The sequence below is a fragment of the Arthrobacter sp. NA-172 genome (assembly GCF_043952055.1).
GTDB lineage: Bacteria > Actinomycetota > Actinomycetes > Actinomycetales > Micrococcaceae > Arthrobacter.
Window position 1 is genome coordinate 115344 of sequence record NZ_JBINOT010000001.1, and the last position, 56291, is coordinate 171634.

Consider the following 56291-nt stretch of genomic DNA (forward strand, 5'->3'; position numbering starts at 1 on the left):
CGGATAGCCGCAGACACCGAGAAAGCCTACCGATCCGTCCTCGCCGCCGAGCTGTCCCGGACAGTCGGCGAAGGCGCTGAATCTTTGGAAGGAACGGCGCTGTGACCACCGAATCGACTGTCTCCACTTCACTCGCCAAGGCCCTGAAGAAGACGCGGGCCGTCCCGGCAACGGTGCCGCCGGACTGGACTGCCCTGCCGGACCACCCGGGTGCGCCCTGGCGGCTCCGAGGTCGCCGCCCATCTGGACAATGTGCTGCCTGCCCTTGAGTCGCTGCGCTCGCAGGCAGGCCGCCTGGGCGCATGGGGAACCGAACTGGCCAACCGGCTCCTGTCCGGACAACGTTTGCTGGTGGCCGGCAACGGCGGATCGGCGGCAGAGGCCCAGCACCTCAGCGCTGAATTGGTGGGAAGGTTCGACGCCGAAAGGGCACCCTTTTCAGCAATCTCCCTCCATGCCGAGACCTCCACGGTTACCGCTCTTTCCAACGACTACGGCTACGAGGAAGTCTTCGCCCGGCAGGTCCGGGCACACGGGCGGTCCGGCGATGTCCTCATCCTGCTCTCGACAAGCGGACGCAGCCCCAATCTTCTCAACGCGGTCCGGGCAGCCCGCGAGCGCGGGATCACCACGTGGGCCCTGACCGGTCCCGGGCCCAATCCCCTCGCCGACGCGTGTGATCAGGCTGTCCTCGTGGACGCCATCGCCGCCAACGCCCAGGAAGGCCACCTCATCGCCGTCCACGCCGTATGCCGGGCGTTCGACGCCGAAGTAGCCAAGCCGCGCAACCCGCAGCCCTTCACCCTTCATGGCGGAACGCCATGAAGGTGACCGTGGTGGGTGATCTCCTCCTTGACGTGGACATCAACGGCTCCGCCACACGGCTCAGCCCGGACGCGCCGGTGCCCGTGGTGGACGTCGCCGACATCCGCCGTCGGGCAGGTGGCGCCGGACTCGTGGCTATCCTCCTTGCGCGCGAAGGCCATGACGTAACGCTGGTCACCGCGGTATCGGACGACGACGGCGCAAGCCACCTCACGCGCGTACTCGCAGGGGTCACCGTGCTCGCGGGAGACCCGCTCCCGGCGACACCCACGAAAACCCGGGTCCGCAGTGGATCGCACCCCGTGGTCCGGTTCGATGAGGGTTGCGCTCCGGCGCCTTCCCCGGAAAGCACGCGGGAGATGCTCGGTGCGATCGCTGCCGCGGAGGCGATCGTCGTGGCCGACTATGGGCGCGGGATCACCTCCGACCACCACATCAGGTCTGCGCTCGCCGATGCCGCTCGTCGCGTTCCTGTGGTGTGGGATCCGCATCCTGCCGGTTCCGAACCCGTGCGGGGCGTCGCGGTCGTGACACCGAACCTCGCCGAAGCCACGGCCGCAGCCAAGGCGGCCGGCATGGGACCGGCCGGCTCCGATTCTTTCGATGCCGGTTCCTTCGATGCCGGTTCTTTCGATGCCGTCCGCCGGTTGCGGGAACGTTGGGGCAGCAACGCTGTACTTGTCACACGCGGGGCGGACGGTGCTGTGCTGTTCGACGGGGGCAGTTCCGGCACGGACATCCCCGCTCCCCAAACCGCCGTCGACGATCCTTGTGGTGCCGGTGACAGGTTGGCCGGGAGCCTTGCCGTGTCCTTGGCGCTCGGGCTGGATCTCCCGACCGCTGCAGCCCGCGCCGTGGAGGATGCATCCGCGTTCCTTGCCGACGGGGGAGTAGCGTCCGTTGCCTTGGATCCTCGCGTAAACCAGCCATGGGCCGTCCGGAATGGCGCGCCGGTCGACCGAGGAGGGTGCCGTCGTCGGACTTCCGGGTCTCCACACACCGGGCCTCCACACACCGGGCCTCCAAGGACGAGGCCTGCCATCTGATGGTGTTCAACTCGCCAGGACCGTGCGCGCGAACGGCGGTACCGTCGTCGCGACCGGAGGCTGCTTCGACCTGCTCCATGCCGGTCATGCCCGCACGTTGGCTGCGGCCAGAGCCATGGGCGATTGCCTCATTGTGTGCTTGAACTCCGACCAATCCGTCCGCCGGCTCAAGGGCCCCCACCGCCCGATCATTGGCGTGGAGGACCGGGCGGAGCTATTGCTGGCGCTGACGTGTGTCGACGCCGTGGTGGTCTTCGACGAGGACACACCGGAGGCGTACTTGAACCGCATCAGGCCCGACCTCTGGGTCAAGGGAGGCGACTACCAGGCTGAGGAATTGCCGGAAGCCCGCCTTGTTGCCGGGTGGGGAGGACGATGCGTCACAGTGCCCTTCCAGCCGGCCCGTTCAACCACCGGGCTGGCCGACGCCTTGGCCAAGGTCGGCTGAAAACCACCTGTTCGACCAACGAAAGGAACCACATGAACACGAACACACCCGGCCGCGTCATCGTTACCGGAGGCGGCTCCGGCCTTGGCGCCGCTATTGTCGAGGCCATCCGCGAGGCAGGAGGGACACCCTTCGTCTTCGACCGCGATATCAGCAATGTCTCGGGCGCCAAAGCCCTCGAGGTGGACGTCTCCAAGCGGGAATCGGTGGAAGCAGCCGTGAAGGAGGCTGCCGAAAGCCTCGGCGGTCTGGACGGCGTGGTGACGGCGGCCGGTATCGACAGGTGCGGGAAGCTGGGCGACGTGCCAGCCGCGGAATGGGAGAAGGTGATCGGGGTGAACCTGCTGGGCACCGTCTCCGTCGTCCGCGCGGCACTGCCCTACTTGAAGGAATCCCGGGGACGCGCCATCACCATCGCATCGACCCTGGGACTGAGGGCGTTGCCCGATGCGACCGCCTACTGTGCTTCGAAGTTCGGCGTCATCGGCTTCAGCCGTGCACTGGCCGCGGAGACCGGGGGAGTCATCGGGGTCACAACCATCATCCCCGGCGGCATGAAGACCCACTTCTTTGATGACCGCGACGAACAGTACAAGCCGCAGGACGATTCCAAGCTCAACGATCCTGCCAACGTTGCCCAGGCCGTTGTCTTTGCGCTCTCCCAGCCATTCGGCAGCGAGGTCCGCGAACTCCTCATCTGCCCCGCAGAAGAAGGCTCGTGGCCGTGAGGTCCAGAACGTCCTGAACAACGTCGGCCACGGCGATGCCTTCGATGAGGGTGTCGTCGTGGCCGCAGTGCGGTGCCGTCCAGCCCACCTGGGTCACGTCCGCCCCGCACCGCGGGCACCTCGTCATCCACGACATATGGATCCGATGCAGGCTCCGGCCGCGTGGCCCGGCATTGAGGGCGTTGCCCACCCAGAAGATTCCCACGGTGGGTGTCCAGAGCGCCTGCGCCAAGTGCCGTGGACCGCTGTCACTTGCCAAGGTGACGGAGGCTGCGTCCAGAGCGGCCGCCAAGTCTCCCACCTCGAGTTTCCCGGCCACTGAACGGATGGACTCCTGCCGTCCTGCGGGGAGTCGGTCCGAGGCCAGTTCCGCTATGTACTGGGCCAGGGCCTTATCGGAACGGTCGCCGACCACCAGGACCTGGGCACCTTCGCGGGCGACCGCCGCCGCGGCTTCGGCAAAGTACGACGCCGGCCAGCGCCTTCGAGGATCGGTGGCCCCCGGATGGAGTGCCACCAGTGAACCACGGCGGGGGTCCAGGAGCCCGGCGATATTGTCCTTGTATTCGGCGCGAGGACGCAGACGGGGCGGGTCGACGGGCGGTGCTCCGGCAAGGCCTGCTACCTCGAGCCAGCGATCGGACTCGTTTTGGTAGTAGATGTAGTCGAGGTTCCGCTCGAGCGGATCGGCATCCTTGGTGCGTGTTCCGGCGCTGTGTTTCGCGCCCAAGCGCAACAGGAACGGATTCGAGTAGCGTCCGCCACCGTGCATTTGGAGTGCGAGGTCGAACTTCCGCGCCCGCATGGCCTCAAAGAAGGCCTGCTGTGCTGCCTCGTCTTCTTTTTCGTCAACACCATGATGGCCTCCGTCGCCGCCGACTATTCGGGTTTTCCTGTCGTGGACGCCCCTGGCGAAGGGAAGGATCTCGACATGGTCCACGGGCCCCTCCGTGGCGGCAGCCAAGGCCGCGTGAATTGGCGTTCCGAGAATCGTGATGCCCGCGGCGGGGTAGCTCGCTTTCAGCGTACTGAGCGCCGGGTACGTGGAGATGAGGTCGCCCAGGCCGCCACCCCGAAGGACCGCGATCCGTTCCAGATCGGGGAACCTCTGCAACACGGGGCCCACCGCGGAATGTGGAGGAAATTCCATGAGCTTTTCCCTTCGTCAATGGGGTGGAAAGTCCCTTACCTGGCGTGTGAAGCGCCGGTTGCGGGGTACCTGAGGGGGACAGGAACATTGCCACCCCGAGCGGAAGGTACCCCATGGCACGCCTCTCCAATCAAGAAGGCCTGGCCAATCAAGAAAGCCTCGCCAACCAAGAAGGCCTTGCCGAATGGCTGCCGCGCCGCTTGGCCGAGGAACAGCCCCTCGTGACAGTCATCGGCGACGCGATCCTGGATGGTTGGTGGGATGGGCTGATCGAGCGGCTTTGCCGTGAAGCCCCGGCCCCCGTGGTGCAAGTACAGCGCCGCGATTTCGCTCCCGGCGGTGCAGCGAATACAGCCATGAACCTGGTTGCGCTCGGCGCCCGCGTCCGGTTCGTCTCCCTCGTCGGAGAAGACACCGCCGGGCGGGAGCTCCTTGGCCGGCTCGCGTCCGCCCGGGTGGATGTGGAGAACGTGGTGTCCGATTCGGGGATGGCCACTCCCACCAAAATCCGGGTGAGTAGTGCGGGCCAGATCATGCTCCGGCTGGACGAAGCGGATCCCCCGATTCCCGCCGCCGGTCTGCAGGAGCTCGCGGACGCGATCCCGGGCGCACTTAAGGGATCACATGCCGTGGTTCTGTGCGACTACGGGATCGGGACGTTGTCCGGACCGGTGCGGTCCAGCATTTTCGAAGCCCTTGGCCGGCAGCCGAGTTCGCTCGCGACGCGGGATCTCCTGGTCGTGGTCGATGCCCATCACCCGGAAACCTGGGCCGAACTCGGTCCTGACCTCGCGACGCCGAACGCCAAAGAAGCAGCAGGCATGCTCGGGACCGAGCTGCCCGGCGGCGCGGCCCGAAGCCCGTTCGTAGAGGCACACGCGGAACAGCTTCTTCGCGCCTCCGGTGCGGCCGCCGTCGTCGTGACCCTCGACCGGGAGGGAACCCTGACGCTTGGTCCGGGCAGCCCCGCCCACCGCACGTGGGCCACGCCCGAAAAGGAGAAGCAGGCTTCAGGCGCTGGCGATACCTTTGTCGCGGCACTTACGCTGGCGCGTGCTGCAGGCTTGCCGCTGACGACCAGTGTGGACCTCGCACAGGCGGCGGCCGACGTCGTGGTCCACCGGCCCGGAACCTCCGTGTGCACCACCGTGGAACTGTCGCGGCACCTCGGCGCGTTCGCGGACACGGCCCTGACCGCCGACGAACTGGCCAAACAGGTGGAAGAGTACCGGAAGGAAGGCCGGAGGATCGTCCTGACGAACGGCTGCTTCGACGTCCTGCACCGAGGCCACACCCGTTACCTCAACCAGGGCAAAGCAACTGGGCGACGTGCTGATCGTGGCGCTGAACAGCGATTCCTCAGTACGCCAACTCAAGGGACGGGACCGGCCGGTGAACAACCAGACGGACCGGGCGGCCGTGATCGCGGCGCTTAGCTGCGTGGACCAAGTGACTGTTTTCGACACCCCCACCCCCATTCCGCTGATCGAGCTTCTGGAACCCGATGTATATGCCAAGGGCGGTGACTACGCTCCGGAAATGCTCGCTGAAACCGAGGCAGTAGAGCGCTACGGCGGTACCGTGGCAATTTTGGATTATGTCCCGGACCATTCAACCAGCGCGGTGCTGGATCGCATCCGCTCTACGGGGCCAGCCCCCGATCATGAGCCGGATTGATGGTTCTCTGGGTTTCCGGCCGCCGAGCCAGTCCATGCAGGCGTGGGCGGCGCAGTAAAGTAAGTAGGGTGACTAATACGATCAGCCCGTCCGAAGCATGGCATCGCCTGCTTGAAGGCAATGCGCGTTTCGTCTCCGGAGGCGCACTTCACCCGAACCAAGGTGCGTCGCGCCGCAGCGAATTGGTGAACACCCAAAACCCCTTCGCAGTCATCTTCGGATGTTCGGACTCCCGTTTGGCCGCCGAGATCATCTTCGACCTCGGCCTCGGAGACGCCTTCGTCGTCCGAACTGCCGGGCATGTGCTCGATGACGCCGTCCTGGGCTCTCTCGAGTACAGTGTCTCAGTCCTCCACGTACCGCTGATCGTCGTCTTGGGCCACGACAACTGCGGCGCCGTCACCGCCACCAAAAATGCGGTGGAAACCGGACAGATGCCTCCTCGCTTCATCCGCGACCCTGGTCGAACGCATCACCCCGTCGGTGCTGGCTTCCCTGCGCGAGGACAAGACCGAGCTTAACGACATGGTCGTCGAACACGCCAAGCAGACCGTCGCGCGGCTTCTGGAGAGCTCACAGGTCATCTCCGCCGCCGTGAATGATTCCTCCACCGCCGTGATCGGGGTCGCGTACCGGCTCGAAGAAGGCCGTGCGCAGCTCGTCTCCGAATCCGCCCTGATCTAAGGAAGGGGCCGGCACGGCACCGCTGATCACAGAGCTTAGGAATATGCCGGTGGAGTTAGTCGATGTAGTCCTCGTCGTCTGCGCGTCGTATGACCATGGTTCCGTTCGAGGTTTCCTGGCGAATGGAGCGCACGATCTGTGCCCGGGCCTCTTCGACTTGCGAGGCTCGCACGGGCCCGGAATTGGACATTTCGAATTCCAGGATTTCTCTATTCCGATCGGAGATATTGTTTCGGACGGCTTCAAGGACGACGGCCGCGGCACCTTTGAGGGCGGTCGCCAGCAACTCCGGGCTGACGCTGCGCAGGATCTGCTGGAGATCGCGCCGTTCAAGCCTGACGATGTCCTTGAATGTCAGCATTTGGGCGCGGACCTCGCTGGCGAGGTCGGAATCAAGGATGTCCAGCCCGTCTAGGACCGTGCGCTCGGTCCGGGTATCGGAGCGGGTGATGATGTCGACAAGTGGTTGAATGCCGCCGACATTTTCGGTGGACTTCCCTGGTGTCACCACCGAACCGGCGCGCTGTTTGAGGACTTCGGCTACGATGGACACGACTTCGGGTGCCACGGGCCCCATCGTGGCGATGCAGTGCGCCACTTCGCTGGCTTGCCTGTCGTCTAGGCCGGCCAGGACGGCAGAGGCCTTGCTGGGCCGCAGGTGCGCGAGGATCAATGCCATGGTTTGCGCTAGCTCCCCGTCAACCAACGCCAATATTTGTTCCGGGGACATGGGTTCGAGGAAGTCGAACGATTTCCCTGCCATGGTCGAGGCAAGACGGTCCATTAGGCCTGCGGCCTTGTCGGCGCCGAAGGATGCTTCCAGGAGCCCGGCAGCGAAGTCGCGTCCACCTCGTGCCGTGCGTCGGCCGCTGGCGACATGTTCATGGAACTCGTCGATCACTGTGCTCGCCACGGAGGAAGAGACTCTGCGGAGCCGCACGATTTCTGCGGCGATTTCCTCGGCCTCGGATTCGGAAAACTGTGCAAACAGGGAAGCGGCGCTGGTGGGACTCATCTGCATGAGAACCACAGCAACTTTTTGCGTTCCGCTCAAGGCCGGGACTGCTGGGGCGACATCAGTATTCACCTGAGCCGCCCGCTCAGCAGAGGGGCGCGGTCTGGCCTGCAATCCCCGGAAGAGCAAATCGCAACGAGTACCACTTCAGTTCCAATCTTTCATGTTTAGGTGCCGAAGAGCCGGTCGGGGTAGGTCTGGCGTTCGTCCCACTATTCAAGCTCAGGATTCGGTTTTGGCTGATCAGTCCCGCTCAATTCGCTCCTTTATGCACGAATTGGTCAACTTATCGCCTAAGTCTGCACGGAATGGATCTCTCGGCCGCTTCACCGAATGTAGCCGGCCGTAGGATTTGCTACGAAGCTGAACTTCAGAGCCTCCGAGAGATGGAATTCGGAATCGTTGCACTTCCTCGGGTTCACTCGGAATCCGATCTATAGGTGCTCTGAATGCAGGCTCGACCCACACCGATCGTTTGGTCTCATCGGCCGCAGGCGGGCAGCACTGTCCTGGCTGTGGAGAGACCCTCGAAGCCATGCAGATTTGTTGAAGCCCAACTTGGGTGCCGGATCCAGTCGAGAGAGCAGTACGTCGACCGGATCCCAAGAACCACAGAGAGTAGGAATGGCAGAGTGATCACGACGACCGAGACCGGGCGTACTTATCGCGTCACGGGAGACCAGGTACGTATCGTAAACGCGGACCTGAACGCGGCCGTCGAATTAGCCCAACAAGACGCCATTGGAGAGGGCACGCACGGTGTCCTCGTCACTCGGCATGGGCCCGCTTGCTTCACCGTGGCTGTCAGCTCAGATGTGCCATACGGAATCACCCACGAACGCGAGCACGCTTGACGTCTGTCTTCACCGAGAACTGGCGGTCGCAGAGGATAACAATGGAATCGGCCGGACGGTGGTGCCAGCAGGCGCCTGGAGCACGGAAGTGACGCGGGGCATGGTGCCCGGGAGGCCGGCAGCGCCCCAGTACGAGACTCTTTGTCCGAATCAGGAATCAACTTCGGAAGGAGCGCTGACATGTGGTCATCAGTCGGCCGCGGAGCGGGCCCGGACGGTGCGTTGATGCGGAAGTTAAACGGCTCAGGGGAAAAGTCTGCCCGCGGGCGTCCGAAGAGGGTACCCCGGGCTTCAGCGGATGGCGTCAAACGCGGTCTGTTCTCTCCGGCCGGTTTGTGGCTGCTCGTTGTCGTGTGCGCCGATGCTGCGTTCGCTCTGTCCATTCGGCTGCCTTTGGTGTTCGGCCATGAGCCGTGGGCGGCCTTCGACGGACCGGTAGTTGTCCCCGCTCTTGGGGCAGTACTGCTGGTTCCCGTGGTCCTGCACGCTGCTTGGCGTCTTCTGAGGCAACAACGTGATGAACGGGCGCGGGCCTCCGATGCCGCCCAGCTCATGGATACGGTCCTAAGCGCAACCCGTGAATGGCTGTGGGCCGTAGGAGCCAACGGCCGCTTCACGTTCTCCAGCCCGGCGAGCCGTGAGCTGTTCGGCTACGAACCGTCCGAGCTGCTTGGCCGTCCCTGGAGCCTGGTGGTCGACGTGAATGATCTGACAGATGCACGGAAGCGCGGCCCGGAGGCGGGGCAGGCAGGGTTCGTGGTCCCGGCCCGTCACCGGGATGGCAGCCGGGTCGCGGTTGAAGTATCCGGACGGCCCCGGCTCGACGATGCCGGTCAAGAGTCGGGCTTCGTGGGAACAGGCCGCGCCGCACGCATCGTTGCCGCTGATGAAGTCAGGGCCCGCGTCGAAGGTGTACTCACCGAGCGGACCTTGACGACGGCGTTCCAGCCGATCCGTTGCCTCGGCACGGGCGCCGTCATAGGGGCCGAAGCCCTCGCGCGTTTTGTCACTTCACCCGTAAGATCGCCGGAGACGTGGTTCGCCGACGCGGCCTCCGTCGGGCGTGGGCCAGATCTCGAGTTCCTGGCGATGGAAACTGCGCTCCTCGCCGCGGCCCAGCTCCCGGCCGAACTTTACATCGCCGTCAACCTTTCACCCGCTGCGTGCCTCGACTCCCGGCTAGGCGAGATCCTGCGCCGCTGCGGCGTGCCTGCAGGACGCGTTGTGGTGGAGGTGACCGAACGCTCGGCTGTCGCTGACTACGAACCACTCGCCGCAGCGCTGGCGCGCCTTCGACACTCCGGGCTGCGCGTCGCCGTCGACGATGCGGGCGCCGGCTTTGCCTCCATGCGCCACATCCTTCAACTCAGGCCCGAGCTGATCAAACTTGACCGGACCATCATCGCCGGTATCGACGCCGAGCCCGGCCAGAGGGCCCTGGGCATGGCCATGGTCAGTTTTGCAACAGGAATCGGCGCCACCTTGATCGCCGAAGGAATCGAGACGGACACAGAACTCAGCACAGTCACCGAGCTCGGCATGAACGTTGGCCAAGGCTATCTCCTCGGCAGGCCCTCCATCCGGGCCGAAGACTGGGCCCAGTGGCATAACTGGTCGCCCGGCGATGGCCGGGCCAACGTCCAGGGCACCTAGATCCTGGAAGACGGCGTGATGACGTACCTTCCGGCTACGCTTGCGCAGACTCCGCTACGGTTCGCCTTCCAAGCTGTATGGCTCCAGGAAGCAAGGGCTCTCTGTGTCGAGCACTTAGACTATGTTCCGTATAATTTAGATGACTCTTTTTGTCGCGTATATATACGGCACATTGAATCGCTTTACATCCGGCCGAAAGGTCTCAAATCCCATGGAATTCTCGCTTCCCGCCAGCGGCGACGCTCCGGATGCGTTACGGCATGACCAGACCACACGCTACAGTGTTCCCCCCGGGCTGAGCCCCGAGGAAAAATTCGAACACTGGCGTACCTGGTACGGCAGCGCCATCGACACTCCCGTACGGTTGGAAAAGATCGAGAAACTAGTACGGCCGAGTTTCAATCCGACCGCTTTAAGCCTGGACGGTCCTGGGTTCAGCCTTGTCGACGTCACGAATGAACCCGTTACTTGCTACTGGAACGGCGATACGTCTGCCGGGGACTGGCTGGTGTATTTCCGAAGTTCGTGTCCTGAGTTCAGTTTCTCGGGATGTTCCGAAGAAATTTCTGCTGGCACCGTCCGGTTTCTTGATCTTTCTTCCGCCGGCAACTTCCATGCGCCGGCCGGGTTAAGCGCGGTGCGGCTCCAACTGGATCGGTGCCTGCTGGGTCTGGACGATAGGACAGTGAAACGGTTGCAGGGATTGGCCGACATCAGGGAAAACCCTCTGGTGCGCGGGTTGATTCTTCCGGCGCTGTCCGGCTGGCAGCGGACAGGAATAGGCCAGGAGGCGGCGCGGCTCCAGCCGGTCTTCCGGTCCATGATGACGGCCCTGGTCAGCTCGCTGCTCGAAGCCCCCGCCGAACCCGGTGACCTGAAACTGGCCCGCCTCGTGGCGATCAAGAAGTTCATACGCAAGAACTACCGGAACCCGACCCTTGGCGTGGACGAGGTTGTGGCCTACTCGTTTCTTTCACGCCGTGCCCTTTACTACCTCTTCGAAGAAGAGGAGTTCCAAGTCAACGGATACATCCGCGCGCTGAGGACGCTGGAGGCCCTCGAGCTCCTCACCAACGCAAACCCGTGGAAACGCTCCCTGGCGGACATAGCGAACGCCAGCGGATTCACAAGCCTGCCGGCCATGCGGCGCGCTGTCAGAGAGTTCACCGGTAGCTCTCTTAGAGATGTGCAGGAGAACCCGGAAGTACTACGAATTAGAGCAGCTGAACTCAGAAAGTTGATCGGGCTGTAAATACGTGCTGATGAGATGTGGAACGTAGGAGGTTCGTCTTGGCCATAGCACCTGTACCGCGTTCAGACGCCGAGGTACGCCCGTACCTCGACTCGCTGGGCTTGCCGGGGATTATTGATCTGCACGTGCATTTCATGCCTTTCCAAGTGCTGGAGAAGGTGTGGGCGTTCTTTGACCGCGTTGCGGACAGCGGGGCGCCGCCTTGGCCCATCAGCTACCGGGACTCGGAAGAGGAGCGGGTGCGCACGCTGCGAGACATGGGAGTGAAGGCATTCACCACGCTGAACTATGCGCACCGCCCCGGCATGGCGCAGTGGCTCAACGACTACTCAACAGCATTCGCCTCGACCCATGCTGACGCCATCCACTCTGCCACTTTCTACCCAGAGCCGGGTGTGGAAGCCATCGTCGCGCACAGCTTGCAACAAGGCGCTCGAATTTTCAAGGTACACATTCAGGTCGGAGGATTCTCACCTTTGGACCCTCAGCTTGCACCTGCTTGGGAGCTCATCGAGGACTCCGGTACACCGGTCGTTATCCACTGCGGCAATGGTCCGCACCCCGGAGAGTTCACCGGATCCGAACCCATCCGCGAACTCATCAAAAGGTACCCCTCGTTGGTGCTCATCATCGCGCACGCAGGCCTGCCGGAGTACCAGGAGTACGCCGAGCTCGCAGCAAACAATCCTCACGTCTACCTCGACACCACCATGGTCGGCACCTCCTACATGGAACAGGTCGCCCCGATTCCGCCCGGATACCAGGACACCCTTGCCGGACTGTCGCACAAAGTCGTCTTCGGCACGGATTTCCCTTCGATTCCTTACTCCTACAGCCACCAGATTCAGGTGCTCGAAGGCTGGGGACTCGGAAGCCAATGGATGAAAAATGTCCTCTGGCACACCCCGCAGACACTCCTAAGGCTGGGCCGGCTGAGCTAACGTCCCTGCTGCCTGTTACGACGGGGGAGTCCTGTCCAGAAAATCCCTGGTCTTTCCAAGCACCGCTGAGTGAATTGCGCGATAGTGGAGGCATGAGAAGGGTTATCGAGTCTGCCTGAGGGATTCGGAGACGCACAGGTCGTGAGCACCCATAGGTTCAGCTCCCCCGTCACCAGCACCCGGGTTCGGCTGGTGATCATGGCAGCCGGAGGGCTGGCCGTGGCCGTTGCCGTGGGGATTCTGGGCTCCTGGGCCTACGCCCCGGCGATCGGGTGGGCGGCCGCGTCGCTGATCTCACCTGGTTGGGGTGTGGTCCGTGATTGGGCGCCTTGATGCGTCGGAGACCTCTGCCCACGCACTCCGCGAGGATCCCGGCCGGTTCGCCTCCGACATTCTCGTCCTGGCGGCCACGATGGGCAGCTTCGGCGGCGTCGCACTCATCCTGCTGGATGCAGGTTCCGCGGCGGGGGGAACGAAAGCGCTCATCATTGGCGTTGCCCTGGGCAGCGTCGCCCTCTCTGGCTTCCTGGCCCACACCCTTTTCACGCTCCGCTACGCCACCCTTTACTACCGGGCAAATGATGGTGTGGACTTCAACAAGGAAAGTCCGCCCAGGTACGCCGACTTCGCGTACCTGGCCTTCACCATCGGCATGACATTTCAGGTCTCCGACACTAACCTGACCACGGACTCCATACGGTATGCCGCACTGCGCCAGTCCCTGCTGTCCTACGTGCTGGGAGCCATCGTGCTATCCACGGCGATCAATCTCGTCGCGGGTCTCGTCCACTGAAGGTCCGGCTTCGAGTCGCCGGAGCCGGTTGCCATGCCTGAGGCAGCCAAGGAACGAAATCAGATCCGCGCTGACAGCAGGCTGCTACAACCCGCCGTCGTCCGCTGTTCTTGAGCTACTTCGTCAGTGCACCCTCCAACCAGGACCTCAGCACCGGCGCGGGAGCTGCGCCGGCCTGCCTTGCGACGATCTTGCCGTCGACGATCACCATCAACGTTGGCACTGCCTGAATGCCGAATCTGGCGGAAAGCTGCGGCGAGTGGTCCACGTCGACCTTCACAAGTTTGACCTGCCCGGCGCGTTCGTGCGCCAACTGGTCCAGCACGGGGCTCACCATCCGGCAAGGTCCGCACCACACCGCCCAAAAGTCCACCAGTACGGGAACGCCGGACCGTTCGGCGACCTCGCCGAAGTCGTCGTCGCCCGCTTCAACCACCCAGGGAAGCTCCCGGTGGCAACTCCCGCAGCGTGGCCGGCCGTCGGCGGCGACCGGAACGCGGTTGGATTTGCCGCAATGGGGACATTTGATGATGGCCTTCTTCATGCCGTTCCGGCCCCCTCCAGCTCCATCGTGCTGTAGTCAACCACTAGTTCCCCTCCTGCCGCGGTCACCGTGACCACTCCGCCCTCGGCGATGCTGCCACGCAGCAAGGCGCGGCCCACCTGCGTTTCCACTACATGGGAAATATAGCGGCGCAGGGGCCGGGCTCCGTAGATCGGATCGAACCCGCGTTCGGCTATCAGAAGGCGCGCCTCCTCAGTCAGGTGCAGCTCTATCTGCTGGTCGGCCAGCCGCTGCCGCAGCTGCTGGAACTGTAGATCAACGATGCGTTCGATTTGCGGCAGTCCCAGGGCGCGAACAGGACCGTATCGTCCACGCGGTTCAGGAACTCCGGGCGGAAATGCGCCCGGAGTTCACCCATCACCATGCCGCGCGCCTCCTCGGTGATCGCCCCGCCTTCGGCTGAACCCTCCAGAAGATACTGGGAGCCGATATTGGAGGTCATGATGATGACGGTGTTGCGGAAATCGACGGTCCGGCCCTGCGAGTCTGTAATCCGTCCGTCGTCGAGCACCTGAAGGAAGGTGTTGAAAATATCTGGATGGGCCTTTTCCACCTCATCGAACAGCACCACCGAATAAGGCTTCCTGCGCACCGCTTCCGTGAGCTGACCGCCTTCGTCGTAACCGATGTAGCCAGGAGGCGCCCCCAGCAGGCGGCTCACGGTGTGGCGCTCCTGGTAACTCACTCATGTCCAGCCGGATCATTGCGTTCTCGCTGTCGAAGAGCGCCGCGGCGAGAGCCTTTGCAAGCTCGGTTTTCCCGACGCCGGTCGGACCGAGGAAGATGAAGGACCCGATGGGCCGGCGGGGATCCCGGATACCGGAGCGGGCGCGGATGATGGCGTCTGACACCGCGCTAATCGCTTCTTCCTGCCCCACAACGCGGGCGCGCAGAATTTCATCCAAGTGCAGGACTTTTTCACGTTCGCCCTGCTTCAGCCTTGCAACTGGTATGCCTGTCCAGGCCGCGACGATGTCGGCGATCTCGTCTTCTGTTACCACCTCGCGAAGCAAGCGTTTTTCACCCTGTTTAGCGGTCAGCCGTTCCTCCTCGGCGGCCAGCCGCCGTTCGAGGTCGGCAAGTTTGCCGTAGCGTAGCTCCGCCGCCCGGTTGAGGTCGTAGTTCCGCTCGGCTTCCTCAGCCTCCTGCCGCACCCGCTCCAGTTCACTGCGGATATCCTGCAGCTTGTGGATAGCCTGGCGCTCGGCTTCCCATTGGGCCCTCTTCGCGTCTGCCTCGCCGCGCAGGTCCGCTAATTCACGCTTCAGCTCCTCGAGCCGGGTCTTGCTGGCGGGATCGGTCTCCTTGGAGAGTGCCGCCTCTTCTATTTCGAGCCGCGTGACCTTTCGGGTGAGTTCATCCAGTTCCGCCGGCATCGAATCAATTTCCGTCCGCAGCCGGGCGCACGCCTCATCCACAAGGTCAATGGCCTTGTCCGGAAGGAACCGGTCAGTGATATACCGGTGGGACAGGGTGGCTGCGGCCACCAGGGCGCTATCCTGGATCCGCACGCCGTGGAACACCTCCAGCCGTTCCCGCAGCCCGCGGAGGATGGATATGGCGTCCTCTACGTCGGGTTCCTCAACCAGGACCGGCTGGAAGCGGCGTTCCAGGGCGGCGTCCGACTCGATGTGTTTACGGTATTCGTCGAGAGTGGTCGCCCCGATCATGTGCAGCTCCCCGCGGGCCAGCATTGGCTTCAGCATGTTTCCGGCGTCCATCGACCCCTCTGACGCGCCTGCCCCGACGACAGTGTGCAGCTCGTCGACGAAGAGCAGGATCCTGCCTTCTGCCGCCAGAACCTCGGCCAGCACCGCCTTCAGCCGCTCCTCGAACTCGCCGCGGTACTTGGCACCGGCCACGAGGGCGCTCAAGTCAAGCGAGAAGATGGTCTTGTTCTTCAGCCCTTCCGGCACATCCTGCCGGACGATCCGCTGGGCCAGTCCCTCCACAATGGCGGTCTTGCCGACTCCAGGCTCCCCGATGAGCACCGGATTGTTCTTGGTCTTTCGGGAAAGTATCTGGACGACCCGCCGGATTTCCGCGTCCCGGCCGATGACCGGGTCCAGCTTTCCGGTGCGGGCGTCCGCCACTAGATCGCGGCCATACTTCTCCAGCGCCTCGTAGGTCTGCTCTGGTGTTGCAGAGGTGACGCGCTGATTTCCGCGTACTTGGGTCAGGGCCGACAAGAATCCCTCGCGGGTGACCCGGTGGTCTGCCAGCACTCTTCCGGCCGAAGTGGACCGTCCTTCCTCCGCCAAGGCAACCAGCAGGTGCTCCACCGAGACATACTCGTCTTTCAGCCGTTTGGATTCACGTTCGGCGGTGTCCAAGAGTGCGCCCAGCCTACGGCTCACATAAACCTGGCCCGGTGCCGCTCCAGGGCCCGTGACCTTTGGCTTGCGCCTCAGCTCGGCTTCAACGGCAGCCCTCAGCTCATCCACATCTACCTGCATGCCCACGAGCAGGCGCGGGACAAGGCCATTTTCTTGCTCCAGCAGGGCCAGCAACAGGTGTTCGCCGTCGGTCTCGGTGTGCCCGTTGCGTTGGGCTATCCGCTGGGCCTCCGCCAAGGCCTCCTGCGACTTTTGCGTCAAACTCTCCATGTTCATCGTGAAGCAGTCCCTTCCACCTGCGTGATTTCAACCAATCGTCGTTCAAGCGAGTCGACCCGCACCAACAGATCGAGTACCAACGGGATTGCCGCGTAGTTCAGCGACAGCTCCGAATGGAGTCTCATGACGCGCGCTATGAGTTCCGGGGCGCGCGGGCTGAACCAGGGTCCGCCCGGGGCATCGCCCAGTGGCCGAATCAAATCCAGAGCTACGAACCGCATAACGACGTCGGGGTGGACGCCGCTGCTGCGGGCCACCGCCTCGAGATCCAGGCGCCACGGGTAGGCCAACGCATACACTTCGCTCATCGCTCCTCCCTCGGATTGAAGTCGGAGACGCTGCTGATTTTCTCGTACAGTTTGCGCTCCTCTTTGCTAAGGCTCGGGGGCACCATGATCTTGATCTCCGCATATAGGTTCCCCGGTAATCCCCGCGGGTTTGGCATGCCCTGCCCTCGCAGCCGCAGCCTGCGGCCGCTGGAGGAGCTGCCGGGCACGGTGATTGTCACCGTCCCGGCTGGAGCCTGGGTCTTGATCTTGGCCCCGAGTGCGGCCTCCGAGGGCGTCACCGGAAGGTCGAAGTAGATGTCCCGGCCCTTGAGGCGGTACCTGGAGTCGGGCTGGATCCGCACGGTCAGTAGGAGGTCGCCCTGTGGGCCCCCTTCCCGGCCCGCCCCGCCTTCGCCGGCCAGGCGGATACGCTGCCCATCCAGCACACCGGCGGGCACGTCGACGTCATAATTACTGGTCGCGCCGTCGGGCTGAGCCAGCCTTACGGTGCGCCTTCCGCCACGGACAGCCTCCTCCAGGGTCAGCCATAGCTCGGCTTCGTGGTCCGCACCCTGGGCCTGGCCCCCTGCCTGTTGCCGGAACCAGCCACCGAGCAGATCTTCCCAATCGTCGTCGCCTCCCAAATCGACTTCGACGTTGCCATACCCGCCGCGTCCCGGGCGTGCGCCCGGCCGGGGACCGGGCCGCGGGCCGGCGGAACTCCAACGCCCGCCCCCCGGGCCGGCGCCGCTGCCGGCGTAATGTCGAAAGTCGGATCCAAAGCGGTCATAGCGGGCCCTGGTTTCGGGATCCGACAAGGTGTTATACGCCTCTCCGATCTCCTTGAACTTGTCGGCGGCATCCGGCTCGCGGTTGACGTCCGGATGGTATTTTCTTGCCAGCTTTCGATAGGCGCGCTGGATTTCGTCGGGCTTCGCTGTGCGCTGGACGCCGAGAACCGAGTAGTGATCCTTAGCCACGGTCCGGGGTCACCGCCCGGCTCACCACAACGGAGGCTGGTCTGAGAGTGTTGTCCGGGCCACCGTAGCCAGGACGCAGGACGCTCACCAGGGTCCCCGGGGGAACGTCGTCAGTTTCCACCACACTGACAACCTCGTGGATCCGTGGATCGAAGGGGACGTTCTCGGCGTCGATGCGGGGGTAGCCCAGGCGCGCCAGGGTATCTATGGCCTGTTTCCGGATTGACGCTATGCCCTCCACGAGGGGGTCCTGCGCACCCGCCGGGGCGTGGGCCAGGGCCAGTTCCAGATTGTCCAAGATCGGTAACCATGCCAAGGAAACCGCAGCCCGCTCCTGGGCCCGCTGCTGCGCACTATCCCGGACGGCGCGCTTTCGCAGGTTGTCGTTGTCGGCCAACGCGCGACGCCACTGGTCCTCCATTTTGGCCAGTGCGTCCGCGTGTGCCGCCGCTTGGGTTTCCTTTTCGTCGGGTGCGACGGCCGCTCCCTGGTCACTTCCTGGATGGGCCTGTCCAGCGGGCCCTACCCTGGTCGCTCATCGCCGTTCCTAGCCACGATCGAATTCTGCATCGACGATGTCATCGTCATCTACAGCGTTGGAGGCTCCTGACTGAGATGCGGCTCCCTGGCCTGCCCCTGCAGTGGCCGAGGAGGCGGCCAGTGAAGTGAGTGCCGCCTGCAGTTGCTGAAGTTCCGAGATGAGTTCCCTCGCGGTGGCGACCTCCGCCTGATTGCTGACGGCGTCGCGCGCCTGGCTAACCAGCAGTTCTGCCCGGGCCCTGTCATGGGCCGGGACCGCGTCCCCGAGTTCGCCCACTGTCCGCTCGACACGGTAGGCCACGGCATCAACTTCGTTGAGCGTGTCGATCCGCTCGCGGTTCTGCAGGTCCTCGTTCCTGTGAGCCTCGGCCTCGGAAATCATGCGTTCGACTTCCTTGGTGTCAAGGTTTGAGCCTTCACTGATGGTGATGCCCTGCTCCTTGCCCGTGTCCTTGTCGCGCGCAGTGACGTTCAGGATGCCGTTGGCGTCGACGTCGAAGGTGACCTCCACCTGCGGCTCGCCGCGTGGTGCCGGACGGATATCGCCCAGTTGGAAGCGTCCCAGCACCCGGTTGTCCGCAGCCAGTTCACGCTCGCCCTGCAGGACCACCACGTCGACGGCGGGCTGGTTGTCCTCCGCTGTGGAGAAGACTTCACTCCGACGGGCGGGGATGGTCGTGTTGCGTTCGATGATCTTGGTCATGACGCCGCCACGGGTCTCGACACCCAGCGAAAGTGGTACGACATCGAGCAGGAGGACGTCGGACACCTCGCCCTTGAGCACGCCGGCTTGGATCGCAGCACCGATTGCCACCACTTCGTCCGGATTGACGCTCATATTCGGCTCTTTAACGCCGGTCAGCCGCCGCACGAGGGTCTGTACCGCAGGAATGCGGGTGGATCCGCCCACCAGAATCACTTCGTCGATGTCATTGGCGGTGACTTTGGCGTCCGTCATTGCCTGCTTCACCGGCCCCATGGTGCGCTCGACGAGGTCGTGCGTGAGGTCCTCGAAGACTGACCGCCGGATGCTGCTGGTCAGGTGCTTGGGGCCCGTTGCATCGGCCGTAACAAAGGGAAGATTCACCTGCGTCTGGGTGACGGAACTGAGCTCAACCTTGGCCTTCTCGGCCGCCTCGAACAGGCGTTGCAACGCTTGGGGGTCGTTGCGGAGGTCGATTCCGTTCTCCTTGTGAAATTCATCGGCCAGGTAGTCGACAAGACGGCGGTCAAAATCGTCGCCGCCCAAGTGCGAGTCGCCCGCGGTCGAGCGGACCTCCACCACCCCGTCGCCGACATCCAGCAGGCTCACGTCGAAGGTTCCGCCGCCCAGGCCGAACACCAGCACAGTCTCATGCTCACGCTTGTCAATCCCGTAGGCCAAGGCCGCTGCGGTGGGTTCGTTGATGATGCGCAGGACTTCCAGCCCGGCAATCTTGCCCGCGTCCTTGGTCGCGGTGCGCTGTGCGTCGTTAAAGTACGCGGGAACCGTAATCACGGCCTCCGTCACTTTTTCGCCCAGCTGCTTCGCGGCGTCGTCCACTAGCTTGCGGAGAACCAGCGCACTCACCTCTTCGGGTGCGACTTTCTTACCCTGAACCTGAAAACGCGCCACACCGTTGTCGTCCGCTACGACGTCGAAACTCACGGCCTTGGCCTCATCCGTGATCTCGTCATAGTGTCGCCCGATAAACCGCTTGGCTGACGTGATGGTTCCCTTGGGGTTGAGAATCGCCTGCCGTCGGGCCAGTTGCCCCACAAGCCGTTCCCCGCTGTCCGTGTACGCCACAACTGATGGAGTGGTCCGGGCTCCTTCCGCGTTGGGTATAACGCGGGCTTCCCCGCCTTCCCACACGGCGATTACCGAGTTGGTTGTTCCGAGATCAATTCCTACTGCTTTGGCCATGACTCACTCCGGTCCTAGAGGGCGCGACCGGTCCTGTGGCGACGTCCGCCCGAGGTTGTACCGCATGACTTACACCCTGTCCTGCCGGGCCATGAGGCTCAAAGGGCTTTGGCATGGGTCTTATAGGGTCGAGTCTGCCCTTGGACGGGAGTGACGGCATGGCCCCATAGGGTCCAACATGCTCGTGTGAATTGACCTATCAGGTTGATCTGGCGGATTCAAATTTGGGCGGTTCTTAGTCGTCCCGGGGCCATGCGGACACGACGGCGGCGGAGGAGACTCAGCCTGTTACTTGTTTCCTTAGACAGTCAGAGAAAGCACCGGGAATCCAATGAGTACGAGCAGAACAGCGGCCGCCGGGGGAACGGCCTCGCTCGCGGCGCCGGGACGCGGGAGGGCTTGGGCCACCGTCCTCGGAGCAGGGTTACTCATATTCGGGGCGGCATGTACAGGGTCGCCTCCGGCTCCGGCGTCACAATCCGCCGGCGCTGACGGTTCCAAGTCCACGGGTGACCTTTCGGCCGTTCCTGGGATCGTCAGGGAAGTCGAGCCCTCTGTGGTCACGATCCAGACATCCGGCGGCATCGGCAGTGGGGTGGTTTACCGCAGTGACGGCACCATCGTCACGGATGCCCACGTGGTGGAGGACCAGCAAAAGAAGCCGTCTGGGAGCGTCGGGATCCATTTCGCGGACGGCTCTCAGGCGTCGGCCACCGTCGTCGGTGTTGACGACCCGACTGATGTGGCAGTGCTGAAGGCTGACCGGGGCAACCTTCCGGCCGCCAAGTTCTCGACGGCGCTTCCCGAAGTTGGGCAGCTCGCGGTTGTTATTGGCAGTCCGCTCGGGCTGGAGCAGACCGTCACGGCCGGCATCATCTCGGCACTTCACCGTAATATGCCGCCGTCCGGGGGATCGCCCCAAGGGCTTATCGACCTTATCCAGACAGACGCGCCCATCTCCCCGGGGAATTCCGGCGGAGCCGTGGTCAACAGCGGCTCGGAGATTGTCGGGCTCTCAGAAGCGTATCTGCCACCCAGCACGGGCGCCGTGTCGATCGGGTTCGTGACCCCGGCGGCAACAGTCACCGACGTAGCGGACCAGATACTGAAGAGCGGAGTGGCCACGCATCCGGTCCTTGGAATTATTCCGGCCGACATCACTACCGAAGTCGCAAGTCGCTTTGGCCTCCCCACCACGTCGGGCGCGCTGGTCATCGAGGCTGCCCAGGGCGGACCGGCAGCCCAAGCGGGACTGGAGCCAGGAGACATCATCACCAAATTCGACGGGCAGAAGATCGCCACGGTGACCGACCTCCTTGCCGCTATTCGCAAGAAGGAGCCGGGCCAGCAGGCCGACGTCGAGCTCCACCGAGGGCAAGACACAAAGTCAGTGAAAGTGACATTGGGCAGCACTGCAACCCGTTAAACCGGTTTGCGTGGGCCAGATAAACAAGATTACGAATGAACCAATTCCAGAAACAGAGGTCTGGGCATGTCCGACCCAATTGCACAACAATTGTTTAAGGGATCAGGAACTGCATTGATTATCCGGGGCGTCGCGGCCGTTCTTTTCGGCATTTTGGTCGTCCTCTGGCCCGGTGTCTCTGTGCTCGCCCTGGTGATCCTCTTCGGGATCTACGCTCTCTTTGACGGCGCCACAAACTTCGTGCACTACATCACGGGCAAGAGGCGCCGGTCCGTATGGCAACTCGTGGGCGGCATAATCTCGGTGCTCGCGGGTCTCGCCGCGTTCGCCTGGCCAGGAATCACTGCCCTCTCACTCACCCTTGTCATCGGCCTGTGGGCTGTTGTTCTGGGTGCCTCCCAGTTGGCGCTGGCCTTTGAAGTCAAAAGGACGGGGGCGCCATGGTGGCTCTGGCTGATCACAGGTATCGCCACTACGCTTTTCGGCCTCTTCCTTGTCATTCTTCCTGGCCCGGGCATACTCAGTCTGCTGGGGCTGCTCTCGTCCTTCGCAATTGTTTTCGGAGTGCTTCTCATCGCCTCCGGCGTTGGATTGCGCAGGCTGGGCGAAAGCCCTCATACACGTCTCTCGATGGGTTAAACAGGCCGCCAAATGGGGGAGGGCTACTCATCCACGTTCCCGGACGGCCACTGAGCATCCAGTACCGATGGCAATCCGCAGGGTCATGACAAGAGGCCTTAACAACGGCCATATACGGGCGTAGTTTGAGGTGGTGTTGGAAAGCCGATTTCGGCCTTGCCGCATCGGCCGCAGGGTTGGCCGGGTCACCAAGAGGTAACTCACCGGTATTCCGGCTAAGTACGGCGTTGGATAGCCCGCGTCGAACTTCATGTTCAGGACAGGATGCGGCGGGACCGAAAGTGGTCGGTTCCAGACCCCGTGATGGGTACAAACGGCTTAAGGGCAGTCCCGATCACAAAGGGCAACGGACTACGGTCTCCCACGGTTGTTTCGCGCGCAGAAGCCCCTTTGCTGCGGACAGAGGTGAGAATGACCAGGTTCGATCAACGTTTGGTAAAGGAAGCCCTCGACGCAGCGGCGCAGGCGGTGTCGGAGATGTCCTTTTGTGAGGTCAAGGACCGTTACGTTGCGGTGAATGGCGAGTCGCACCACGTCCCCGAGCGCGCGGCATTACCTCAGAATCAGGACGTCCGGCGCCTCAATGGCAGGGACTCATGCACAGGGACCCCCGTGAATGACGCAATCGCTCAGCTGCTGCGCCGTGACGACATGAACCAGCGTCTCCTGTCCCTGTCGGCGAGGGTGCTTGAGCTGGAAGAGCACGTGAGGATCCGGGATGCCTTGGACCAGTGTGCCAATCCCGAGCTAGGGGAGAGTGACTCGACGGAGGGACTCCTGGCGAAAGTCCTCTCACAGCTGACGGGGCGGTCCATCCGTATCGAGGACGCGTTCGGGCATATTAGCGCGGCGGCTGGGATCGGGTCCAGACGCCCTTATCCCAGGCTGGACGCGGCGGCCAGGTTGCGGACTGCGCAGCTCTGGCTTGCCTCCCGCTCGCCAGTGCGCGAACCGCGAAGGCTCGTTACCGTTGCCCTGTCACAAGGCGAGGTGCTGGGGGCCATTTGCATGCTGGAAACCGACAGGCCGGTCACAGCCGTCAACCTTTTCGCTTTGACGTATGCAACGCGGCTCTTGGAGGTCGAGTTATCGCACCGCCGGAGCCTGGCGCAGCTGGAACTAAGGCTGGGGCACGACCTCGTGGAAGAGCTCGTTTCCGGAATGGATAGCGCGACCGCCGGGGTTCGTACCCAGGCATTGGGATATGACATCAGTGGTCCGCAGCACGTCATCGTGGCGGAGTGGCAGCCACCAAGAACTGACGATAGCCTGGCGGTTGCGCTGCGGAGGACGTTCCTGGAACTCCGTTCATCCGCGCTCGTTTCACGGCGCTCCCAAGTGGCTGTTGCCGTGGTCCGTGGACAGCCGATGGGTGCCGAGCTCTTCGCCGTTCTCGCCAAGACCCTGCGGAGTGCCACCGGTGCTATCGGCATCGGCGGTCCAAGCCTGGATGTCGCCGACATTCCGCGATCATTCTCGGAAGCCCTGCACGCGCTGCGCATTCGGTCCGGTTCAACCGATCGCTACGGCGCCACCCGCTTTGATGAACTGGGCATCTACCGCATCTTGAAGACAGCTGGGGGCGAACCGGATCTGGCCGGCTATGTCGAAGAGTGGCTCGGTACCCTTCAAGGCGTCGACGACAATCGGGGCTCTGACCTGGCGCGAACCCTGGCCCAGTACCCTGAACCACGGCGGCAACTATGACAGTACGGCCGAGAGTCTGACCATCCATAGAAGCACTCTGCGTTACCGTTTGAAGTCCATTAGGGAGATCACTGGCTTCGACCTCGCCGATCCCGAGACCCGGCTGAACCTGCATGTCGCAACTCGCGCATGGCGCCTTCGTCCCCACGGTGCCCCTTTCGACGTCACTTAGCCAGGCCTCAACAGCCAGGCCTCAACCCGATGGATAGCTGCGGCGGGCGCGGTGCGACTCACCCTGGATTCGGCTTGTTGTGCGTCTTTCGTATTTTGCGGGCGTCGGTCCGGAGCTGAATGATCCGTGCTGCACCGGCCGCGGCGACGAGCACGCCTCCGGCGACAGCGGCGATGAACAACGCCATGCCCAGAGGGACCGTGGCCGCCAGTCCGAGGAAAAGGACGTCGACCGGTTGCTGGTTCTGCAGGATGAAGATGATCAGCAATATCAGCGCGAGCAAGCCGATGACGACTGCGGCCCAAACGACGCCGGTTGTGCTGCCCGCTAAGCCTCTCGCCGTCGGCGATTTCTTCTTCCTCCTTCTTCTCGAGTTTCCCGCTGCGCTTGGTTCCGCGAGGTGGGAGCTGGATGGCTTCTTCGGCGTCGATTCCCGCCTGCAGTTCCCGCCCGCGTTCCATTTCGGCGTCGAACTCTGCGCCGAACAGGAGGGACATGTTCAATATCCATAGCCACAGGAGCATCACGATGACCCCGCCTATTGCACCGTAGGTCTTGTTGTAGTTGCTGAAGTTGGCCACGTAGAAGCCAAAGCCCAGCGATGCAAGGACGAAGGCCAGCAAAGCGATGAAGGAGCCGATGCTCATCCAACGGAACCGCGGCTGCTTCACGTTAGGGGTGGCGTAATACAAGACCGCGATGATCAAGATCACCAACAGGACGACGACGGGCCATTTTGCGAAACTCCACACCGTCAGGAGGTCCCCGCCAAGGTTGACTGCCCTTCCCGCGGCGTCGGCGACGGGTCCGCTGAGCACGAGCATCGCGGCGATCAGGGCCACGAGGATGACCGCGAACACGGTGACACCGAGGGTAGTTGCCCGGAGTTTGATGAAACCGCGCCCTTCGTCCACTTCGTAGACGCGGTTCATCGCCCTGCTGAAGGCTCCCACGTATCCGGACGCCGACCACAGGGCAGCGACGAGACCGAGTACCAGGGCGAAACCGGCAGACGTCGAGGTGGTGAGCTCTTCAATGGGCTGGCGGATGGTGTCGATGGTTGATCCCGGGGCGATGCCTTGGAGAAGGTCCAGGAGGGCGGAGGTGCTCTTTCCTGCCTGCCCGAAAATACCGAGCAGGGAGACGAGTGCAAGCAAGGCTGGGAAAAGCGAGAGCACCGCGTAGTACGTCAGCCCCGCGGCAGCGTCCGGGCACTGATCCTTGCTGAACTCCCGGAAGGTCCTCTTGGCTATGTAGGTCCAGGTTGGCTTGGCGATGTCGGTGGGTCTGTCTGGTTTTCGCCCATCATCCGCATCCGGGGCTGTTGCTGCCTTGGTCTTGCTGCTTTCGGCGGCGCTGTTCGTCGTCATGGATGTCCCTCATTCCAAAGCGGTCTGGAGGCGTGCTGTCCTTTGTGCCGTGTTGGCCGGGCAGCACGCCTCCGTGTGGGTCCGTGTGGATCAGGTGGGCTGGATCCTGTCCTTGGCTGCTGTGGTGCTCTCTGTGACGTCGGAGACGGCGGTCTGGGATTCTTCCTTGACGTTTCCGACTGCCTCTGTGGCGGCGGACTTCACGTTGGCGAGCGCTTCCTGGGCCGGTTCCTGGAGATCCTGGGCGATGTCCTGGGCGGCCGCGGCGAGTTCGGTGGTCAAGGGTTCAGCGGCTTCCTTCAGGGCCGCGGCTGCTTCCTTTTCCTTCTCGCTGGCCGGGATCAGGGAAGCCACCAGCAGCCCGGCCCCGAAGGCTATGAGCCCGGCTGCCAGCGGGGTGCCTTGGGCTTTGCGGGCGAGGCGGTGGGGCGCGTCGCCGATCGCCGCACCGGCGTCGTCGATCGCTGACCGTGCGCCGTCCGCGAGGTCATCGGCGGTGCCCATGACGGTCTCCTTCATGCCGAACACGGCGTCTTTGACTTTCTCGGTTTGGCGTCGGACTACGTGGGAGGGCGTGACTTTGTCCGCCACTGCGTCAACGTTGGTGCCGAGGCGCCGGCGGGTTTCTTCGATCTCGGAACGGATATCGTCCGGATTTTCACTCATCGTTGCTCCTCGCGTGGTTTGAGTGTTTCTGGGATTTCCTGGATTGTTGCCGCCGTCTGGGGCAGGCCTTTGACGGTTTTGAGTTCCTTGCGGCCTCTGGATGCCAGGACAGCGGCCACGATCGCCCAGAGAACAGCCACGACGACGGCGGACCAGCCCAGGCCCATCAGCTCGCCCAGGGCGTACCAGAGGGCGAGGGAGAGGAAGAGCAGGACGAAATGCCCGGCAACGCCGGCGCCTGCCAGCATTCCTGCGCCCTTGCCTGCCTGCGCCGCGGACTGCCTCAGTTCAGCCTTGGCCAGCTCCACTTCCTGGCGCATCAGCACGGAAATGTCCCGCGTGACCTCGCCCAGAAGGTCTCCCAACGATGTCGAGTCCGCTTTGGCGTGTGCGGGGGTCGGCGGGATGGGGCTCTCGGTCATCGCGACTCACCGCGGGTGAACGGATCCTCCGCTATCGCGCCCTCAGGCCAGGGATCGGCTTCGGGCTCGGTGACCGGTGCGGACTGAGGCAGGGTGCCGGGGTTCGGGTATCCGGCCGTGGTGGTGGTGGGGCCGGGGAGCTGGACGGGGGGTGGGGTCACCGTCATCCCTGGCCCGGGGACGAAAGTTTGAGCGTCGTGGCCGGGTTGGATCGGGGCACGCCCGGTGGCTGTTCCTGGGAGGAGCCGTCAGTGCCGGCGCTCAGTCCGCGGCTCAGGCGGCCGGCCAGGACCCCTGCTCCGGCGGCCAGGAGGAGAAACGTTCCGGGACGCTGCCGGGCGAAGGTCTTCACTTCCTCCAGGAGGGAGCCCGGATCCCGGTCCTCCAGCCACGTCGCCACGGAGGAGGACCGTTGGGCGGCTTGCCGCACCAGATCCGTTGCGACTCCGGGCTGCTCCGAGGCGGTGGCCATGGAATCCAGCTCTTCCGAGATGGATCGAAGGCCTGCGGCGACTTTTTGCTGCTGCTTGCCGGCCTGGTCCGTGAGGTCCGCCCTGGCTTGGTCCAGCAGATCCCTCGCGTTCGAACGCACTTCAGTCGCGACGTTCGCGACTTCGGATTTCGCGGTTTCGACGACGTTCTTCGCGGAGTCCCCGGCCTGCGCGGCCACGTTCCCTGCTTCGTCTTTGATCGTTTCCGCGGTCGGCATGCCGCTGTCCTGCTGTGGCGCGGGGGGAACGTGCGTGTCCGCTGGTTGCTCGGTGGCCGGCGGGGGCGTGTAGTTCCCGTCCCATTGGTTCCCTGTCATCTTCGCTCTCTTTCCAAGAAGGTCGGCTGCGGATCAAGAACCAGAAATACTGGCAGTTAAGATGGTAAGCATGCTTACCATGTAAGCGTAACCCCCTTCGGGCAGGCGTTCGATTTTTACGCGAATGCCGATAACCCGGTGGGTTCACACCTGATCATGACCGGGCTACTATCGTCCTCGTGACACCCGTATGACCGAGGTCATGCGGCGGCAGCCCGACGACCTGGAGGTGCCCCATGGCGAATCCGTTGCAATGGCCCGTTCTGCGCCAGTTTCTGGAACACGATCCCACCGGCCGGCATCATGCTGCCAAGTCGCCCGCGACCGAACGGCTCACCGCCCGGATTGCAACGGCTGACCGGGTTGTCCCTTCGGTCTGCCCGTTCTGCGCAGTCGGTTGTGCGCAGAACGTCTACGTCAAAGACGAGAAGGTCATTCAGATCGAGGGCAACCCGGACTCGCCCATCAGCCGGGGACGCTTGTGCCCGAAAGGTTCCGCGTCGCTGCAATTGACCACCGGTGAATCACGTGAGAAGTATGTGCTTTACCGCCGTCCCCACGGCACCGATTGGGAACGGCTGGATCTTGATACGGCGATGGACATGGTCGCTCAGAGGGTCGTCGAGACCCGGCGTCGGACGTGGGAGTGGGAGAAAGACGGCGTCCGTACCCGCCGGACCCTCGGAATCGCGAGCCTGGGCGGCGCGACGCTGGACAACGAAGAGAACTACCTCATCAAGAAATTGTTCACTTCGTTGGGAATTGTCCAAGTCGAAAACCAGGCTCGGGTGTGCCATAGCTCCACCGTGGCCGGTCTCGGCACGAGCTTCGGGCGGGGCGGGTCTACCACCTACCTGCAGGACCTCCAGCGCGCGGACTGCATCATCATCCAGGGCTCCAATTTCGCCGAAGCACACCCTGTCGGCTTCCAGTGGGTGATGGAGGCCAAGGAACGCGGGGCAAAGATCATCCACGTTGATCCGCGGTTCTCCCGGACCAGCGCCTTGGCCGACACCTTCGTGCCGATCCGGGCCGGTACCGATATCGCGTTCCTTGGTGGACTGATCAATTGGGTCCTCACGCATGAGGCGTACTTCCGCGAGTACGTCGTCAACTACACCAACGCCGCCACGATTCTCCGGGAAGATTTCCGGGACACGGAAGACCTTGATGGCCTGTTTTCCGGGTTCGATCCCGACGGCCCGGCCTACGACCCGGAAAGCTGGCAGTACGAAGGCGCCGACGTTGCCGCCTCCTCAGGTGAACGGGAGTCCCAGTTCCACGAAGAGGGAAGTACGCTGGGGGAGTCTGGGCACTCCCACTCCCATGGCTCCGGCGGCCCCTCCCTGCGTGGCCACTGGCACCGCGACGAGACGCTTGAAGACCCGCGGTGCGTGTTCCAGACGCTCCGCCGCCACTACGCCCGGTACACGCCGGAAATGGTCGAACAGATCTGCGGCGTGCCACAGGACTTGTTCAGCGAGGTGGCCGAAGCAATCACGGCCAACTCCGGCCGCGAACGCACCACTGCTTTCGCATACGCCGTCGGTTGGACCCAGCACACCACCGGTGTGCAATACATCCGGGCCGCCTCGGTCCTGCAGTTGCTGCTCGGGAACATCGGCCGCCCCGGCGGCGGAATCATGGCTTTGCGGGGCCACGCAAGTATTCAAGGCTCCAGCGACATCCCCACGCTTTTCGACCTGTTGCCCGGCTATCTGCCGATGCCGCACGCCGAGCTGCACATGGATCTGGACGAGTACATCGAGGCAGACTCCGCGGACCAAGGATTCTGGGCCAACATGCGCGCCTACACCGTCAGCCTGCTCAAAGCCTGGTGGGGAGACGCTGCCACCGCCGAGAACGACTTCTGCTTCGACTACCTGCCCCGGATCACGGGGAGTCACAGCACCTATGACACGGTCGCTGCCCAGCTGGACGGAATCTGCAAGGGCTATTTCCTCATGGGCGAGAATCCAGCTGTCGGCTCGGCCAACGCACATCTGCAACGTGCGGGCATGGCCGAGCTCGATTGGCTGGTAGTGCGCGACTTCTCCCTGATCGAAAGCGCCACCTGGTGGAAGGACGGGCCGGAGATCGCCACCGGGCAGATGCGGACGGAAGACATCGCCACCGAGGTGTTCTTCTTCCCCGCAGCGGCCCACACGGAAAAAGCCGGCAGCTTTACCAACACCAACCGGTTGCTGCAGTGGCGCGAACAGGCAGTGGAGCCCGAAGCGGACCGGCGCAGTGACTTGTGGTTCATGTGGCACCTGGGCAATCGGGTCCGCGCCATGCTCGAAGGCTCGAATGACCCGGCGGACCGTCCGGTTTTGGATCTGACGTGGGATTACCCGACCATCGGAAGCCAAGCGGAACCTGACTCGGATGCCGTCCTCGCCGAGATCAACGGCAGCAAGGCCGATGGCACACCGCTCTCGGCCTACACCGAGTTGAAAGATGACGGATCGACGTCGTGCGGCTGCTGGATTTACTGCGGTTGCCGGGCCGACGGCGTCAACCAGGCCGCGCGCCGCAAGCCCCACACAGAGCAGAGCATCTCGAGCCGGGAATGGGGATGGGCGTGGCCGGCCAATCGCCGGGAACTTTACAACCGGGCCTCCGCCGACCCGGAGGGGCGCCCGTGGAGCGAGCGGAAGAAGCTCATCTGGTGGGACGAGGACGCCGGACAATGGACCGGCGACGACGTGCCGGACTTCGAGCCGACCAAGCCTCCGGCCTACCGCCCCGCTGAAGACGCGAAGGGCACGGAGGCAATTTCCGGCGTCGATCCCTTCATCATGCAGGCAGACGGGAAAGGCTGGCTCTATACCCCGGCGGGCCTCGTCGACGGACCGCTGCCGGCTCATTACGAACCGCAGGAGTCCCCGTTCGACAACATGCTGTACAGCCAGCAAAGAAATCCGGTGCGGAAGCTGATGTCGCGCGAGGGAAACCGGTATCACCCCAGCGGCCGGGACCGCGGTGCCGACGTCTTTCCCTATGTCTTGACCACCTATCGCCTCACCGAGCACTTCACCGCAGGAACAATGACGCGCTGGCTGCCCTACCTGGCGGAACTCCAGCCGGAGTCCTTCTGCGAGGTTTCGCCTGAGTTGGCCGATATACGCGGCTTGACGCACAAGGGCTGGGCAACCCTCGTCTCGGCCCGGGGCGCCATCGAAGCGCGCGTATTGGTGACGAACCGGATGAAGCCGCTCACGGTGCACGGACGTACCGTCCACCAGATTGGAATGCCCTACCACTGGGGGCCCAATGGGCTGTCGCGGGGAGATGCCATGAACGAACTCTCATCAATCGCGATGGATCCGAACGTGCACATCCAGGAGGTCAAGGCGCTGACTGTGGACATACGCCCCGGCAGGCGTCCCCGCGGTCCGGCCCTGCTGTCGTTTGTTGAGAATTACCGCCTGAGGGCTGGCATTGACGAGCACACCGGAGTTCAAGGAGCCACGAAATGAGCGTCACGCAACTGGGAATGCCGTCGATCGGAGTTCCACGCAAGGGTTTCTTCACCGACACGAGCCTGTGCATCGGCTGCAAAGCTTGTGAGGTGGCGTGCAAGGAGTGGAATTCCGTTCCGGCGGACACATCGCTTGAACTGACGGGCGAATCGTTCGACAACACGTCCGCCTTGGGCGCGAACACATGGCGGCATGTGGCGTTCATTGAGCAGAAGGTCCAGGCCACGGACCCCTCCGCGCACGACGGTGTCAAATGGCTCATGTCCTCGGATGTCTGCAAGCACTGCACACACGCGGCGTGCTTGGACGTATGCCCCACAGGGGCCCTTTTCCGCACTGAGCACGGCACGGTCGTTGTCCAGCAGGACATCTGCAACGGTTGCGGTTACTGCGTTTCCGCATGCCCCTACGGCGTGATCGATCAGCGGCCGGACGACGGCCGGGTGTTCAAGTGCACGATGTGCTACGACCGGCTCGGCGCCGGCGAGGAGCCTGCCTGCGCGAAAGCCTGCCCCACCAAGTCGATCCAGTACGGCGAGCTCGACGAGCTCCGTGAACGGGCCGATGCGCGCGTGGCCGAACTGCACGAGCGCGGCGAAGGAGGCGCCAGGCTGTACGGGCACAACCCCGACGACGGGGTCGGCGGGGACGGCGCATTCTTCCTGCTGCTTGATGAGCCTGAGACCTACGGACTGCCCCCTGACCCGGTAGTGACGACCAGGGATTTGCCGGTGATGTGGAAACGTGCGGCGGGTGCCGCCGCCGGCCTGCTGCTCGGCGCAGTCGCCGTCTTCTGGGGAGCCAGGAATTGAGCCCCCGTCGTCGGAGCACCGAGGAGTTCACTTCCTACTACGGCCGCCCGATCCTCAAGAAGCCAACGTGGAGTGCGGTAGACATCGCGGGGTACATTTTTGCCGGCGGGCTGGCAGGGGCGACTTCGATGCTGGCGGCCGGTGCGCAGTACAGTGCCCGTCCGGCGCTTGAGCGGCGCTCCAAGATCATGGCCCTGACCGCGATTTCAGCCTCCGCGTTGGCGCTCGTGCATGACCTTGGCCGTCCGGAGCGGTTCCTGAACATGCTGCGTGTGGCCAAACCGACCTCGCCGATGAGTATGGGGTCCTGGATCCTCTCCCTCTATGGTCCGTTGGCTGGGGCGAGTGCGGCATCCAATGTACTCGGCATCCTGCCGCGCGCCGGCCGCGCCTGCGGAGTCGGTGCCGCCGTGGCGGGTGCTGCCGTGGCGACGTACACCGGCGTGCTGCTTGGCGACACCGCAGTGCCCACGTGGCACGACGCCCACGAGGCCCTGCCCTTCGTCTTCGCAGGCTCCGCAGCGGCGTCCGCCGGTGGCTTTGCCGCCGCCCTGGCCTCCGTCGCCGAGGCTGCGCCCGCCCGGCGCATGGCGGTTGGCGGCGCCGTGCTGGAAATCGTGATGAGCCTGAAGATGGAGCGCAGCGGCAAGCTGTCCACCGAGACATTTCACCAGGGCCGCGCCGGGACGCTGCTGCGGCTGTCGAAGGCGTTCACCGTCGGAGGGGCCGTCGGCCTCGCATTGGGCGGACGCCATTCGCGCCTCGTGAGCACGATGTGTGGCCTGGCTGTCGCTGCCGGATCAGCGCTTCTTCGGTTCGGAGTGTTCGAAGCCGGTGTAGCCTCGACCCTTGATCCCAAGTACGTCGTGGTGCCGCAGCGGGAACGTGCCGACGCGGCTGCACGACAGCGCGATGCAGAGGGCGCGTAGCGTGACGGCCTCGAGGGATCGAACCAGCCCCTTCCGCAGGTTTATTGGCCTCCCCGGGGCCCGCGGAGTCTTCGGGGCTGTCCTGGAGCTGGTTCTCTGGTGGATGGCGGGAACGCTCTCCTGGCTGGTCACGGTGAGCACCGTGACGGTCCCGGAGACCGTGGCGGCGGCGTCGACGGCGTTATTCTGCGCGGTGCTTGCCCGCGTGGCCCGGCGCGCCATGGGCTTTCAGGCCGCAGCGCGGGGGATCTGGCTACGATGGGCGGCTCTTGTTCCCGCTGCGGCCGTGACCGATACCGTCCGTCTCGCTCGCTGGCTCGCAGGCCCGCGGGGGGAGTCTCTGGGGGAGCAAGGGATGCCGGGAACGGGGAGCCCCAAGGCAACGGGATGGCGTGCCGGTGCGATGATCGCCTTGTCCTCAACACCTGGATCCGTCGTTTTCTACTTCGACCCGGACACGGGCCGGATCCGCGTACACGTCCTTGCACAAGGCTGGCCACGGCTCGACCGGCACGTGTCCTCAGGCTCGGCATAAGGTCCATGAATGGATGCCGCAACCTTCTGGTCGGCCGCGACCTTGGCGTTACTGCTCCTCGGAGTAGTGCCTAGCCTTTTCCTCGCTGCCCGCGGGAGCAACGTCCAGCGTTTGGTTGGACTCCAGCTACTCACAGGCTGCAGCGTCATGGTGCTGATCGGCCTCTCGATCATCGTCGGCCAGTCGTCGTATCTGATCGTCCCCCTCGTGCTTGCCGTGCTCGCCTCAATCGGAACGCTGGTCTACACCAGGCTCTTGAAACCGGGCCTTGACGGGCAACAGATAGTGGAGGAGGAATGACGAGCGTACCCTTTGAAGCGATTTTCGCCGGACTGGGCGTGCTGGCAGCGGCTTTCGGCTGCGTAGGAGCAGCACTAGCGCGCGAGCCCCTCGCAAGGCTGCACTTTCTAGCCCCTGTCACGACTCTCGGAGTACCGTTTTTCGCCATCGCAGCGGTGATCTACTTTGGCTTCTCCCTGGGAAGCGCCACCATCATCCTGATTGCCATGGTGGTCGCTTTGAGCGGGCCCGCCGTGACGATCGCCGTCGGAAGGTCGCTCGCCGACGAGCGGGGCCTGAATGTCGGGAGGTCTCCCGAATGAACGACGGAGTCGTGAGCAACCTTCTGATTGCCGTCAGCCTCACCCTGGTGCTTGTCGGAGCCGCAGTCGTGGTCTTCACGCGCCAACCCTCAAGACAGGCCGTGGTCCTTTCCTGCTACGGACTGCTGCTCACCATCTTGTTCGTCGCCGTCCAAGCACCCGACGTGGCTCTCAGCCAAGTGGCCATCGGAACGGCCGTGGTCCCCTTGATCGTGGTCCTCTCGATACAGAAGGTCTCGGTCATCCGCGCCGAGCACGGCCGCGCAGACGACGAACAGGAGGGAAAATGACACGGCGGATCCGCCTCATCGTTCTTGGCGTCGGGCTCGTCGCCTTCGCGGCTTTGATGTCGCTCGCATTCACGGGCATGCCGCACTTCGGCGGAGACATCCACGCATACCGCGATGCGGCCGTTGCGGCCAGCTACGCGCATGACACCGCAAACGCCGTTTCGAGCATCAACTTCGACCAGCGCGGCTTCGACACCTTCGGGGAGGAGACGATCCTGTTCTGCGCTGTCGTCGGCGTCGCGGCGCTGCTGAGGCCGGTCCACCGCGAACGACGCCGGGAGGTCAGCGACGCTGGCCACGTGCTCGAATCGACGAACCTCCTCGTCTACGTGCTTTTTCCGCTGACAATCGTGCTTGCTGTCAACGTGGTAGCCCACGGAGCCGTCACCCCGGGGGGCGGCTTCCAAGGCGGCGTCATCCTGTCAACGGGCATCCATTTGCTCTATGTAGGCGGCCGATACTCCCTCCTGCGCAAGCTCCGGCCGTTGGTGTGGTTTCAGCAGGGTGAGGCGCTTGGCGTCGTCCTGTTCGGCGCACTCGGGATAGCCGGTGCGGCGCTCGGCTCAGCCCTGTTCGCGAACGTCATCCCCCAAGGCCAGCTCAGCGACTTCATCTCGTCGGGAACAGTTCCCCTCTTCAACATCGCCGTGGGGATGACCGTCTGCAGCAGCGTCATCGTCCTCCTCGCCAGCTTCTTGGACCAAGCGCTCGCGATCCGGGCCGAGCGGGGAAGCGATTCGGGGCGCAAGCCACGCTCCGGTTTCGAGGAAGGGTCCGCTTCGTGAACTACTACGCGTACTTTGTCGCAGTTGGCATCATGCTCCTTGGCGTCGCGGGGATCGCTATGAGCCGGAACCTGGTCCACGCGGTCGTATGTCTTTCGGTGGCCCAGTCGGGCACGTACGTGTTGCTGATCGCCGTCGGCTTTCAATACGGGGGAGTGGCACCAATTTTCGGCGGCCAGGTCGGCAGGACGACGGCGGTCGTCGACCCCGTGGTCCAGGCATTGGCGCTGACGGACATTGTGGTTTCGGCCGCGGTGACCTCGATGCTGCTCGCGCTCGTGATCCAGATCGCCAAGCGCCATCAGGCGATCGACCCGGACCGACTCGGTCGCTTGGAGGGCTGAGCGCGTGGTTCCCGTGACGGTCGCAGAACCATTCATGCCCACCACCGTGATCCTCCTCATCCTGGCCTTGTGCGTGCTGATGTCCCTGGGACCGCACCTTCCGAGGCGATTTGCGGACGTGATCTCCCTTGCCGCCGCCGCGGCGGCAGCAACGCTTGAGATGTTTATGCTGGCCACGGCCGGGAGTGAGCGTCTTGTCTACTGGATGGGTTCGTGGCAGCCCCAGGGCGGCCGTACCGTAGGAATCGCCCTGGCCGGAGACCAGTTCAGCATCGGGATTTCCCTCCTCGCCGCAGTGCTGATGGTCGCTTCCCTCGTCTTCTCATGGCGCTACTTCGAGTCGGACACCGTCCACTACCACGGCTTGATGGTGCTCTTCCTGGCCGGTATGACGGGCTTCGCATTCGCGGGTGACGTCTTCACCATGTTCGTCTTCTTCGAACTCATGGGCGTGGCCGCGTACGCGCTGACAGGGCTCAAGGCCGAAGACCCCTCCGCGGTCCACGGCGCCATCAATTTCGGCATCGTGAACTCGCTGGCCGCCTATTTTTCGCTCATGGGTGTCGGCCTGCTTTACGCGCGCACGGGAAGCCTGAATCTCGCGGCCATCTCCACAGAGCTGGTTGGTGACCGGAGCCCGCTGATCGCGATCGCGTTCATCCTCTTGTGCGCAGGGTTCCTCGTGAAAGCCGCGATTGTCCCGTTCCATTTTTGGCTCGACGACGCCCACGCGGTGGCTCCCTCGCCAGTATGCGTCCTGTTCTCCGGGGTGATGGTCGAATTGGGCCTCTATGGCGTGGCGCGGGTGTACTGGGCCGTCTTTGCCGGTTCTCAGATCGCCTCCTCGGTCCAGGTCCTTTTCGTTGTACTTGGCATCCTGACCGCCGTCGTCGGCAGCGTCATGTGCTTCCTGCAACGGCATATCAAAAGACTGCTCGCGTACTCCACGATTGCCCACATGGGCGTCTTCCTGGCTGTCCTCGGCACTGCTTCCCCGGATGCCTTGGGAGGAGCTGCCGTCTATATCCTCGGCCACGCCGCGGTCAAAGGTTCCTTGTTCCTGCTGAGCGGCCTCATGCTGAACAGGTACGGCAGCGTCGACGAGTACACCCTCCACGGCCGGGGAAAGGACTCCCGGGTGCTTGGGATCGCCTTCTTGATCGCCGGCGCCGCACTCGCAGGTGCGCCACCTTTCGCCGTCGGACTGGGCAAGGGCATCGGCGAGGCGGCCACATCAAGCTCAGGGCAGATCTGGGTCCCGGTGCTGATGATCGGGGTGTCGGCTGTGACGGCCGCAGCTGTGTTCCGTGTTGGCGGGCGGATTTTCCTGGGACTCGGCGGCCGTCCTGCCGGGATCGAGGCAGAGGGGATGAGCGGGGACGAGGAACGCATCGAAGTCCCGATCGGTCAGCGCCACATCCCGATATCGATGGCGACGCCGGCTGTGGGACTGCTGGCCGGCGCGCTTGCCCTGGGGGTCCTCCCATCGATCGGCGATGCTGCCGAAGAGGCGGCCGCCCGGTTCATGGACCGTAACGGCTACGTGTCGGCAGTACTCGAAGGCCCGGTCCGCTATGCGTCGCACGGTGCCACGGGCGCCGCATGGGACCCGGCGAGCATCGCGCTGGGGCTGCTCACGACGGCGATCGCCGTCGTCATTGCGGCCGCGGCGCTCCATGGCTGGCGTTTGCCTGCTGCTCTTCGCCGCCCCTCGCAAGTGGCCCAGCCCGTCTTACGAATCCTGCGGCGGTTGCACTCCGGACGCGTCGGCGACTACGTCGTGTGGCTGCTCGTGGGCCTGGCGGCCGGGTGGGCCCTGGTGCTCGGCTGAGACCACCGAACCGGAGGAGCTGCAAGGCGGTTTGCCGATGTTTTCGGGGGAGTGGCGGATTCGCAAGGCCCGGAACCGGTGCGAGTCCCACCTCGGGCACAGCAAACCGCCTCGTCAGAGGGGTTTTTGCATTCAATGCCGCCGATTCACGCATAGCGGGGACATCGCCGTCTCCGCCTGTTACGACGGATGCCCAGACTCGTTGGAGGGTCTGTCATAACCCGCCTTGCCCGAGGCGTGTAGAAAAACTTGGGTCCTCCCCGGCCGGTCCGTGCCCGCATCGCCGATTCCATTGCATCGCCGATCTTGGACCGTGCCCGTCGGCCCTGAGCCCGTCCGAGCCGGCAAACGCCACCGCGGTGCTCGCAGGCCGCTTGGAGCGCACAAGCGTTACGGAGGTCGCGCTCGAAAAGCTGGCTCTCCGTGGTTGGTGGTGAATTCGGGCTCGTGTCCTTAGACGTGAGGGGCCCGTAGCCCTGTTGTGATGGATGTTCTTGACGCATTCATCGATGACAGGACTACGAGCCTTGACCGAGCTTACTTCCCGGTGCCCTGACGCTGCCACCGCCATCTTCAACTTGCCTGACTACCGCGTTCTTTCAACCGAGATCCTGGGCTTCGGCCAGCGCAGAATCCACGTCGAGAGCACCGTCGAGTCCGGATGTCCGGACTGCGGTGTGATCGGTGTCCGGCGGCACTCCCGGCGCCATCAGCGGATCCGCGACATTCCCGTCGCCGGACCGGTGGAGGTCATCTGGTCCAAGTATCGGTTCTTTTGTGATGAATCCGAATGCCCCCGCGGGACGTTCTTCGAAGCCACCCTCGAGGTCCCGCGCCTGGCCCGTTCCACGCGCCGGCTGCGGGACATGCTCGTCTCTGCAGTCATTGATTCCGGCCGAGCCGCTACCGAGACCGCTGCCGCGCACGGGGTTTCATGGTGGCTGGTCCAGCGGGCCCTGAACATGGCGGCCACCAGGCTTCCTGACGTGGACCAGCTGCGGCCCAGGATGCTGGGCATCGACGAGCACCGGTTCCGTTCCGTCCGGTTCTTCAGGGACCCCGCCACCGGCGCCTGGACACGCTTCGAACCCTGGATGAGCACGATCGTCGATCTGGACACCGGGCAGGTCCTCGGTGTGGTCGACGGCCGCGATCACAAGGGCGTCGGCGAGTGGCTGTTCAAACGCCCGCTTGAATGGCGCCTCGGCGTGCAGGTCGTCGCGATCGACCCGTCGGCTGCGTTCCGCAAGGCCCTGCGGATGTGGCTGCCACGCACCGCCGTCTCGGTCGACGCCTTCCACCTGGTCCTGCTCGGCAACAACATGCTCACCGAAGTCCGCCAGCGACTGACCCAGGAAACCAAGCGCCGGCGCGGACGCACCGCCGACCCGGTCTGGGTCAACCGCCGGCTGCTGCTCCGGGCCGGTGAGACACTCTCAGACCGGGGCAGCGACCGCCTCAAGAACGTCTTCGACATTGACGATCCGACCGGCAAGCTGCAGGCGGCGTGGAACGTCAAAGAGCAGCTCCGCGCGCTGCTGCGCACCGGCTCACTCGAAGACGCCGCCGCGGCGAAGAACCGGCTCCAGGAGCTCGTCGAACACGCCGCCCAGCCCGAGACGACCAGGCTCTGGCGCACCGTCTGCCGCTGGTGGAAAGAAATCGAAGTCCTCATCGTCACGGGCGCAACCACAGCGAAAGTGGAAGCGAACAACACCGCCATCAAACACCTAAAACGGACCGGCCGCGGATTCGTCAATAGCCGGAACTACACCACGCGCATTATGCTCAGAAGCGCCGCCCGAACAGCGGCCTGAACATTCACCGCACAGTGGAAATCACCACGAACCGCGGAGAGCCGAAAAGCTGGAAATCCCGGAGTCCTTCGATCTGCGAGATCTGCGCTTCGTGCCTTGGATCCATGGCCAACTCAGCGCGTCGGCTTGGCTAGTTCCGGAGCAGCGCCGCCAACAGCCAGACAGTTGGCCTATCCACGAATCGGCTCAGACTCATGGATTCTATCGAGGCATTGTAAGCTTCAGCAGGCGCCCCGGCAGGGAGTGCTTCTCATTCGGCGGACAACAGGAAGCCATCGGCTAAATCGACCAGCGCAGCACAACCACCCACCCAAGGATGATCATGACCACATTTTACGAAACCAAGACGAGAATCTTCAGGTCCTTCACCCCAGAACGAAATTTCTGGGGCATATTTCTCATTCCTGTAGCTCTTCTTGTCAAATGGATCTTTGACTTTGTCCTCTTTCGCATGGCCGGTGAGGACCAACTTTTTCTAATTCTTAATTTTTTCGGCTTCACGAGTCAGTTTCTGGCAAGCGCACTTTTCGCAATGTGGGCATTTCAGTGCCGAAAAGCAAATAAGCACGTATTTCTGAAAGTCACAGAGCTGGCAAGGCTTTCGCTCATTATTGTCGTTACGTGGTACACAATCGGCATATTTATGAAGTCGGGGGATCCGGTGTTGAGCTCGTATCTAAGTAATTTCTTGAACGAAAAACTTGTTCCTCTAGTCGGCTTTGCAACGTTGCTGACGGCACTAGGACCGGGTTGGTCGGCGTCAGCCGAGGCGAAGAATCGTCTCAGCCAGGGATTGGCTTCAGCGCTTTGATCGGCGGTCACCATCAAGTGTATGAAGATCATCGGTTGGGACTGACCCGGGTTTGCTTGATTCCTGACTTGTGAGGATTAACTCCTTGCAGCAAGGATGTTCACATGTCCAAGCCTTTGCCCGCTGAGTTCCGCCGTGACGTGGTCGCCGTGGCACGGAAGCGGATCAGGCTGCTGGAGCAGGAGAGGTTGGCATGCGCAGACGTACTGCTGGAACCCGGACCGCCGACGCCAGCTACGGCGTCGTGCTCGGACCAGTCACCGAACAGCGGACTACGGACGTCGTTATCGCCCAACTGCTGGAGCACCGCGTCGAGGTGCTCGCCTGCCATAACCCGGACCCCGACGCGCCCGCGCTGTGGCGAGCACTTGAGCCGATGCCGAGTGGTGTGGCTCGGCGAACGGTCCAGTGAACCCCGCGCGGACGTCGTGAGCACCGACGACGACACCGGACTCATGCTCCTCGTCGCCCACCTTATCGGCCTAGGTCACCGCGGCATCGCCTCGCCGGCGGGCACGTCGGCGTCGTAGGACCCGACCGCGCCGCGAGCTACCGCGCCGCAATGGCAACGCCCGGGCTGGGCAACAAAATCGACGAAGTCGACCTCGGCGAGGAAGACGGCGCCACAGCGCCCCGTGCCCTCCTCTCCCGGGCCCGGGCCGAGCCGTGATCGGCTGCAGTGACCACTGCGGAGCCGGACTCCTTGCAGTCGTCCGGCACGCAGGCCTCGACGTCCCGGGAACGATCTCCGTCACCGGCTACGACGACAGCGACATCGCAGCGCTGTCGTACAACGGCCTTACCGCGGTACGCCAGGACGTGGACCTAACCGTTGATATGACCCTCTCGGCGATCAACCGCAGGCTCACCCACCCAGAGGCCCGGCCCCGCGACGTTGCCACCGAAGCCACGCTCCCCATCCGATCCAGCACAGGACCAACACGGAAGGAACGGGGGACTGACTAAACCCGGGGCACGGCGCATGCATACGGCGTCAGTGAACCGCACTGTAATCCGCGTGAGGTCCAACCAAGCCCGCCAAGTCCGTGTCAAGATCAGTTATGCCCCAGCGCCTGATGCTGCTCGATACCGCCTCGCTCTACTTCCGTGCTTTTTTCGGCGTGCCCGACACGATCCGCCGGGCCGACGGCACTCCGGTGAATGCCGTTCGCGGCCTGCTGGACATGATCGCGAGACTCACAAGCGACTACGAAGCGACGCATCTGATTGCGTGTTGGGACGACGATTGGCGGCCGAAATGGCGGGTGGACCTCATCCCGAGCTACAAGGCACACCGGGTTGCGGAAGTGGTTACGGGCGCCCCCGATGTGGAGGTTGTGCCGGACGCGCTTGAGGCGCAGCTTCCGATGATCCGTCGGGTGCTGGGCCTTGCCGGAATCGCCGTGGTGGGAGCACCCGAACACGAGGCCGACGACGTCGTCGGCAGTTACGCGAGCCACGCGGAGCTTCCCGTCGACGTCGTCACGGGCGATCGCGATCTGTTCCAAGTCGTCGACGACGGCCGTCAAGTTCGGGTGATCTACACCGCGCGCGGCATGAGGAATCTTGAAGTGGTCACCGATGCGGTTGTCGTCGGGAAGTACCGCGTGCTGCCCGGCCAATATGCGGACTACGCGACCCTTCGCGGGGACGCGTCAGATGGGCTGCCTGGTGTGGCCGGCATCGGCGAGAAGAGCGCAGCGTCGCTGCTCGGCGAGTACGGCACGCTGGACCGGCTGCTCGCGGCGGCAGTGGATCCGGGAAGCGGGCTGTCTGCATCTGTGCGCTCGAAGCTTGAAGCGGCCGCGGATTACCTCACAGTGGCGCCCGCCGTCGTTAATGTAGTGCGGGATCTTGAGCTGCCGACACTCGAGCAGGCGGGAGCGCAGCTACAACCCGTCGTCGGCGAGGCGCGAAGTGAACTTGAGCGACTTGCCAGCGAATGGAACCTCGGCGGCTCGGTCAAGCGACTCCTCGAAGCGTTCGACCAACCGCGATGATGGAAGATTTTCACGACGCCGTTGCTGACGGCTCCGGCCCTGCCGGGGTACGTTGTCTCCATGGCCAGCGAAGCAACCACCCTCACCGTTGACGGACCAAACGGCCCCCGCGAGATGCGTATTTCCAGTCCGAGCCGAGTCCTCTGGCCGGAGCTGGGCCTAACCAAGCTGGATCTGGCGCGCTACATCGCCGAGGTAGGTGACGCGTTCATCGCCGCGAACGGTGACCGGCCGGTCTCGCTACAGCGCTTTTCGGCGAATATCGACGGCGAGCAGTTCTTTTCCAAGAATCCGCCTAAAGGGACACCCGAATTCGTCCGCTCCGTGATGGTGATCTATCCGAGTGCCCGCTCGCATCCCCAACTTGTCCTCGACGAGCCCGCGGCTGCGGTATGGGCCGTGCAGATGAACACTGTGGTTTTCCATCCGTGGCCTTCACGAGCGGAAAACTCGGACAATCCGGATCAGTTGCGCATCGATCTTGACCCGCAGCCGGGTAAGGATTTCGACGACGCGGTTCCGGCCGCCTTGGAGCTGAGGAGGGTGCTCGACGAGGCTGGGCTCACCGCTTTCATCAAGACGTCCGGTAACAGGGGACTGCATGTCTATGCCCCGATCAAGCCGGCCCATGAGTTCCTGGATGTTCGACATGCCGTCATCGCGGCCGCCCGGGAACTCGAGCGGCGCATGCCGGACAAAGTGACCACGAATTGGTGGAAGGAGGAACGCGGTAAACGCGTGTTCCTGGATTTCAATCAGGCCAACCGCGATCGCACGATCGCTGGCGCCTACAGTCCGCGCGCCCTGCCGCACGCCCCTGTCTCCTGTCCGATCACTTGGGACGAATTGGAAAACGTCACCCCCAAAGACTTCACCATCCTCACAGTTCCGGAGCGCCTCAGGACCGTCGGTGATCCGTGGGCGGACATGCATGCGGAGCCCGGCGTCATCGACACCCTGATGGAATGGTGGGAGCGCGACGTCGGCTCCGGGCTTGGGGAGCTGCCGTTCCCGCCGGATTATCCGAAGATGCCGGGCGAACCGCCGCGCGTTCAGCCGAGCCGGGCACGCAAAGACAATTGATCATTGCGGCATGCTGCCAGACCTTGCCCGCTCCGTGGTACACGGATCCTCGGACGTGGAAACCTAAACCTCCCTCGCAGCGGAATATTGCTGCAGCAGTTGGATCACGCGCTCAGAGCTGACCTTGAGCGCGTGAAGCTCACGTCGGCTGAATTCGTCGATGGTCTGGTTGACCTGCTCGGCGAGATCCTCGGTATCGTCGTCGAGTTCATACTCGTGGTGAAGCGTCACCACAGAAAGCCCACCAGCCCGGTGGATTTCCCACTCACCGCCCAGCGCCACGAACGGAGCTTCAAGGTCCAGCTGACGGAACTCGGCACGTTGACGAGCCGCATCGAAAGCCCGGTGGCAGGAACTGGAGCTGAGTGATCCGTTGGCGACGACGGAGGTCCGCAGCTCGTGGTTGGAACCATCCCCGTTGACGCGCTCGGCGTACACGGTGAGTCCGTCCAGGTACGGCCAGTGCGCCGAGTCCTTCAGCATGCTGAAGATGAGGTCCGCAGGGGCGTCGATGCTGAGCCGGTGCGTGGTCAAGGACATGTCCACCCCTCCTGTCCATGTGGTCTTCCATGCAGGCTAGGCGCGCCGGTGCCGCTCGGCATAGAAAGCCGTAACAATCCGCCACAGCCCGGGGAATTTTTTTTCAATTTGCGGGCGGGCGGGGCGCAGACAGGCCTTGTCATTCGTAGTCTCCGGGCGTAACCCGGGCTTCATAGGACCGTGTTGAATCGGGAAAAGATGGGTCCGAAGTGGCGGCCGAAGTCTCTATGAGTCGGCCCGGTTACGGACTATTTCGTGATGCGTCCGCCCGGGTAGCTTTTCGCGTCCGGGGGCGGATCGGACGTCAGGTTACTTTTGGTTTCTTTGCATGTCCCGGGCTCTGCAGACCGGGATTCATCTCTGTTCTGATGGTGGACACGAGCCGGCCGACCCGGTCCGCACCATCAAATCCAGAAAGAATCCGCTATGAAAAACCGACTCTTACCCGCAGGACTTTTCTCCGCTTTGGGCATGGCTGCCGCCGTGGCGGTCTCGCTGGTGGTGTCCGGTTGCGGCGGCCCGGCGGAGGCGCAGGCTCCGGCGGGGAGCACCCCCGGGACGCCCGAAGTCACGGAGCTCCGTTACGAGGGCTCGGCGAACAGCGTCACGTTTCCCGAGCTGGCTGAGGACCTTGGTTACTTGGGCAACATAAAGCTGAACTGGGTAGGCAACACCATCAGCGGGCCGGCCAGCATCCAGTCAGCCGCGACCGGAGCAACTGATTTTGGCGGCGCGTTCTCGGGCGCTGTGGTCAAGCTCGTCGAAGCCGGTGCCCCGGTCACCGCGGTGATCAACTACTACGGCGAGGATGAAAAGACCTTCAACGGCTTCTACGTCACCCAGGACAGCCCGATCCGGACGCCAAGGGATCTGATCGGCAAGAAGATCGCAGTCAATACACTGGGCGCCCATTCGGACGCCGTGATCAACAGCTACCTGAAGAAGAACGGGCTGACGCAGGAGGAAATTAAACAGGTACAACTCGTCGTCGTTCCTCCCAACGACACCGAAGAGGCCATCCGACGCGGACAGGTCGACGTCGGGGCGCTCGGCGGAGTGCTGCAGGATAACGCCGTGGCCAAGGGCGGCTTGCGGTCTTTGTTCAGCGACTACGGACTTTTCGGAACCTTCGCCGGAGGCCAGATCGTCCTGCGCAAGGACTTCATCGAAAGGAACCCCGAAACCACCAGGATATTCACCACCGGCGTGGCGAAGGCCATCGAATGGGCCCGAAGCACCCCGCGCGACGAGGTGATTGCTCGGTTCACGAGCATCATCGACAAGCGCCATCGCTCCGAAAGCACCGCGACGCTGAAGTACTGGAAGAGCTTCGGTGTCCCGGCCAAGGGTGCCATCAGCGATGAGGACTTCAGCCGCTGGAACGGCTGGCTCAAAGACACCGGCGTCGTGACCAGCGATGTCACACCGTCCAAGTACTACACGAACGAGTTCAACGGCCTGCTGAAGGGGGCGGCGTCATGACGCGCGTTACCGGCCCGACGCCGAAAATCAGTCTGCGGAACGTCGGGAAGCAGTTCACGGTACGGCCCAGCAAGGAACAACCCCAAGGAGCCACTCTGACGGCCCTGGCCGGCATCACCCTGGATGTCGCCCCGGGCGAGTTCATCACGCTGGTTGGCCCGAGCGGATCCGGCAAGACCACCCTCCTGGACCTCCTGGCCGGGCTCACCCGGCCGGACACGGGCCAAGTGCTCGTGGACGGCCAGGAAGTTACCGGCCTGGGCCGCGACCGTGCCGTGGTCTTCCAGCAGTACGCCCTCTTCCCGTGGCGCACCGCAGCCGCCAATGTCGCCTTCGGCCTCGAAGGAGCCGGCGGTCATGGGCGGCGGCTGGGCCGCAAGGAGCGTTCGGACAAGGCCCGTGAATATCTGGACCTGGTGGGCCTGTCCGGCTTTGAGGACCGGTACCCGCATGAGCTCTCCGGCGGGATGAAGCAGCGGGTGGCGATCGCCCGGAGCTTGGCGTACGAGCCGGACATCCTGCTCATGGATGAACCGTTCGCGGCGCTGGACGCCCAGACCCGCGAGCAGCTCCAGGAGGAACTTCTGCGCATTTGGCGGTCCACGGGCAAGACCATCGTTTTCATCACCCACGGCATCGACGAGGCCGTGTACCTGGGCCAGCGGGTGGCCGTACTCAGCTCCCGCCCCGGTCGGCTCAAGCAGATTGTGGACATCGACCTGGGGGAGCGGATCGGTGACCGGGACGTCCGCTCGGACCCTGTCTTTGTCGAACACCGGCACAAGGTCTGGTCGCTGATGCACGAGGAGGTCCGGAAAGCCCAGGAAGCCGGACACGCCAAAATCCAGCCTGACGGGTCAGCACCCGACGAGGCGCCGCAACTCAACCAGGGAAGGGCCGCCTGATGACCGCGCCAACACTGACCAAAGACACCGCCGCGCCTGGCTCCACTTTCCCTCCCGGTGCCGCACCGGCGGCCGGCGCCGGACTGTCTTACCAGGTCCCGGCGGCCAAGCGGCTGCCCTCTCTGATCCGTGCCGGTGCCCGGACGGCCGGGCGGGGGATCTGGGCCTCAGGTGCCATCCTGCTGTTCCTCCTGCTCTGGGAACTGGGGCCGATCTATCTCGCGTCGGCCTCGACCAGGGTCTTCCTCCCGCCGCTTCATGAAGTCCTGCAGGCCTTGGGTTCCCTCATTGCCAAGGGCCAGCTGCAGGACCATCTGGCGGCAAGCCTGACCCGGTCCGTCTTCGGCTTCGGCATCGCCGTTGTGGCCGCCGTCGTCCTTGGACTGCTGGTCGCCTGGTACCGGTCCCTTGACAGGTTCCTGAACCCGTTGCTGGAGGTTTTCCGGAACACGGCCGCGCTGGCCCTGCTCCCGGTCTTTACCCTCCTGCTGGGCATCGGCGAGACGTCCAAGATCAGCATCGTGGCCTACGCCGCATTCTTCCCTGTGCTGCTGAACACCATCGCCGGCGTCAGGACCGTGGATCCGTTGCTCATTCGAGCCGCCCGTTCGCTGGGGCTGTCCAACTTCCGGCTGTTCCAGAAGGTCATCCTGCCCTCGGCAGTGCCGACCATCTTCACGGGAATCCGGATGGCGGGAACATCCTCGATCCTGGTGCTCATCGCCGCGGAGATGGTCGGCGCCAAGGCAGGCCTCGGGTACCTGATCGTCAACGCCCAGTCCAGTTTCCTGATCCCGGACATGTACGCCGGGATCCTCACCGTGTCGCTGCTCGGCCTGCTGGTCAACTACCTGCTGGTCGCCGTCGAAGGGCACTTCTCCCGGTGGCGGACCGCCGTCGGATCGCAATCAAACTAAGTCAGCCGCACAACCTCGAGAGATCAAGGACACAAACATCATGTCAACAACTACCGAAACCCGACTCCAATTCCGGAAACTTAGCGCGCGCATCGGCGCCGAAATCCGGGGACTGGACCTCAGCAGAGACCTTAGCGACCACACCATCGCGCAGATCCGGGAGGCCCTGAACACCCATAAGGCCCTGATCTTCCGGGAAGCCAACGTCCGCGACGACGACGCCCAGGTCCGCTTCGCCAGCCGCTTCGGCCCGCTCACCCAGGCACACCCCACCGTGGCATCCGTTGACGGAAAACCGGCCGTCCTGCCCGTGGACAGCGAAAACGGCTCCGCCAACACCTGGCACACCGACGTCACCTTCGTGGTGAACCCGCCGCAGGCCTCCACCCTCCGCAGCATCACCCTCCCGGCCTACGGCGGCGAGACCCTCATCGCCTCGTCCGCCGGTGCCTACGCCGATCTGCCGGAGGAGCTGCGGAACTTCGCCGACACTCTATGGGCCATCCACACCAACGACTACGACTACTCGGTGCCCAAGAACCTCGAACATGAGAGCGCCGAAGAGCGCCGCCAGGAGTTCACGCGGCTCAAGTTCGAAACCGCCCACCCCGTGGTCCGGGTCCACCCACTGACCGGGGAACGGGGCCTCTTCATCGGCGGCTTCGCCCAAAGGCTGCGCATCGTGGGCCTGTCCAACACAGAATCCAAAGACATCCTCCGCCTGCTGCAGGCCTACATCACCCGCCCGGAGAATGTGGTCCGAGTGAACTGGGAACCGGACCAGCTGGTGCTCTTCGATAACCGCATCACCCAGCACTACGCTCCCGACAACTACAACGGCCAGCCCCGCCAGCTGAACCGGGTCACCATCGCCGGCGACGTGCCCCGCGGCATCGACGGACGCAGCAGCACGTCCATCCACGGCGATTCCTCCACCTACTCCGAGACGGTCGTCCTGCCCGCAGACCTTACCGGAGCCCTGCTGTGAGCGCCGCACGCCAGCTGCATCTGAATGCGTTCCTCATGAGCACCGGGCACCATGAAGCCTCGTGGCGGTTGCCCGAAAGCGACAGCTTTGCCGGGACGGACATCGCCCATTTCCAACGCCTGGCCCGCACGGCGGAACGCGGAACGTTCGACTCCATCTTCTTCGCGGACTCCCCGGTGCTGCATGGGGACGTCGCCCAGCGCCCCTACGGAACCCTCGAACCCACCGTCCTGCTCGCCGCCATCGCGGCCGTCACCGACCGCATCGGACTCATAGCCACAGCGTCCACCACCTACAACGACCCCTATAACCTGGCCCGGCGGTTCGCTTCCGTGGATCACATCAGCGGCGGACGGACCGGGTGGAACGTCGTCACGACCGCGGGGGATGCCGCCGCAAGAAACTTCTCCCTGCAGGAACAGCCGGCCCACGCCCGGCGGTACGAGCGGGCTGCGGAATTCCTCGGCGTGGCCCGCAAGCTCTGGGACAGCTGGGAAGACGGCGTTCAAGTCGGTGACAAAGAAGCCGGGATCTGGGGAGACAACACCCGCGTCCACCCCGTTGAGCACATCGGCACCTATTTCAGCGTCCAGGGGCCGCTGGACGTGCCGCGTTCCGCCCAGGGCCACCCCGTGATTGTCCAGGCCGGTTCCTCCGAGGACGGCGAGGACTTCGCAGCCCGCTACGCGGAAGCGGTGTTCACCGCCCAGCAGACGCTCCCGGACGCGCAGCGGTTCTATGCCGACTTGAAGGAGCGAACCGCTGCCGCCGGCCGGGATCCGGAAACGATTAAAGTGCTCCCTGGTATCGTTCCGGTCATCGGATCCACCGAAGCCGAAGCCCGGCAGCTGGAACGCGAGCTCGACGAGCTCATCCACCCCGACCACGCCAGACGGCAGCTTGCCGGGGTGCTTCGGGTCTCCCCGGATTCCCTTGGCCTGGACGCGGAGCTGCCGGAGGACCTCCCCTCCGAGGATGAGATCGAAGGCGCCAAGAGCAGATACACCCTGATTGTGGAGCTCGCCCGGCGGGAGCGCCTGACCGTGCGTCAGCTCATCGGCAGGCTCGGGGGCGGCCGCGGACACCGGACCTTCTCCGGCACACCCGAGCAGGTGGCCGACGCCATCCAGGGCTGGTTCCAGGCCGGGGCAGCGGACGGGTTCAACATCATGCCCCCCGTGCTCCCTTCCGGCCTTGACGCATTCGTGGACCACGTCATCCCGATCCTGCGGGACCGCGGACTCTTCCGGCGCGAATACACCGGACGGACTCTCCGTGAACACTATGGGTTGCCCCGTCCGGCGAACGCCTTCGTCTCTGGGCGCAGCCACACCGGTACCTTTGTTCAACCGAGAGGGGCACTCCTTGTCTCTGAACCGTGATCTGATTCCGAGCGCGTTGAGGGAAATCTTCGGACACTTTCCCTCCGGCGTCGCCGCCCTCTGCTCGACTGTGGGCGGGGCGCCGCAGGGAATCGTGGCCTCGACCTTCACCGTAGGCGTGTCGCTCGACCCTCCCTTGGTGATGTTCGCCGCCCAGAACTCGTCACGGACCTGGCCACTCTTGAGGGACCGCGAACGCATCGGCGTTTCGGTCCTGGCAGCGGACCAGGCTGACATCTGCCGCCAAATCGCCGCCAAAACCGGTGACCGCTTCGCCGGCGCCCGGTTGACCACCACGGCCTCCGGCGCAGCTTTTCTGGAAGATGCCGTGCTCTGGCTCGACTGCTCCGTGGAAACCCAGACACCGGCAGGGGACCACACAGTCGTGCTGCTTAGGGTCCACGGCTACTGCACCCGGGAGAACCGCGGCGATCCTCTCATCTTCCACGCCTCGGATTTCCGGAGCCTGCAGGTGCACAGCTTCGCCTAGAACGCCCCGGCTTGGAAACGGGAGCCCCCGGTTCACGGTTATCAGCCAGTGCCTTCCCGAGCGTCGCCGGCGCCCTCGGAGGCGGTTCCGAACCATGTCGGCAGATGGCGGAGCAGGTCCTCCTCGTCTTCGCCGATCCAGGCGACGTGGCCGTCGGGTCGGAGCAGGACCGCGGGCGCGTCCAGTTCCCCACTGACTTCGGCGACGTAGTCGACCCGATCCGTCCATCCCGCCAGGGAGAGTTTGCTCGTCTGGTCCAGCAGGAGCCCGCGGCCCTTGCGGGTGAGCTCATAGAGACGGCCACGCGACAAGCGGATGTCGCGCAGTCTTCTGCCGAGCAGCTCCGGTCCTTCGCCGAAGTCGTAACGGATGCCGATCGCCGTGATCTTCCCGGCCAGGAATCGGCCGACCTCCTCGAAGTTCATCAGCTCGGTCAGCAGCCGACGCACGGCGTGCGGGCCGGGCTCTGGGGAGAGTAGCTCGCTCTGGGCGCGTGTGATGGTCAGCACGTCTTCGGCGACCGGATGACGCTCGGTGTAATAACTGTCCAGAAGTCCGTCCGGTGCCCACCCGTCGACCTCGGCGGCGAGTTTCCAACCGAGGTTGAAGGCGTCCTGGATGCCGAGGTTCAAACCCTGCCCTCCCAAGGGCGGGTGGACGTGCGCCGCGTCGCCGGCGAGGAGAACCCGGCCTACTCGATATTGTTCGGCAAGCCGGGTGGCGTCGCTGAAACGGGACAGCGAGCGTGGTGAGTGGGCACCGAAGTCGGTGCCCGCGTAGGCCAGAAGCTGCGTTCGGAACGCGTCCAGGGTCGGCGGGACCGAGCGATCTTCGGCGACGGTCGCCGCGGGCACGACGGCGCGGTAGAGGCCATCACCGGCCGGCCCGATACCGAATCCCCTGTGGGTCTTGCGGACCTCTTCTGCCACCATGGCCAACTCGTCCGGCGGAGTGGTCACTTCCACTTCGCCGAGGAGCCACTCGGTCCTGGCAGCCTCCCCGGGGAAGCCGATGCCGAGGAGTCTGCGCACCAGGCTTCGTCCTCCGTCGCAGCCGACCAGCCAGCGCGAGCGGAGCCATGTGCCGTCGGCGAGTTCGACACTCACTCCGTCCTCGTCCTGCTTGATGCCGGTTACCTCGCAGCCGCGGCGGATCTGCGCGCCGAGCTCGCCGGCACGCTCCTCCAACAGACGATCGGTGACGGGTTGGGGGATGCCGAGGATGTAGCCGTGTGCGGTGTCCAGGTTCGCCTGCCGGGGTTTGGCAATCCCGGCGAAGCGGCCGACGCCGTCGGGATACTGCTGCCCGTGTGCGAGGAATCGCTCCAGCAGTCCGCGCTGGTCCATGATCTCGATGCTGCGCGGGTGCAGGCCGAGCGAGCGGACCGCCTTGCTCGGTTCCGCTTCCTTCTCCAGCACGAGCACATCTACGTTGTGCAGACGCAACTCGCTTGCCAGCATCATCCCCGTCGGGCCGCCGCCGCTAATGATCACGTCGAACATATGAAACCCCCATCCAAAAGCTCAAGCGCGCCCTGGCTCGTATCGACTGACAAGTCCTCCGCTGCAGTACGGCACGGCCTGTCCCGGCAAGGCGTTCGCCACCGGCAACTGCTTGTTCATTTCCTCAACACTGAGGGACATGGTTCCTCTTCCTGCAGACACTTTATGCCGAGGTGCTGTCTAGCATGTCCTCTACATGATCCCCTTCGGTCCGCGAGTTCAATCATTGGAACACTATTCAAAGCGGACCGGAGATGATGAAGGAGCTGACGACGAGAATGCCTCACGTGCTAAAGTACCCAGAATCTCCACCCGACCGTATGCAAACCGCAATCACTCAGGAGGTTCGCGGTGCCGGACACCACCTGCCACATGTCGATCTCGCTCGACGGCTTCGTCGCCGGGCCGGAACAGAGCCGCGAGAATCCCCTAGGCAAGCGGGGGCCGGAGCTGCACGGCTGGCACATCGGGGACCCGCGAGCCAACGATGCCGACAAAGTTGCGAACGGCTGGCTCATGCGCCCGCGGGGCGCGTATGTGATGGGCCGCAACATGTTCGGTCCGATCCGCGGGGACTGGGACGAGGAATGGGCCGGGTGGTGGGGAGCCGAACCGCCGTACCACGCGCCAGTGTTTGTGCTGACCCATCACCAACATGATCCGATCCAGATGGATGGCGGGACGACCTTCCACTTCGTCACTGAGGGCTTCGACGCGGCCTACTCCGCAGCGTGCCAGGCCGCAGGGGACAACGGCGTGGATATCGCCGGTGGGGCCTCGACCGTCCGGCAGGCACTGATCGCCGGCGTGATCGACGAGCTCACCCTCGACATCGCACCTGTGCTGCTCGGTTCGGGTGAGCGCATCTTCGACGGGGTTGAATCTTTCGGCTTCGAACCCGTCGAGGTGCTTCACTCACCGCTGACCACCCACATCCGCTATCGCCGTGTTTAGCAAACTCCGCAGTCGCTGCCGGCCCTGTCCGCCCCTGTAAGGGCGCGACTGAACAGGACGGTGGAACGTACCGGTGCGGCCTGATGCGGGTTGCCTTGCAGAGGGATCGTGTGTCAGCCTCGAAGGAATCTGTCGCCGGGACGACGACGGGCGATAGAAAAGGAGCACCTCATGGGACTCATCCATATCGACCTGTTCACGACGCTCGACGGCGTCGCGCAGGCGCCCGGCGGACCCGACGAGGACGCTGACGACGGTTTCGCCTTTGGCGGCTGGCAGGCGCCTCTCTGGGACGAGGTCGTTGACGAGCAGGTCGACGCCGGGATGGCGGACTTGGACGCGCTGCTGCTTGGTCGCCGAACCTACGACATTTTTGCCGCATACTGGCCGCACGCCGACGGGAAAATCGCCCAGCTGTTCAACCGCCTGCCGAAATATGTGGCCTCCCACCAGACGCCGACCCTCGAATGGGCCGAGTCAACATTGCTCGGTCCTGATGTCGTCGCCGCCGTGTGCGAACTGCGGGACCGGCATGCGAACATCCACGTCATTGGCAGTCTCGACTTCGTGCAGACCCTGTTCGCCGAGCGGCTCTTCGACAGGCTCACGCTCTGGGTGTATCCGATCCTCCTCGGCGGCGGTAAGAAGGTTTTCGCCGACGGTGTGGTTCCGACGAACCTCAGACTCATCGAGCCGGTCGTCGCCTCGCCGAGGGGTGCGGTGCTGCAGCGCTACGCCCTCGCCGATGGCAGGCCTGGCGTCGGCGATATGTCGGCTGGCGATCGGGAGAGCTAATACAGTAGGCGGCTGTCCGCCGTCATAGCGTGCTCCAGAAAGGCCAGACGAACATCAGATTGCGTACTGGCGGAAATTGTTGGCGAATCTGCGTCACGTTCCATGGTTGGGACGCACTACAAATATGTCCGACAGGTCGCGCAATTTGGCTGGCAACAGGGTTGGGGAGCACTATCCTGCGAGCCAAAAAGCGTTGACGCCCCGGACCCGCATTTCCGGCACCCCCGCCGGGAGTGCGCGGTTGCCCCTTGAGACTGGGCGAACAGTGCGGCCGGCCACGTCGTGGTCGGCCGCATGGGGGTACTTGCAGACCGGATCCCAAGGCCTCAAACGGGGTTGCTCGGAAGCAACCTCGTCCAGCAAACGACACAGTCCACCGGCCGCCGCCTATGCGTGGGACCTTGCGCCCAGGGCGAGCAGATAGGAGCAGTTGATGAATTCAGTGGATTTTCAGATGGGCATCCTGGCGATGGTGGTCGTCGTGACCGGGCTAGTCCTTCTGGCGGGCACTCTCGTTCTCCTCATTGCGGTGCCCATGGTGGCTTTTTCGATCCGCCTTGCGCAAAGGTTTCGCCGGCATTCGGGGCCTTCGTCTCAAATGAGGCATTCCGCACTACCTCGCAAGCTTTCACCCACCCCACGGCAATCTCCTGTAGCGCATTTATGATCGACACGCAGCCGGTTCCCGGCGGACATCTCGGGTGCTGTTTGTAGTCCTACCGAGCGCCGTCCGGCGTCGTTATTCCCGGGAACAGGCGCGGACAACAACGGCCGGGTAGTCCGTGGCGTTGCTACTCGGAGGACGGCCGCTGCCGTAGTCGTTTGGTCGCTGACCGCTGCTGTTTTGTTGCGAGGTGACGCCGGGCTGATCCTCGAGTCGGCTTGGTGGGACGGCGCTGGGTTGCTTCGGGAAGAAGGGCCTCTGCGACGAGCTTGCTGAGCTTGTCTAACGCAATCTCCCGGTTACGTAGCTGAGAGCGACGCTCCGAGGCCGACACTGTTACGACTCCTGAGATGAGGCGAGGTCCGAGATGCGTGGCCAGCATTTGGCGCTGTCCCTCGGAGAGAACGGCGGAGCCGGTAACGTTCCAGGAGAGCTCTACACGACTGTCGGAGGTATTCACGTGCTGACCGCCTGGCCCTGACGAGCGCGAAAACCGCCAGCTGAGTTCCGCGGCGGGTACCGTGAGCGCAGGCGACACCTCCAAATCCATGCAGCAAGTGTTGCACGGTGCGTCAAACGGGATCTGACACCGCTTCTATTCGTGAATATTTCTGGCGCAATGCCTTACGAAGCGTCCGGCTCGGCTGATAGTCATACCGGACGCTTGAGTACGGCAACAAAGCAGGATCGAATCCGCAAGTGATTGTGGCCAGTTACTGTGAGTGGCTGCCCTGAGTCCTCCCGTCCCCGGACTCTCCGGAACGGGATTCTTCTACAGGAGGACCCATGAAAAACCGCAGTATCGCAGCGCCCTTGCTTTTGCCCCTGATCACGTTCGGCATCTACGCCCTCGTCTGGAGTGTCAAGACCAAGAACGAGATGAACAAGTCAGGAACGGCCATCCCTTCGGCTTGGCTGCTCATCGTACCGATCGCTAATATCGTGTGGCTTTGGAAGTATTCGGTCGGCGTCGAAACGTTCACCCGCAAGGGCCTGGGGCGCCACGCAGCCTTCTGGTTGATGTTCCTTCTGGGAGCTATCGGCTCGGCTATCGTGCAGCACACCTTCAACAAAACCATCGAAGCCCTCCCGGTACCGGAGGCCGTCGCGGCATAGTCCACGACAAAACGCAGCTTCGGTTGCTCGTGTGGCAAAAGTACCGCTGTCCCGAAATCGGGCGGCGGTTCTTTTTATGCGCCAGTTCGGCACTTTTCCGCGGTATGTGGCGGCGCACGGTTTCTGACCCGACACTGGGTGGGGATCTTGAGCTGATATTTAACTAATCTTGAAGTAAAGCTTGAGGGATGCTTGCGGCTTCCTTGAAGTCCTGCCGGAAAGTAGTGGTTATCGGGCAGCACGGTCCGTGGAACACCCGGTCTCACGGGCTTCAAGGAATGGAAACGATCATGGGTCTCAACCTGAAAACCACCACCGGTAAGGTCATTGCTTCCCTGGCCTTGGTCGGCACCGCAGCCGGCGTGGCGGGATTGGGAACCTACGGTGCGTTCACCTCCAGCACCTCGGCCAGCAACACGGTCGCCTCGGGCATCGTGAACATCGCCCTGGGCGCGTCCGGGACCACGAACCGGCTCAGCGTCGCCGCGTCCGGTCTGGTGCCCGGAGACACCGTGCAGCGCGTGGCCACCCTGAGCAACGCCGCCGGCAACCAGTCGCTCTCGGCGATCACGTTGACCACCTCGGCCCTGCCGACCTCGAAGCTGGACACCGACGCCAGCAACGGCCTGCAGATGGTCATCGACAACTGCTCCGTGCCGTGGACCGAGTCCGGCACTCCCCCCGCCTACACGTACACCTGCACCGGTGGCACCACGACCTCGGTCCTGGCCAGCCGCGCCGTCACCGGTTCCAACCTGGCCCTGGCCAACCTGGCCTCGGTCGCCCCGAACGCGACCGACAACCTGCGCGTCACCCTCACCCTGCCGGCCGCCGCGGACAACACCTTCCAGAACCTTTCCAGCACGGTCGCGTTCAACTTCACCGGCGCCCAGCGCACCGCCACCAGCAAGTAACCCCCCGAAAATACCCCCCGAAGCCAGCCCTTCGCCGTCGAGCCCCCCTGAAATACCGACGGCGGAGGGCCTGCACCAAAGAACGGAGACCCGCCATGACCGCATCACTGCTCCGCCGCCCGCGGGCCTCCCGGACCCCCACCACCGATACAACCGTGACGGCGACGACTGACGGGAAGCCCGGCCTGGGTGCGAGGGTTCTGCAGTCCGCCGTGCGGCTGGGTGCCACGGCGTTGATGGTCGCGGCGGTCGCGGCGTTCCTGTTCCTCGCCGTCGGGCCCCGGATCCTGGGGTACCAGACCAGCACGATGCTGACCGGTTCGATGGCGCCGCTGATCAACCCCGGGGACGTGGTCATCACCGTTCCGGTCCCGGTCGCGGACCTGAAGGTCGGGGACATCATCACTTACCACATTCCGGTGGATGACCAGCGGGTGGAGACACACCGGATCATCGAGCTCGCCGTGAACAGCCAGGGCACCGCGACGGTGCGCACCAAGGGCGACGCGAACAACGGCGCCGACCCCGGACGGCGACCCTGGCAGCGGGCCAGGTGGACCGGCAGGTCTTCACCGTCCCGTACCTGGGCAACGCCATCCGGGCCCTGCGGGACCCGGTGGTCCTGAAGGTCCTGATGTACGGGGCCCCCGCCGCCCTCGTGGTCATGGTCCTGGCCTCCATCTGGCGGAAAAAACCCGACACCACCGACACCGACAACACCACCACCGACGACGCCGCTGCTGACGCCCGGACCGGCGGGGCGGGACGGCCCCTGCCCGCCCTGGACCGGCGCCCCCTCAAGCTCCTGGCCAAGGAAATGAACAGCAAGGACGCCGCCGAGGAAATTCGCCGCCTCCTACACCCGGATGCTCCCCCAGCGGGTGGAGCGGATCAGCCAGGCCCTGAGCACCGGAACCAACGACCAGGCCATGGACGCGGTCCTCAGCCTGAAAATCAGCTCCTCCATGATCGGGGCCCTCGCCATGGAACAACACTGCGTCCGCCTCGAACGTGCCCTGGCCCTGACCGACCACACCGCCGCAGCCCAGGCCGGGGAAGACGTACGCAACCACCAGCCGAAACTGGAAAAAGCACTCCGCCCCCGCAAAACACCGGCCGGTTCCCCCGCCCGCCACGCCGCCTAGCAAAAATCCCGCCCGGCCCCGG

General features: G+C 64.0%; 54 protein-coding genes and 8 pseudogenes (1 of these 62 only partly in view). 44 read left to right on the forward strand and 18 right to left on the reverse strand.

From position 1 onward, the window contains the following. The 4 genes and pseudogenes from ACF0H6_RS00560 to ACF0H6_RS00575 form a co-directional block, all read left to right on the forward strand. Nucleotides 1-105, forward strand: a pseudogene (locus tag ACF0H6_RS00560) (glycosyltransferase); it begins 1163 nt to the left of the window's first position. A 105-nt stretch (nucleotides 106-210) separates the two neighbouring features. Next, nucleotides 211-825 carry an SIS domain-containing protein gene (locus tag ACF0H6_RS00565; RefSeq protein ID WP_395248027.1) on the forward strand — a complete coding sequence of 205 codons (615 nt, stop codon included), beginning with the start codon at nucleotides 211-213 and terminating at the stop codon, nucleotides 823-825. Further along, nucleotides 822-2319, forward strand: a pseudogene (gene rfaE2, locus ACF0H6_RS00570) (D-glycero-beta-D-manno-heptose 1-phosphate adenylyltransferase). Before ACF0H6_RS00565 ends, rfaE2 (ACF0H6_RS00570) begins: the two are co-directional and overlap by 4 nt. A 32-nt stretch (nucleotides 2320-2351) precedes the next feature. Then, entirely contained in the window at nucleotides 2352-3047 is a 696-nt protein-coding gene (locus ACF0H6_RS00575) for an SDR family oxidoreductase (protein WP_395248028.1), read from the forward strand. On the opposite strand, the gene ACF0H6_RS00580 is transcribed toward ACF0H6_RS00575, so the two are convergent. Then, nucleotides 3013-4197 carry a glycosyltransferase family 9 protein gene (locus ACF0H6_RS00580; protein WP_395248029.1) on the reverse strand — a complete coding sequence of 395 codons (1185 nt, stop codon included), beginning with the start codon at nucleotides 4195-4197 and terminating at the stop codon, nucleotides 3013-3015. The two genes, ACF0H6_RS00575 and ACF0H6_RS00580, sit on opposite strands and share 35 nt — an antisense overlap. A 113-nt stretch (nucleotides 4198-4310) precedes the next feature. On the opposite strand from ACF0H6_RS00580, the pseudogene rfaE2 (ACF0H6_RS00585) reads away from it, so the two are divergent. Continuing rightward, a pseudogene (rfaE2, locus tag ACF0H6_RS00585) lies at nucleotides 4311-5874 on the forward strand (D-glycero-beta-D-manno-heptose 1-phosphate adenylyltransferase). Nucleotides 5875-5942: 68 nt separating this feature from the next. After that, nucleotides 5943-6558 (forward strand): annotated as a pseudogene (locus tag ACF0H6_RS00590) (carbonic anhydrase). A 55-nt stretch (nucleotides 6559-6613) separates the two neighbouring features. Here ACF0H6_RS00590 and fliG read toward each other — a convergent pair. Continuing rightward, nucleotides 6614-7645, reverse strand: a complete 1032-nt coding sequence (gene fliG / locus ACF0H6_RS00595) for a flagellar motor switch protein FliG (protein WP_395248030.1) — start codon at nucleotides 7643-7645, stop codon at nucleotides 6614-6616. A gap of 560 nt (nucleotides 7646-8205) precedes the next feature. Here fliG and ACF0H6_RS00600 point away from each other — a divergent pair. From ACF0H6_RS00600 to ACF0H6_RS00625, 6 genes are all read left to right on the forward strand, one after another. Further along, nucleotides 8206-8427 carry a hypothetical protein gene (locus ACF0H6_RS00600; RefSeq protein WP_395248031.1) on the forward strand — a complete coding sequence of 74 codons (222 nt, stop codon included), beginning with the start codon at nucleotides 8206-8208 and terminating at the stop codon, nucleotides 8425-8427. A 180-nt stretch (nucleotides 8428-8607) separates the two neighbouring features. Next, nucleotides 8608-10080 (forward strand): EAL domain-containing protein, encoded by a 1473-nt coding sequence (locus ACF0H6_RS00605; protein WP_395248032.1) that lies wholly within the window; start codon nucleotides 8608-8610, stop codon nucleotides 10078-10080. Between the two features lie 364 nt (nucleotides 10081-10444). Then, on the forward strand, nucleotides 10445-11332 hold the full coding sequence (locus ACF0H6_RS00610) for a helix-turn-helix domain-containing protein (protein ID WP_395248033.1): 888 nt from the start codon (nucleotides 10445-10447) through the stop codon (nucleotides 11330-11332). Between the two features lie 38 nt (nucleotides 11333-11370). Beyond that, nucleotides 11371-12273 (forward strand): amidohydrolase family protein, encoded by a 903-nt coding sequence (locus ACF0H6_RS00615; RefSeq protein WP_395248034.1) that lies wholly within the window; start codon nucleotides 11371-11373, stop codon nucleotides 12271-12273. Between the two features lie 141 nt (nucleotides 12274-12414). Then, nucleotides 12415-12606 (forward strand): hypothetical protein, encoded by a 192-nt coding sequence (locus tag ACF0H6_RS00620; protein WP_395248035.1) that lies wholly within the window; start codon nucleotides 12415-12417, stop codon nucleotides 12604-12606. Beyond that, complete coding sequence (locus ACF0H6_RS00625) at nucleotides 12590-13066, forward strand: DUF1345 domain-containing protein (protein WP_395248036.1); 477 nt, start codon at nucleotides 12590-12592, stop codon at nucleotides 13064-13066. Before ACF0H6_RS00620 ends, ACF0H6_RS00625 begins: the two co-directional genes overlap by 17 nt. A gap of 115 nt (nucleotides 13067-13181) precedes the next feature. Here the strand turns inward: ACF0H6_RS00625 and trxA are convergent, their stop codons facing one another. The 6 genes and pseudogenes from trxA to dnaK form a co-directional block, all read right to left on the reverse strand. Further along, on the reverse strand, nucleotides 13182-13610 hold the full coding sequence (trxA, locus tag ACF0H6_RS00630) for a thioredoxin (protein ID WP_395248037.1): 429 nt from the start codon (nucleotides 13608-13610) through the stop codon (nucleotides 13182-13184). After that, nucleotides 13607-16243, reverse strand: a pseudogene (gene clpB, locus ACF0H6_RS00635) (ATP-dependent chaperone ClpB). Before clpB ends, trxA begins: the two are co-directional and overlap by 4 nt. Next, nucleotides 16240-16554 carry a chaperone modulator CbpM gene (locus tag ACF0H6_RS00640; protein WP_395248038.1) on the reverse strand — a complete coding sequence of 105 codons (315 nt, stop codon included), beginning with the start codon at nucleotides 16552-16554 and terminating at the stop codon, nucleotides 16240-16242. Before ACF0H6_RS00640 ends, clpB begins: the two are co-directional and overlap by 4 nt. Further along, nucleotides 16551-17495, reverse strand: coding sequence for a DnaJ C-terminal domain-containing protein (locus tag ACF0H6_RS00645; RefSeq protein ID WP_395248039.1), 945 nt, complete (start codon nucleotides 17493-17495; stop codon nucleotides 16551-16553). The genes ACF0H6_RS00640 and ACF0H6_RS00645 overlap by 4 nt, the downstream gene beginning before the upstream one ends. After that, nucleotides 17488-17949, reverse strand: a pseudogene (locus tag ACF0H6_RS00650) (nucleotide exchange factor GrpE); the annotation flags it as partial. The pseudogene ACF0H6_RS00650 and the gene ACF0H6_RS00645, both read right to left, overlap by 8 nt. A gap of 93 nt (nucleotides 17950-18042) precedes the next feature. After that, nucleotides 18043-19941 carry a molecular chaperone DnaK gene (dnaK, locus tag ACF0H6_RS00655; RefSeq protein ID WP_395248040.1) on the reverse strand — a complete coding sequence of 633 codons (1899 nt, stop codon included), beginning with the start codon at nucleotides 19939-19941 and terminating at the stop codon, nucleotides 18043-18045. A gap of 331 nt (nucleotides 19942-20272) precedes the next feature. Between dnaK and ACF0H6_RS00660 the strand changes: the two genes are divergently transcribed. From ACF0H6_RS00660 to ACF0H6_RS00675, 4 genes are all read left to right on the forward strand, one after another. Beyond that, nucleotides 20273-21367 carry a S1C family serine protease gene (locus ACF0H6_RS00660; protein WP_395248041.1) on the forward strand — a complete coding sequence of 365 codons (1095 nt, stop codon included), beginning with the start codon at nucleotides 20273-20275 and terminating at the stop codon, nucleotides 21365-21367. A gap of 66 nt (nucleotides 21368-21433) precedes the next feature. Beyond that, nucleotides 21434-22006: an HdeD family acid-resistance protein gene (locus ACF0H6_RS00665; protein ID WP_395248042.1), complete on the forward strand. Its 573-nt coding sequence runs from the start codon at nucleotides 21434-21436 to the stop codon at nucleotides 22004-22006. A gap of 411 nt (nucleotides 22007-22417) precedes the next feature. Further along, the gene (locus ACF0H6_RS00670; RefSeq protein ID WP_395248043.1) at nucleotides 22418-23713 is read left to right on the forward strand and encodes a PucR family transcriptional regulator; all 1296 of its coding nucleotides are present in this window, start codon (nucleotides 22418-22420) and stop codon (nucleotides 23711-23713) included. After that, nucleotides 23610-23885 (forward strand): PucR family transcriptional regulator, encoded by a 276-nt coding sequence (locus tag ACF0H6_RS00675; protein WP_395248044.1) that lies wholly within the window; start codon nucleotides 23610-23612, stop codon nucleotides 23883-23885. Before ACF0H6_RS00670 ends, ACF0H6_RS00675 begins: the two co-directional genes overlap by 104 nt. A gap of 58 nt (nucleotides 23886-23943) precedes the next feature. Here the strand turns inward: ACF0H6_RS00675 and ACF0H6_RS00680 are convergent, their stop codons facing one another. The 6 genes and pseudogenes from ACF0H6_RS00680 to ACF0H6_RS00705 form a co-directional block, all read right to left on the reverse strand. Continuing rightward, nucleotides 23944-24072, reverse strand: a complete 129-nt coding sequence (locus tag ACF0H6_RS00680; RefSeq protein WP_395249842.1) for a hypothetical protein — start codon at nucleotides 24070-24072, stop codon at nucleotides 23944-23946. 325 nt (nucleotides 24073-24397) lie between these two features. Beyond that, a pseudogene (locus tag ACF0H6_RS00685) lies at nucleotides 24398-25255 on the reverse strand (YihY/virulence factor BrkB family protein); the annotation flags it as partial. A 90-nt stretch (nucleotides 25256-25345) separates the two neighbouring features. Continuing rightward, entirely contained in the window at nucleotides 25346-25921 is a 576-nt protein-coding gene (locus ACF0H6_RS00690) for a DUF3618 domain-containing protein (protein ID WP_395248045.1), read from the reverse strand. Then, nucleotides 25918-26343: a phage holin family protein gene (locus tag ACF0H6_RS00695; protein ID WP_395248046.1), complete on the reverse strand. Its 426-nt coding sequence runs from the start codon at nucleotides 26341-26343 to the stop codon at nucleotides 25918-25920. The genes ACF0H6_RS00690 and ACF0H6_RS00695 overlap by 4 nt, the downstream gene beginning before the upstream one ends. Continuing rightward, nucleotides 26340-26504 carry a hypothetical protein gene (locus ACF0H6_RS00700; RefSeq protein ID WP_395248047.1) on the reverse strand — a complete coding sequence of 55 codons (165 nt, stop codon included), beginning with the start codon at nucleotides 26502-26504 and terminating at the stop codon, nucleotides 26340-26342. Before ACF0H6_RS00700 ends, ACF0H6_RS00695 begins: the two co-directional genes overlap by 4 nt. Nucleotides 26505-26506: 2 nt before the next feature. Further along, nucleotides 26507-27151 (reverse strand): hypothetical protein, encoded by a 645-nt coding sequence (locus ACF0H6_RS00705; protein WP_395248048.1) that lies wholly within the window; start codon nucleotides 27149-27151, stop codon nucleotides 26507-26509. A 236-nt stretch (nucleotides 27152-27387) separates the two neighbouring features. Here ACF0H6_RS00705 and fdh point away from each other — a divergent pair, with 236 nt between their 5' ends. The 12 genes from fdh (at nucleotide 27388) to ACF0H6_RS00765 (ending at nucleotide 39392) form a co-directional block, all read left to right on the forward strand. Further along, complete coding sequence (gene fdh / locus ACF0H6_RS00710; RefSeq protein ID WP_395248049.1) at nucleotides 27388-30633, forward strand: formate dehydrogenase; 3246 nt, start codon at nucleotides 27388-27390, stop codon at nucleotides 30631-30633. Further along, complete coding sequence (locus ACF0H6_RS00715; protein WP_395248050.1) at nucleotides 30630-31448, forward strand: 4Fe-4S dicluster domain-containing protein; 819 nt, start codon at nucleotides 30630-30632, stop codon at nucleotides 31446-31448. The genes fdh and ACF0H6_RS00715 overlap by 4 nt, the downstream gene beginning before the upstream one ends. Further along, entirely contained in the window at nucleotides 31445-32377 is a 933-nt protein-coding gene (nrfD, locus tag ACF0H6_RS00720) for an NrfD/PsrC family molybdoenzyme membrane anchor subunit (RefSeq protein WP_395248051.1), read from the forward strand. The genes ACF0H6_RS00715 and nrfD overlap by 4 nt, the downstream gene beginning before the upstream one ends. Before the next feature lies 1 nt (nucleotide 32378). Beyond that, entirely contained in the window at nucleotides 32379-32912 is a 534-nt protein-coding gene (locus ACF0H6_RS00725) for a hypothetical protein (RefSeq protein WP_395248052.1), read from the forward strand. 9 nt (nucleotides 32913-32921) lie between these two features. After that, the gene (locus ACF0H6_RS00730; RefSeq protein ID WP_395248053.1) at nucleotides 32922-33212 is read left to right on the forward strand and encodes an MrpF/PhaF family protein; all 291 of its coding nucleotides are present in this window, start codon (nucleotides 32922-32924) and stop codon (nucleotides 33210-33212) included. After that, nucleotides 33209-33514, forward strand: a complete 306-nt coding sequence (locus ACF0H6_RS00735) for a monovalent cation/H(+) antiporter subunit G (protein WP_395248054.1) — start codon at nucleotides 33209-33211, stop codon at nucleotides 33512-33514. Before ACF0H6_RS00730 ends, ACF0H6_RS00735 begins: the two co-directional genes overlap by 4 nt. Nucleotides 33515-33525: 11 nt before the next feature. Further along, nucleotides 33526-33804 (forward strand): Na(+)/H(+) antiporter subunit B, encoded by a 279-nt coding sequence (locus ACF0H6_RS00740; RefSeq protein ID WP_395248055.1) that lies wholly within the window; start codon nucleotides 33526-33528, stop codon nucleotides 33802-33804. Further along, complete coding sequence (locus ACF0H6_RS00745; protein WP_395248056.1) at nucleotides 33801-34589, forward strand: MnhB domain-containing protein; 789 nt, start codon at nucleotides 33801-33803, stop codon at nucleotides 34587-34589. Before ACF0H6_RS00740 ends, ACF0H6_RS00745 begins: the two co-directional genes overlap by 4 nt. Beyond that, nucleotides 34586-34933, forward strand: coding sequence for a sodium:proton antiporter (locus ACF0H6_RS00750; protein ID WP_395248057.1), 348 nt, complete (start codon nucleotides 34586-34588; stop codon nucleotides 34931-34933). Before ACF0H6_RS00745 ends, ACF0H6_RS00750 begins: the two co-directional genes overlap by 4 nt. 13 nt (nucleotides 34934-34946) lie before the next feature. Then, a complete protein-coding gene (locus tag ACF0H6_RS00755; protein WP_395248058.1) occupies nucleotides 34947-36764 on the forward strand; it encodes a complex I subunit 5 family protein in 1818 nt (605 codons plus the stop codon). 527 nt (nucleotides 36765-37291) lie between these two features. Next, entirely contained in the window at nucleotides 37292-38581 is a 1290-nt protein-coding gene (locus ACF0H6_RS00760) for an ISL3 family transposase (protein ID WP_395248059.1), read from the forward strand. Nucleotides 38582-38903: 322 nt separating this feature from the next. Next, nucleotides 38904-39392: a hypothetical protein gene (locus ACF0H6_RS00765; protein ID WP_395248060.1), complete on the forward strand. Its 489-nt coding sequence runs from the start codon at nucleotides 38904-38906 to the stop codon at nucleotides 39390-39392. Between the two features lie 100 nt (nucleotides 39393-39492). Here ACF0H6_RS00765 and ACF0H6_RS00770 read toward each other — a convergent pair whose 3' ends face one another. Then, the gene (locus tag ACF0H6_RS00770) at nucleotides 39493-39723 is read right to left on the reverse strand and encodes a hypothetical protein (RefSeq protein WP_395248061.1); all 231 of its coding nucleotides are present in this window, start codon (nucleotides 39721-39723) and stop codon (nucleotides 39493-39495) included. 37 nt (nucleotides 39724-39760) lie between these two features. On the opposite strand from ACF0H6_RS00770, the gene ACF0H6_RS00775 reads away from it, so the two are divergent. The 4 genes and pseudogenes from ACF0H6_RS00775 to ligD all read left to right on the forward strand — a co-directional run bounded on the left by ACF0H6_RS00775 (nucleotide 39761) and on the right by ligD (nucleotide 42475). Next, nucleotides 39761-39922, forward strand: a complete 162-nt coding sequence (locus ACF0H6_RS00775) for a hypothetical protein (RefSeq protein ID WP_395248062.1) — start codon at nucleotides 39761-39763, stop codon at nucleotides 39920-39922. A 31-nt stretch (nucleotides 39923-39953) separates the two neighbouring features. Beyond that, nucleotides 39954-40358: pseudogene (locus ACF0H6_RS00780) on the forward strand (substrate-binding domain-containing protein); the annotation flags it as partial. Between the two features lie 95 nt (nucleotides 40359-40453). Next, entirely contained in the window at nucleotides 40454-41392 is a 939-nt protein-coding gene (locus ACF0H6_RS00785) for a 5'-3' exonuclease H3TH domain-containing protein (RefSeq protein ID WP_395248063.1), read from the forward strand. 60 nt (nucleotides 41393-41452) lie between these two features. Continuing rightward, nucleotides 41453-42475, forward strand: a complete 1023-nt coding sequence (ligD, locus tag ACF0H6_RS00790; RefSeq protein ID WP_395248064.1) for a non-homologous end-joining DNA ligase — start codon at nucleotides 41453-41455, stop codon at nucleotides 42473-42475. Nucleotides 42476-42538: 63 nt separating this feature from the next. Here ligD and ACF0H6_RS00795 read toward each other — a convergent pair whose 3' ends face one another. Beyond that, the gene (locus tag ACF0H6_RS00795; protein ID WP_395248065.1) at nucleotides 42539-43015 is read right to left on the reverse strand and encodes a hypothetical protein; all 477 of its coding nucleotides are present in this window, start codon (nucleotides 43013-43015) and stop codon (nucleotides 42539-42541) included. A gap of 426 nt (nucleotides 43016-43441) precedes the next feature. Between ACF0H6_RS00795 and ACF0H6_RS00800 the strand changes: the two genes are divergently transcribed. Genes ACF0H6_RS00800 through ACF0H6_RS00825 form a run of 6 tightly spaced genes read left to right on the forward strand, consistent with a single transcriptional unit; the run spans nucleotide 43442 to nucleotide 49179 of the window. Next, nucleotides 43442-44497, forward strand: a complete 1056-nt coding sequence (locus ACF0H6_RS00800; protein ID WP_395248066.1) for an ABC transporter substrate-binding protein — start codon at nucleotides 43442-43444, stop codon at nucleotides 44495-44497. Next, nucleotides 44494-45402, forward strand: coding sequence for an ABC transporter ATP-binding protein (locus ACF0H6_RS00805; protein ID WP_395248067.1), 909 nt, complete (start codon nucleotides 44494-44496; stop codon nucleotides 45400-45402). Before ACF0H6_RS00800 ends, ACF0H6_RS00805 begins: the two co-directional genes overlap by 4 nt. Further along, a complete protein-coding gene (locus ACF0H6_RS00810) occupies nucleotides 45402-46319 on the forward strand; it encodes an ABC transporter permease (RefSeq protein WP_395248068.1) in 918 nt (305 codons plus the stop codon). The genes ACF0H6_RS00805 and ACF0H6_RS00810 overlap by 1 nt, the downstream gene beginning before the upstream one ends. Before the next feature lie 40 nt (nucleotides 46320-46359). Next, entirely contained in the window at nucleotides 46360-47307 is a 948-nt protein-coding gene (locus ACF0H6_RS00815; protein ID WP_395248069.1) for a TauD/TfdA dioxygenase family protein, read from the forward strand. Nucleotides 47308-47342: 35 nt separating this feature from the next. After that, nucleotides 47343-48689 (forward strand): LLM class flavin-dependent oxidoreductase, encoded by a 1347-nt coding sequence (locus ACF0H6_RS00820; protein ID WP_395249843.1) that lies wholly within the window; start codon nucleotides 47343-47345, stop codon nucleotides 48687-48689. Further along, nucleotides 48673-49179, forward strand: a complete 507-nt coding sequence (locus tag ACF0H6_RS00825; RefSeq protein ID WP_395248070.1) for a flavin reductase family protein — start codon at nucleotides 48673-48675, stop codon at nucleotides 49177-49179. Before ACF0H6_RS00820 ends, ACF0H6_RS00825 begins: the two co-directional genes overlap by 17 nt. A gap of 41 nt (nucleotides 49180-49220) precedes the next feature. On the opposite strand, the gene rox is transcribed toward ACF0H6_RS00825, so the two are convergent. Beyond that, nucleotides 49221-50681, reverse strand: a complete 1461-nt coding sequence (gene rox / locus ACF0H6_RS00830) for a rifampin monooxygenase (RefSeq protein WP_395248071.1) — start codon at nucleotides 50679-50681, stop codon at nucleotides 49221-49223. A gap of 351 nt (nucleotides 50682-51032) precedes the next feature. On the opposite strand from rox, the gene ACF0H6_RS00835 reads away from it, so the two are divergent. Both ACF0H6_RS00835 and ACF0H6_RS00840 read left to right on the forward strand, forming a co-directional pair. Beyond that, the gene (locus ACF0H6_RS00835; RefSeq protein WP_395248072.1) at nucleotides 51033-51635 is read left to right on the forward strand and encodes a dihydrofolate reductase family protein; all 603 of its coding nucleotides are present in this window, start codon (nucleotides 51033-51035) and stop codon (nucleotides 51633-51635) included. A 171-nt stretch (nucleotides 51636-51806) separates the two neighbouring features. Then, a complete protein-coding gene (locus ACF0H6_RS00840) occupies nucleotides 51807-52430 on the forward strand; it encodes a dihydrofolate reductase family protein (protein ID WP_395248073.1) in 624 nt (207 codons plus the stop codon). A 791-nt stretch (nucleotides 52431-53221) separates the two neighbouring features. Here the strand turns inward: ACF0H6_RS00840 and arfB are convergent. Beyond that, a complete protein-coding gene (arfB, locus tag ACF0H6_RS00845) occupies nucleotides 53222-53644 on the reverse strand; it encodes an alternative ribosome rescue aminoacyl-tRNA hydrolase ArfB (protein ID WP_395248074.1) in 423 nt (140 codons plus the stop codon). A 236-nt stretch (nucleotides 53645-53880) separates the two neighbouring features. On the opposite strand from arfB, the gene ACF0H6_RS00850 reads away from it, so the two are divergent. The 4 genes from ACF0H6_RS00850 (at nucleotide 53881) to ACF0H6_RS00865 (ending at nucleotide 56269) form a co-directional block, all read left to right on the forward strand. Beyond that, the gene (locus ACF0H6_RS00850) at nucleotides 53881-54210 is read left to right on the forward strand and encodes a DUF4234 domain-containing protein (RefSeq protein ID WP_395248075.1); all 330 of its coding nucleotides are present in this window, start codon (nucleotides 53881-53883) and stop codon (nucleotides 54208-54210) included. Nucleotides 54211-54500: 290 nt separating this feature from the next. Next, nucleotides 54501-55124 carry a TasA family protein gene (locus ACF0H6_RS00855; protein WP_395248076.1) on the forward strand — a complete coding sequence of 208 codons (624 nt, stop codon included), beginning with the start codon at nucleotides 54501-54503 and terminating at the stop codon, nucleotides 55122-55124. A 95-nt stretch (nucleotides 55125-55219) separates the two neighbouring features. After that, nucleotides 55220-55750, forward strand: coding sequence for a signal peptidase I (locus ACF0H6_RS00860; RefSeq protein ID WP_395248077.1), 531 nt, complete (start codon nucleotides 55220-55222; stop codon nucleotides 55748-55750). A gap of 240 nt (nucleotides 55751-55990) precedes the next feature. After that, nucleotides 55991-56269, forward strand: a complete 279-nt coding sequence (locus tag ACF0H6_RS00865; protein WP_395248078.1) for an Hpt domain-containing protein — start codon at nucleotides 55991-55993, stop codon at nucleotides 56267-56269. The last annotated feature ends 22 nt before the right edge of the window (nucleotides 56270-56291 follow it).

Coding starts and splice junctions, on each gene's coding strand:
- ACF0H6_RS00575 (WP_395248028.1), top strand. CDS start 2,352: ATGAACACGAACACACCCGGCCGCGTCATCGTTACCGGAGGCGGCTCC.
- ACF0H6_RS00580 (WP_395248029.1), bottom strand. CDS start 4,197: ATGGAATTTCCTCCACATTCCGCGGTGGGCCCCGTGTTGCAGAGGTTC.
- ACF0H6_RS00605 (WP_395248032.1), top strand. CDS start 8,608: ATGTGGTCATCAGTCGGCCGCGGAGCGGGCCCGGACGGTGCGTTGATG.
- trxA (WP_395248037.1), bottom strand. CDS start 13,610: ATGAAGAAGGCCATCATCAAATGTCCCCATTGCGGCAAATCCAACCGC.
- ACF0H6_RS00640 (WP_395248038.1), bottom strand. CDS start 16,554: ATGAGCGAAGTGTATGCGTTGGCCTACCCGTGGCGCCTGGATCTCGAG.
- dnaK (WP_395248040.1), bottom strand. CDS start 19,941: ATGGCCAAAGCAGTAGGAATTGATCTCGGAACAACCAACTCGGTAATC.
- ACF0H6_RS00660 (WP_395248041.1), top strand. CDS start 20,273: ATGAGTACGAGCAGAACAGCGGCCGCCGGGGGAACGGCCTCGCTCGCG.
- ACF0H6_RS00665 (WP_395248042.1), top strand. CDS start 21,434: ATGTCCGACCCAATTGCACAACAATTGTTTAAGGGATCAGGAACTGCA.
- ACF0H6_RS00670 (WP_395248043.1), top strand. CDS start 22,418: ATGACCAGGTTCGATCAACGTTTGGTAAAGGAAGCCCTCGACGCAGCG.
- ACF0H6_RS00675 (WP_395248044.1), top strand. CDS start 23,610: ATGTCGAAGAGTGGCTCGGTACCCTTCAAGGCGTCGACGACAATCGGG.
- ACF0H6_RS00680 (WP_395249842.1), bottom strand. CDS start 24,072: ATGGCGTTGTTCATCGCCGCTGTCGCCGGAGGCGTGCTCGTCGCCGCG.
- ACF0H6_RS00690 (WP_395248045.1), bottom strand. CDS start 25,921: ATGAGTGAAAATCCGGACGATATCCGTTCCGAGATCGAAGAAACCCGC.
- ACF0H6_RS00695 (WP_395248046.1), bottom strand. CDS start 26,343: ATGACCGAGAGCCCCATCCCGCCGACCCCCGCACACGCCAAAGCGGAC.
- ACF0H6_RS00705 (WP_395248048.1), bottom strand. CDS start 27,151: ATGACAGGGAACCAATGGGACGGGAACTACACGCCCCCGCCGGCCACC.
- fdh (WP_395248049.1), top strand. CDS start 27,388: ATGGCGAATCCGTTGCAATGGCCCGTTCTGCGCCAGTTTCTGGAACAC.
- ACF0H6_RS00715 (WP_395248050.1), top strand. CDS start 30,630: ATGAGCGTCACGCAACTGGGAATGCCGTCGATCGGAGTTCCACGCAAG.
- ACF0H6_RS00730 (WP_395248053.1), top strand. CDS start 32,922: ATGGATGCCGCAACCTTCTGGTCGGCCGCGACCTTGGCGTTACTGCTC.
- ACF0H6_RS00735 (WP_395248054.1), top strand. CDS start 33,209: ATGACGAGCGTACCCTTTGAAGCGATTTTCGCCGGACTGGGCGTGCTG.
- ACF0H6_RS00745 (WP_395248056.1), top strand. CDS start 33,801: ATGACACGGCGGATCCGCCTCATCGTTCTTGGCGTCGGGCTCGTCGCC.
- ACF0H6_RS00765 (WP_395248060.1), top strand. CDS start 38,904: ATGACCACATTTTACGAAACCAAGACGAGAATCTTCAGGTCCTTCACC.
- ACF0H6_RS00770 (WP_395248061.1), bottom strand. CDS start 39,723: ATGGCAGGCGAGCACCTCGACGCGGTGCTCCAGCAGTTGGGCGATAAC.
- ACF0H6_RS00785 (WP_395248063.1), top strand. CDS start 40,454: ATGCCCCAGCGCCTGATGCTGCTCGATACCGCCTCGCTCTACTTCCGT.
- ligD (WP_395248064.1), top strand. CDS start 41,453: ATGGCCAGCGAAGCAACCACCCTCACCGTTGACGGACCAAACGGCCCC.
- ACF0H6_RS00795 (WP_395248065.1), bottom strand. CDS start 43,015: ATGTCCTTGACCACGCACCGGCTCAGCATCGACGCCCCTGCGGACCTC.
- ACF0H6_RS00800 (WP_395248066.1), top strand. CDS start 43,442: ATGAAAAACCGACTCTTACCCGCAGGACTTTTCTCCGCTTTGGGCATG.
- ACF0H6_RS00805 (WP_395248067.1), top strand. CDS start 44,494: ATGACGCGCGTTACCGGCCCGACGCCGAAAATCAGTCTGCGGAACGTC.
- ACF0H6_RS00810 (WP_395248068.1), top strand. CDS start 45,402: ATGACCGCGCCAACACTGACCAAAGACACCGCCGCGCCTGGCTCCACT.
- ACF0H6_RS00815 (WP_395248069.1), top strand. CDS start 46,360: ATGTCAACAACTACCGAAACCCGACTCCAATTCCGGAAACTTAGCGCG.
- ACF0H6_RS00820 (WP_395249843.1), top strand. CDS start 47,343: ATGAGCACCGGGCACCATGAAGCCTCGTGGCGGTTGCCCGAAAGCGAC.
- rox (WP_395248071.1), bottom strand. CDS start 50,681: ATGTTCGACGTGATCATTAGCGGCGGCGGCCCGACGGGGATGATGCTG.
- ACF0H6_RS00840 (WP_395248073.1), top strand. CDS start 51,807: ATGGGACTCATCCATATCGACCTGTTCACGACGCTCGACGGCGTCGCG.
- arfB (WP_395248074.1), bottom strand. CDS start 53,644: ATGGATTTGGAGGTGTCGCCTGCGCTCACGGTACCCGCCGCGGAACTC.
- ACF0H6_RS00850 (WP_395248075.1), top strand. CDS start 53,881: ATGAAAAACCGCAGTATCGCAGCGCCCTTGCTTTTGCCCCTGATCACG.
- ACF0H6_RS00855 (WP_395248076.1), top strand. CDS start 54,501: ATGGGTCTCAACCTGAAAACCACCACCGGTAAGGTCATTGCTTCCCTG.
- ACF0H6_RS00860 (WP_395248077.1), top strand. CDS start 55,220: ATGACCGCATCACTGCTCCGCCGCCCGCGGGCCTCCCGGACCCCCACC.
- ACF0H6_RS00865 (WP_395248078.1), top strand. CDS start 55,991: ATGCTCCCCCAGCGGGTGGAGCGGATCAGCCAGGCCCTGAGCACCGGA.